Annotated in this window: 47 protein-coding genes and 1 other annotated feature (2 of these 48 cut by a window edge); of the genes, 18 read left to right on the forward strand and 29 right to left on the reverse strand. The window is 56.3% G+C overall.

From position 1 onward, the window contains the following. From pqiB to rlmKL, 4 genes are all read right to left on the reverse strand, one after another. Positions 1-1267, reverse strand: the 5' portion of a protein-coding gene (pqiB, locus tag EH206_RS12700) for an intermembrane transport protein PqiB (RefSeq protein WP_009113170.1). 380 nt of this gene lie to the left of the window's left edge; the window shows 1267 of its 1647 coding nt (coding positions 1-1267); its start codon is at positions 1265-1267; the stop codon falls past the left edge of the window. Then, on the reverse strand, positions 1254-2489 hold the full coding sequence (gene pqiA / locus EH206_RS12705; RefSeq protein WP_040343242.1) for a membrane integrity-associated transporter subunit PqiA: 1236 nt from the start codon (positions 2487-2489) through the stop codon (positions 1254-1256). The genes pqiB and pqiA overlap by 14 nt, the downstream gene beginning before the upstream one ends. A 118-nt stretch (positions 2490-2607) precedes the next feature. Next, positions 2608-4527, reverse strand: coding sequence for an ABC transporter ATP-binding protein (locus tag EH206_RS12710; protein WP_009113172.1), 1920 nt, complete (start codon positions 4525-4527; stop codon positions 2608-2610). A gap of 3 nt (positions 4528-4530) precedes the next feature. Further along, complete coding sequence (gene rlmKL, locus EH206_RS12715) at positions 4531-6654, reverse strand: bifunctional 23S rRNA (guanine(2069)-N(7))-methyltransferase RlmK/23S rRNA (guanine(2445)-N(2))-methyltransferase RlmL (protein ID WP_198008351.1); 2124 nt, start codon at positions 6652-6654, stop codon at positions 4531-4533. 96 nt (positions 6655-6750) lie between these two features. On the opposite strand from rlmKL, the gene EH206_RS12720 reads away from it, so the two are divergent. Then, complete coding sequence (locus EH206_RS12720; protein ID WP_009113174.1) at positions 6751-7854, forward strand: YcbX family protein; 1104 nt, start codon at positions 6751-6753, stop codon at positions 7852-7854. 15 nt (positions 7855-7869) lie between these two features. Here EH206_RS12720 and EH206_RS12725 read toward each other — a convergent pair whose 3' ends face one another. From EH206_RS12725 to pepN, 3 genes are all read right to left on the reverse strand, one after another. Next, complete coding sequence (locus tag EH206_RS12725; RefSeq protein ID WP_009113175.1) at positions 7870-8439, reverse strand: cell division protein ZapC; 570 nt, start codon at positions 8437-8439, stop codon at positions 7870-7872. Positions 8440-8625: 186 nt separating this feature from the next. After that, positions 8626-9636, reverse strand: coding sequence for a quinone-dependent dihydroorotate dehydrogenase (gene pyrD / locus EH206_RS12730; RefSeq protein WP_009113176.1), 1011 nt, complete (start codon positions 9634-9636; stop codon positions 8626-8628). A gap of 183 nt (positions 9637-9819) precedes the next feature. After that, positions 9820-12435 (reverse strand): aminopeptidase N, encoded by a 2616-nt coding sequence (pepN, locus tag EH206_RS12735; protein WP_009113177.1) that lies wholly within the window; start codon positions 12433-12435, stop codon positions 9820-9822. A 233-nt stretch (positions 12436-12668) separates the two neighbouring features. Here pepN and pncB point away from each other — a divergent pair, with 233 nt between their 5' ends. The 6 genes from pncB (at position 12669) to EH206_RS12765 (ending at position 19385) form a co-directional block, all read left to right on the forward strand. Then, positions 12669-13874 carry a nicotinate phosphoribosyltransferase gene (pncB, locus tag EH206_RS12740; protein ID WP_009113178.1) on the forward strand — a complete coding sequence of 402 codons (1206 nt, stop codon included), beginning with the start codon at positions 12669-12671 and terminating at the stop codon, positions 13872-13874. 181 nt (positions 13875-14055) lie between these two features. Continuing rightward, entirely contained in the window at positions 14056-15456 is a 1401-nt protein-coding gene (gene asnS, locus EH206_RS12745) for an asparagine--tRNA ligase (RefSeq protein WP_009113179.1), read from the forward strand. Between the two features lie 314 nt (positions 15457-15770). Beyond that, positions 15771-16859 carry a porin gene (locus tag EH206_RS12750; RefSeq protein WP_009113180.1) on the forward strand — a complete coding sequence of 363 codons (1089 nt, stop codon included), beginning with the start codon at positions 15771-15773 and terminating at the stop codon, positions 16857-16859. Between the two features lie 236 nt (positions 16860-17095). After that, positions 17096-18286, forward strand: coding sequence for an amino acid aminotransferase (locus tag EH206_RS12755; RefSeq protein WP_009113181.1), 1191 nt, complete (start codon positions 17096-17098; stop codon positions 18284-18286). 122 nt (positions 18287-18408) lie between these two features. Beyond that, positions 18409-18705, forward strand: coding sequence for a hypothetical protein (locus tag EH206_RS12760; protein ID WP_009113182.1), 297 nt, complete (start codon positions 18409-18411; stop codon positions 18703-18705). Beyond that, the gene (locus EH206_RS12765) at positions 18702-19385 is read left to right on the forward strand and encodes a nucleotidyl transferase AbiEii/AbiGii toxin family protein (RefSeq protein WP_009113183.1); all 684 of its coding nucleotides are present in this window, start codon (positions 18702-18704) and stop codon (positions 19383-19385) included. Before EH206_RS12760 ends, EH206_RS12765 begins: the two co-directional genes overlap by 4 nt. Before the next feature lie 17 nt (positions 19386-19402). On the opposite strand, the gene EH206_RS12770 is transcribed toward EH206_RS12765, so the two are convergent. The 7 genes from EH206_RS12770 to cmoM form a co-directional block, all read right to left on the reverse strand. After that, positions 19403-20050, reverse strand: a complete 648-nt coding sequence (locus tag EH206_RS12770; RefSeq protein WP_009113184.1) for an MBL fold metallo-hydrolase — start codon at positions 20048-20050, stop codon at positions 19403-19405. Positions 20051-20085: 35 nt separating this feature from the next. After that, on the reverse strand, positions 20086-20634 hold the full coding sequence (gene mepK / locus EH206_RS12775) for a peptidoglycan L,D-endopeptidase MepK (RefSeq protein ID WP_009113185.1): 549 nt from the start codon (positions 20632-20634) through the stop codon (positions 20086-20088). A 184-nt stretch (positions 20635-20818) separates the two neighbouring features. Then, on the reverse strand, positions 20819-22594 hold the full coding sequence (gene ldtD / locus EH206_RS12780; RefSeq protein WP_483995145.1) for a L,D-transpeptidase: 1776 nt from the start codon (positions 22592-22594) through the stop codon (positions 20819-20821). Between the two features lie 288 nt (positions 22595-22882). Beyond that, positions 22883-27322 carry a chromosome partition protein MukB gene (gene mukB / locus EH206_RS12785; protein WP_009113187.1) on the reverse strand — a complete coding sequence of 1480 codons (4440 nt, stop codon included), beginning with the start codon at positions 27320-27322 and terminating at the stop codon, positions 22883-22885. Next, positions 27319-28047, reverse strand: coding sequence for a chromosome partition protein MukE (gene mukE, locus EH206_RS12790; protein WP_009113188.1), 729 nt, complete (start codon positions 28045-28047; stop codon positions 27319-27321). The genes mukB and mukE overlap by 4 nt, the downstream gene beginning before the upstream one ends. Then, the gene (gene mukF, locus EH206_RS12795; RefSeq protein WP_009113189.1) at positions 28028-29353 is read right to left on the reverse strand and encodes a chromosome partition protein MukF; all 1326 of its coding nucleotides are present in this window, start codon (positions 29351-29353) and stop codon (positions 28028-28030) included. Before mukF ends, mukE begins: the two co-directional genes overlap by 20 nt. Continuing rightward, positions 29350-30135 (reverse strand): tRNA uridine 5-oxyacetic acid(34) methyltransferase CmoM, encoded by a 786-nt coding sequence (cmoM, locus tag EH206_RS12800; RefSeq protein WP_009113190.1) that lies wholly within the window; start codon positions 30133-30135, stop codon positions 29350-29352. Before cmoM ends, mukF begins: the two co-directional genes overlap by 4 nt. Positions 30136-30307: 172 nt before the next feature. On the opposite strand from cmoM, the gene elyC reads away from it, so the two are divergent. Then, the gene (gene elyC, locus EH206_RS12805; RefSeq protein ID WP_009113191.1) at positions 30308-31093 is read left to right on the forward strand and encodes an envelope biogenesis factor ElyC; all 786 of its coding nucleotides are present in this window, start codon (positions 30308-30310) and stop codon (positions 31091-31093) included. Positions 31094-31107: 14 nt separating this feature from the next. On the opposite strand, the gene EH206_RS12810 is transcribed toward elyC, so the two are convergent. The 11 genes from EH206_RS12810 to EH206_RS12860 all read right to left on the reverse strand — a co-directional run bounded on the left by EH206_RS12810 (position 31108) and on the right by EH206_RS12860 (position 42505). Next, complete coding sequence (locus EH206_RS12810) at positions 31108-32001, reverse strand: YcbJ family phosphotransferase (RefSeq protein ID WP_009113192.1); 894 nt, start codon at positions 31999-32001, stop codon at positions 31108-31110. 124 nt (positions 32002-32125) lie between these two features. After that, positions 32126-32878: a 3-deoxy-manno-octulosonate cytidylyltransferase gene (gene kdsB / locus EH206_RS12815; RefSeq protein WP_009113193.1), complete on the reverse strand. Its 753-nt coding sequence runs from the start codon at positions 32876-32878 to the stop codon at positions 32126-32128. Beyond that, positions 32875-33057: a Trm112 family protein gene (locus EH206_RS12820; RefSeq protein WP_009113194.1), complete on the reverse strand. Its 183-nt coding sequence runs from the start codon at positions 33055-33057 to the stop codon at positions 32875-32877. Before EH206_RS12820 ends, kdsB begins: the two co-directional genes overlap by 4 nt. A gap of 28 nt (positions 33058-33085) precedes the next feature. Beyond that, positions 33086-34075, reverse strand: coding sequence for a tetraacyldisaccharide 4'-kinase (gene lpxK, locus EH206_RS12825; protein WP_009113195.1), 990 nt, complete (start codon positions 34073-34075; stop codon positions 33086-33088). Continuing rightward, positions 34072-35820 carry a lipid A ABC transporter ATP-binding protein/permease MsbA gene (msbA, locus tag EH206_RS12830; RefSeq protein ID WP_040343909.1) on the reverse strand — a complete coding sequence of 583 codons (1749 nt, stop codon included), beginning with the start codon at positions 35818-35820 and terminating at the stop codon, positions 34072-34074. Before msbA ends, lpxK begins: the two co-directional genes overlap by 4 nt. Positions 35821-35857: 37 nt before the next feature. After that, positions 35858-38140, reverse strand: a complete 2283-nt coding sequence (locus EH206_RS12835) for a ComEC family protein (RefSeq protein ID WP_009113197.1) — start codon at positions 38138-38140, stop codon at positions 35858-35860. Between the two features lie 265 nt (positions 38141-38405). Beyond that, the gene (gene tmaR, locus EH206_RS12840; RefSeq protein ID WP_009113198.1) at positions 38406-38723 is read right to left on the reverse strand and encodes a PTS system regulator TmaR; all 318 of its coding nucleotides are present in this window, start codon (positions 38721-38723) and stop codon (positions 38406-38408) included. Positions 38724-38821: 98 nt separating this feature from the next. Continuing rightward, the gene (locus EH206_RS12845) at positions 38822-39580 is read right to left on the reverse strand and encodes an iron ABC transporter ATP-binding protein (protein ID WP_009113199.1); all 759 of its coding nucleotides are present in this window, start codon (positions 39578-39580) and stop codon (positions 38822-38824) included. After that, on the reverse strand, positions 39577-40581 hold the full coding sequence (locus EH206_RS12850; protein WP_009113200.1) for an iron chelate uptake ABC transporter family permease subunit: 1005 nt from the start codon (positions 40579-40581) through the stop codon (positions 39577-39579). The genes EH206_RS12845 and EH206_RS12850 overlap by 4 nt, the downstream gene beginning before the upstream one ends. Further along, a complete protein-coding gene (locus EH206_RS12855; protein ID WP_009113201.1) occupies positions 40571-41530 on the reverse strand; it encodes an ABC transporter permease in 960 nt (319 codons plus the stop codon). The genes EH206_RS12850 and EH206_RS12855 overlap by 11 nt, the downstream gene beginning before the upstream one ends. Before the next feature lie 21 nt (positions 41531-41551). Continuing rightward, positions 41552-42505 (reverse strand): siderophore ABC transporter substrate-binding protein, encoded by a 954-nt coding sequence (locus tag EH206_RS12860; RefSeq protein ID WP_198008352.1) that lies wholly within the window; start codon positions 42503-42505, stop codon positions 41552-41554. A 251-nt stretch (positions 42506-42756) separates the two neighbouring features. Between EH206_RS12860 and sbcB the strand changes: the two genes are divergently transcribed. Further along, on the forward strand, positions 42757-44184 hold the full coding sequence (sbcB, locus tag EH206_RS12865; protein WP_009113203.1) for an exodeoxyribonuclease I: 1428 nt from the start codon (positions 42757-42759) through the stop codon (positions 44182-44184). Positions 44185-44697: 513 nt separating this feature from the next. On the opposite strand, the gene EH206_RS12870 is transcribed toward sbcB, so the two are convergent. Further along, positions 44698-45444 (reverse strand): flagellar brake protein, encoded by a 747-nt coding sequence (locus EH206_RS12870; protein WP_009113204.1) that lies wholly within the window; start codon positions 45442-45444, stop codon positions 44698-44700. Between the two features lie 500 nt (positions 45445-45944). Between EH206_RS12870 and EH206_RS12875 the strand changes: the two genes are divergently transcribed. Then, the gene (locus EH206_RS12875; RefSeq protein WP_009113205.1) at positions 45945-47852 is read left to right on the forward strand and encodes a methyl-accepting chemotaxis protein; all 1908 of its coding nucleotides are present in this window, start codon (positions 45945-45947) and stop codon (positions 47850-47852) included. Between the two features lie 76 nt (positions 47853-47928). Here the strand turns inward: EH206_RS12875 and EH206_RS12880 are convergent, their stop codons facing one another. After that, entirely contained in the window at positions 47929-48756 is an 828-nt protein-coding gene (locus EH206_RS12880; RefSeq protein WP_009113206.1) for an SDR family oxidoreductase, read from the reverse strand. A gap of 193 nt (positions 48757-48949) precedes the next feature. After that, positions 48950-49071, forward strand: a sequence feature (His leader region). A gap of 48 nt (positions 49072-49119) precedes the next feature. Between EH206_RS12880 and hisG the strand changes: the two genes are divergently transcribed. The 8 genes from hisG to hisIE are packed head-to-tail and all read left to right on the forward strand — an operon-like array spanning position 49120 to position 56200. Continuing rightward, positions 49120-50019, forward strand: a complete 900-nt coding sequence (gene hisG, locus EH206_RS12890; protein WP_009113207.1) for an ATP phosphoribosyltransferase — start codon at positions 49120-49122, stop codon at positions 50017-50019. A 5-nt stretch (positions 50020-50024) separates the two neighbouring features. After that, positions 50025-51350 (forward strand): histidinol dehydrogenase, encoded by a 1326-nt coding sequence (gene hisD, locus EH206_RS12895; RefSeq protein WP_009113208.1) that lies wholly within the window; start codon positions 50025-50027, stop codon positions 51348-51350. Continuing rightward, a complete protein-coding gene (hisC, locus tag EH206_RS12900) occupies positions 51347-52417 on the forward strand; it encodes a histidinol-phosphate transaminase (protein WP_009113209.1) in 1071 nt (356 codons plus the stop codon). Before hisD ends, hisC begins: the two co-directional genes overlap by 4 nt. Before the next feature lie 15 nt (positions 52418-52432). Then, the gene (hisB, locus tag EH206_RS12905; protein WP_009113210.1) at positions 52433-53500 is read left to right on the forward strand and encodes a bifunctional histidinol-phosphatase/imidazoleglycerol-phosphate dehydratase HisB; all 1068 of its coding nucleotides are present in this window, start codon (positions 52433-52435) and stop codon (positions 53498-53500) included. Further along, a complete protein-coding gene (gene hisH / locus EH206_RS12910; RefSeq protein ID WP_009113211.1) occupies positions 53500-54090 on the forward strand; it encodes an imidazole glycerol phosphate synthase subunit HisH in 591 nt (196 codons plus the stop codon). Before hisB ends, hisH begins: the two co-directional genes overlap by 1 nt. A gap of 6 nt (positions 54091-54096) precedes the next feature. Continuing rightward, positions 54097-54834 carry a 1-(5-phosphoribosyl)-5-[(5-phosphoribosylamino)methylideneamino]imidazole-4-carboxamide isomerase gene (gene hisA, locus EH206_RS12915; RefSeq protein ID WP_009113212.1) on the forward strand — a complete coding sequence of 246 codons (738 nt, stop codon included), beginning with the start codon at positions 54097-54099 and terminating at the stop codon, positions 54832-54834. Next, entirely contained in the window at positions 54816-55592 is a 777-nt protein-coding gene (hisF, locus tag EH206_RS12920) for an imidazole glycerol phosphate synthase subunit HisF (RefSeq protein ID WP_009113213.1), read from the forward strand. The genes hisA and hisF overlap by 19 nt, the downstream gene beginning before the upstream one ends. Further along, positions 55586-56200, forward strand: coding sequence for a bifunctional phosphoribosyl-AMP cyclohydrolase/phosphoribosyl-ATP diphosphatase HisIE (gene hisIE / locus EH206_RS12925; RefSeq protein WP_009113214.1), 615 nt, complete (start codon positions 55586-55588; stop codon positions 56198-56200). The genes hisF and hisIE overlap by 7 nt, the downstream gene beginning before the upstream one ends. A gap of 100 nt (positions 56201-56300) precedes the next feature. On the opposite strand, the gene ihfB is transcribed toward hisIE, so the two are convergent. Both ihfB and rpsA read right to left on the reverse strand, forming a co-directional pair. Beyond that, positions 56301-56585 (reverse strand): integration host factor subunit beta, encoded by a 285-nt coding sequence (ihfB, locus tag EH206_RS12930; RefSeq protein WP_009113215.1) that lies wholly within the window; start codon positions 56583-56585, stop codon positions 56301-56303. Positions 56586-56683: 98 nt separating this feature from the next. Then, positions 56684-57671 carry the 3' portion of a 30S ribosomal protein S1 gene (rpsA, locus tag EH206_RS12935; protein ID WP_040343910.1) on the reverse strand. Its footprint extends 686 nt past the window's final position, so the window shows 988 of its 1674 coding nt (coding positions 687-1674); the start codon falls outside the window, past its right edge — the gene reads right to left on this strand; its stop codon occupies positions 56684-56686.

The following is a 57671-nucleotide window of genomic DNA, read 5'->3' on the forward strand; positions in this document are numbered from 1 at the left end:
TCAGTTTTTGCTGAATTTGCGACAGGCCGCCGCCAACGGTCGGCAATACCGGATAGCCGTCGATGGTCACCAGCTTACCGTTGGTTTTTTCCTGCGGATAGAAATCAATATCGATAAACAGCGAGCCGGTAAGAAGATTGGCGCTTTTTAACGCCGCCCGCAATCCCAGCGGTTGGGAACGGGACAGGTGCTCTTCAAAGTTGAAGTCGCCCCCCAGATCCTTGGCGAAACGGTCCGGTTCGATGCGAATAAGCACCGGGATGCGGTAATCGTTATCAATATCCTGTTTCAGATCCTTGGTGAAAAACGGCACCTGAGCCACCGTTCCCAACCGAATGCCGCGAAATTCAACCGGCGCCCCCGCCTGCAAACCGCGCACCGATTCATTGAAGAACATCAGGTACTCCTTATATTCGGTGTACAGGGAATCCTGAATGCTGCGCTGGTCGTCAAAGAGCTTATATTCGGCCAACGGCGCGGCGGCATCGCCCAGATCCCAGCCGGACGGCACATCAAAGCTGACGCCGCCGCTAAACAGCGTGGCTAACGATCCCATCTCCACCCGCATCCCCTGGGCGGACATATCGAACGCCACGCCGCTATCTTTCCAGAAGCGCACGTTGGTGGTCACCAGGCTGTCGTAAGGCGCGGAAATAAACAGCTGATAGCGAATTTTCCGCGCCTTGGGATCAAACTCGCTGGTTTCGACCGAACCGACGCGGTAACCGCGAAACAGCACCGGATCGCCGACGTTTAACTGGCCGGACCTCTCGCTATCAAGGGCAATGCGAATGCCTTTGGCGTCGGGGGATGCCAAAGGCGGGGTATCAAGCAGGGTGAATTCCTTTTTCTCCTCGCCGTGCGCCCCCGGCTGGATCTCGATATAAACGCCCGACAGCAAGGTGCCCAAGCCGGAGATCCCCGCGCGTCCGACCTGCGGTTTAACCACCCAGAACGCCGAATCCTCCTTCAGCAGCTTATCCATGCCATCGTGCAGGCGCGCCTTGATTTCCACCTGGTGAAGATTGTCGCTCAGCGTCACGCTTTCCACCACGCCGACGTCAACGCTGCGGCTCTTGATGGTGGTTTTTCCGGCCTCGATGCCCTCGGCGTTTTTGGTCAACAGGGTAATTTGCGGCCCCTGATGGCTAAAATGATAAAATAATATCCACGCCCCGATCAGCACCGTTACAATGGGAACAATCCACACCGGCGACCAGCGTTTAATCGTTTCTACATCCGCAACGGCGTAATTATCTTTCGTCAACGGAGGACTCCTTATGAAAAACTTCACGGCGATCCCACAGTAACCGGGGATCAAAGGTCATGGCGGCAATCATAGTCAGAATCACCACGGAAGCAAACAATAGCGCGCCAATGGCGGGATAAATGCTCATCAGCCGCCCGATCCGCACCAGTGCCGACAGCACGGCAATCACAAACACATCGATCATTGACCAGCGTCCGACGAATTCGACGATTTCGTACACCACATGTAAACGTTCGCGATCCCGTTTTTCCCTGCCATGCACGCTCCAGCATAACCACCCCAGCGCCAGCATCTTCAGCGTCGGCACCATGATACTGGCGATAAAAATCACCAGCGCCACCGGATATGAACCGCTTCCCCACAGCAGGATAACGCCGGACATAATGGTCGATCCCATTTGGCTGCCCAGGGATTCGGTGATCATGATGGGCATCAGATTCGAGGGGATATAAAGCATTATCGAGGTTATCAATAGCGCCATCGTCCACTGCAAACTGTGCTTCCTGCGCGCATGCCCGCGGCTGTGGCAACGCGGGCAGACCAAGCGGCCGGCAGGCAATATCGCCGTACAGCACGTACAGGAGCGCAATCCCTGCGACAACCCGCTGACGCCCGTTTGCGGCGCCGCTTCCAAATCCGGCGGAGGGGCGATCTCATTCCACAGCCAGCGGCGATCCAGGCTTTGAAACGCCAGCAACTGCAACACGCAAAACAGCACAAAAGGCATAAAGCTGGTGCCGATGCCGATGTCCCCGTAGGCCATCAGTTTGACGAAGCTGACCAATACGCCGGCGAGAAAAATTTCCGCCATGCCCCAGCTTTTTAGCTGAAACAGCACCTTGGCCATCACTTTTTTCAACGGCAACGGCAACGCGACACGCAGACAAAGCAGAAGCGCCGTTAGCATACAAAAGGCGGGAACCAGCTGCACAAATAGCATAAACAGCATGGCGACGCTGGCATAATCTTCCGCCACCATCACGTTGGCGATTTCCGCCAGGTTGATTTCACTGGTGATTCCCGCCACCCGCATACTCACGAACGGAAAGAGGTTTGCCAGCAGCAGCATAAATAATGCGCTGATCGCATAACCGAGCGGGCGTTTACCGGGCTCCGCCTGATGACCGGTCAATGCAGCCTTACAGCGGGGACAAACCGCTTTTTGCCTATGGGACAGCGCCGGCAGCCGCACCAACAAATCACAGTGCGGGCAAAGCATGTAGTCATCATGGTGATGGTGGTGGTGGTGGTGGTGGGAACACACTATTAGCCAATCTCCTTAAGGAATACGCCTGATGTCGCCATCGCGGTGACATCAGGTCATCTGTTGCTAAATATTAGCCGTTCCTTTGCGCCTCAAGTTCTTCCCAACGTGCAAAGCAGGACTCCAGGTTTTTTTCCGCTTCCGCCAAAGCCGTCAGCACCGGCTGGGTCTCTTCATACGGACGGCTGTAAAAACCGGCGTCGCTCATTTGTGTTTGCAGCGCGTCAATCCGCTGCTCCAACTGCTCGATTTGCAACGGCAGTTGATCCAACTCACGCTGTTGGTTATAGCTCAATTTTCCCGAATTGCGTTTAGCGGGCGGTGCGGAAGTGCCGCCGACGGACGCGGATGACTGATTCGGCGCGGACGACGCCGGCGCGCTACGCAGCGGTATAGACTCGGCGCGCTGCTGCCGGGCGTCATAGTAACCGCCGACATAACGGGAGATCTCCCCGTCGCCTTCGAAGATCCAGCATTCCGTTACCGAATTATCGACAAACTGGCGATCGTGACTGACCAGCAGCACGGTTCCCTGGTAGTTATCGATCAACTCTTCCAGCAGTTCCAGCGTTTCCACGTCCAGATCGTTGGTCGGCTCATCGAGAATCAGCAGATTACTGGGTTTCAGAAACAGGCGCGCCAGCAATAAACGGTTGCGCTCGCCGCCGGAGAGGGCTTTAACCGGCGTCATCGCCCGTTTCGGGTGGAACAGGAAGTCCTGCAAATATCCCAGTACATGACGCGGACGGCCGTTGACCATCACCTCCTGCTTCCCTTCCGCCAGGTTATCCATCACGGTACGTTCCGGATCCAGCTCGGCGCGGTGCTGATCGAAATAAGCCACTTCCAGTTTGGTGCCGCAGTGAACCCGTCCGCCGGTCGGCGTCAGTTCCCCCAGCATCAGCTTCAACAGCGTGGTTTTACCGCAGCCGTTCGGCCCCACCAGGGCGATTTTATCACCGCGCTGCACCTGAGCGGAGAAATTGCGGGCCAGAATTTTGTTATCAATCTGGTAGTTAACCGCCTCCAGTTCGAAAACAATCTTGCCGGAACGCGCCGCCTCTTCCACCTGCATTTTCGCCGAACCCATCACTTCACGGCGCTGGGAACGCTCCTGACGCATGGCTTTCAGCGCCCGCACCCGCCCTTCGTTACGCGTGCGCCTCGCCTTGATGCCCTGGCGGATCCACACCTCTTCCTGCGCCAGTTTGCGATCGAACTCGGCATTTTGCAGATCTTCCACCCGCAGGGCTTCCTCTTTCCCTTGCAGATACTTATCGTAGTTGCCCGGCCAGGAAACCAGCTTGCCGCGATCCAGATCGACGATGCGGGTCGCCATATTGCGAATAAAGGAACGGTCGTGCGAAATAAATACGATGCTGCCCTGAAAGGTTTTGAGAAAGGTTTCCAGCCAGTCGATGGTTTCAATATCCAGATGGTTGGTGGGCTCATCCAGCAGCAGCACCCTGGGCGAACTGACCAGCGCGCGCCCCAGCGCCGCTTTACGCAGCCAGCCGCCGGACAGCGAGGCCAGCGGCGCGTCTGCGCTCAGACCGAGTTGCTCCAGCACTTCGTGGATGCGGCTTTCCAACTGCCACAGTCCCTGATGTTCAAGAATATCCTGCAATTTCGCCAGCTGATTCAGATTCTTTTCGCTGGGATCGGTCTCCACCAGGCGCAGCGTCGCGTGGTAATTCTTCAGATAATCCGCCTGGGCGGCGACGCCTTCCGCTACAAAATCAAATACCGTGCCGGCTATATCGCGCGGCGGATCCTGTTGCAGGCGCGCCACGATCAGGTCCTGCTCGTAGACGATCCGCCCGTCATCCAGCGGAACTTCCCGCGCCAGAATTTTCAGCAGCGTTGACTTGCCGGCGCCGTTGCGGCCCACCAGACAGACGCGTTCGTTTTCTTCAATATGCAGTTCTGTGTTATCTAACAGCGGGGCATCGCTGAATGACAGCCATGCGCCCGATACGCTGATTAATGACATCTGTTACTTTTCCTCGCCGGCATGGGTCAGCAGCCAGCAGTTATGAATCTGACGATTGCGGGCAAAATCCGCAGATTGCGTCGCGGCGGTAATCTCGCGCGCCGCCAGACCCAGCGCCGCCAGGCCCGGCGTATCCATGCGGAATCCGCGCTTATTGTTGGAAAACATGATGGTGCCGCCGCGACGCAGCAGCCGCTTAAGATCCTGCATCAACGCCAGATGATCGCGCTGTACGTCAAACGACTCCTCCATCCGTTTCGAGTTGGAGAACGTGGGAGGATCGATAAAAATCACGTCAAACTGTTCGTTGGCCTCGCGCAGCCACGACAGGCAGTCGGCATGGATCAGGCGGTGCTGGCGCCCGGTCAGGCCGTTGACCCGCAGATTTTTTTCCGCCCACTCCAGATAGGTGCGCGACATATCCACCGTGGTGGTGCTGCGCGCCCCGCCCAACCCCGCATGCACGCTGGCGCTGCCGGTATAGGCGAACAGGTTGAGAAAATCCTTGCCCTGACTCATTTCACCCAGCGTTTTGCGGGCTACGCGGTGATCGAGAAACAGGCCGGTGTCCAGATAATCGGTCAGATTGACCCACAGTTTGGCGTTATACTCCGTTACCAGCAAAAATTCGCCCTTTTGCGCCAGTTTTTCATACTGGCTTTTGCCCTTCTGACGCTCTCGGGTTTTCAAAATCAGCTGGTTCGACGGGATCTCCAGTATGCTCAGCGTGGCGTTAATCACATCAAACAAACGCTGGCGCGCTTTCTGCGCATCCACGGTTTTCGGCGGCGCGTACTCCTGCACCACCACCCAACTGCCGTAGCGGTCGACCGCCACGTTATAGTCGGGCAGATCGGCATCGTACAGGCGGTAGCATTCAATCCCTTGCTGCCTGGCCCATTTCTCCAGCTTGCGCAGATTCTTGCGCAGACGGTTGGCGAAATCCTCGGCGATGCGGCCGCTGTTTTCCTTTTCCCCCTGGCTCGCGGCAAGCTGATAGTTCTTCTGCACGCAGTCCAGCGGACCGTTTTTCGCCTTGAACTGGCGTTCGGCGCGCAGTTGCAGACAGCTGAGCAGTTCCGGCGAGGCGCTGAACAACGACAGTTGCCAGCCGCCGAACTCGCTTTTCATTTTGCGCCCCAGCAGATTGTGCAGCGCAATCAATGCCGGTTCGCTTTCCAGCCGCTCGCCGTACGGCGGATTGCTCACCACCGTGCCGACCGGCCCCTGCGGCAACGGATTCCGTAGCTGGGCGGCATCTTGCACCGCCAGGGTGATTAACTCGGCGACGCCGGCGCGACGGGCATTAGCCCTGGCTATCTCAATCACCCGGCGGTCGTTGTCGGAGCCAAAAAAGCGCGCGGAGGTTTGGTGTAATCCCTGACGCGCGCGCTGCTGCGCTTCCGTCAGCAATTCGCGCCACAGTTCGGCGTCGTGCCGCAGCCAGGCGTTAAAGCCCCAATGGGTGCGATGCAGGCCGGGCGCGCGATCGGCGGCGATCATCGCCGCTTCGATCAGCAGCGTGCCGGAACCGCACATCGGGTCGAGCAGCGGGGTCTCTTTTTGCCAGCCGGAACGCAGCACGATGGCCGCCGCCAGGTTTTCTTTCAGCGGCGCCAGACCGGCCTGCTGGCGATAACCGCGCTGATGCAGCCCTTCGCCGCTCAGATCCAACGCTACGCTGGCGGTATCGCGCTGTAAAAAGACGTTGATGCGGATATCCGGCTGCTGTTTCGCCACGTCCGGGCGCTGCCCCGTTTTGCGGGTAAAGCTGTCCACAATGGCGTCTTTGACCTTCAGCGCGCCATACTGGCTATTACGGATATCGTCGTTGGTGCCGGTAAAATGCACAACGAAGGTTTTGTCGACGCTGAAAATCGTCGACCAGTCGATGGCCTGTACGCCGAGGTACAAATCCAGATCGCTATGCACCTTGAACTCGTTTAGCGGCAGCAAAATGCGCGACGCCAGGCGGCTCCACAGCAGACTTTGGTACAACAGGCGATTATCGCCCTGAAAATGCACTCCTCCTTGCACCACGGCACAGGCCTGCGCGCCCAGCGCTTCAAGCTCATTTTTTAACAATTCTTCCAGACCACGGGCCGTGCTGGCAAACAGAGCATTCATATCTTCGATATCACCAAAAAGAAAATTGAGGCGCATTATAGCTAATCCGTGACGCTTGTCATAAAGTTGCCGTTTTACTTCAGTAAGGAATCAGCGGTGATCGGCGTAACGCGGCTTTATATCCATCCGGTAAAATCTATGCGCGGCTTACAGTTATCCCACGCCGTGGCGTCGGCAAGCGGTCTGGCGCAGGACCGCGGCTTTATGGTGACGCAGCCGGACGGCACCTTTATTACCGCCCGCCAATACCCGCAAATGGTGCTGTTTACCCCGGCCCTGCTACCGGACGGCCTGTTTATCCGCGCCCCCGACGGGCAAACCGCCAGCGTACGCTTTAGCGATTTCGCCGGCGCGCCGCAGCCGACTGAAGTCTGGGGCAACCACTTTACGGCGCGAGTGGCCCCCGACGCCGTCAATAGCTGGCTGAGCCGCTACTTTCGGCAGTCGGTCCAACTGCGCTGGGTGGGCGACAATCCATCACGCCGGGTTAAAAAACATCCCGACGTCGCGCTCTCTTTCGCCGACGGATACCCTTTCTTGTTAATCAATGAAGCTTCTTTGCAGACGCTGCGCCAACGCTGCCCGGCAGGCGTCAGGCTGGAGCAGTTCCGCCCTAATCTGGTGGTGGCAGGCGCCGCGGCGTTTGCTGAAGATAGCTGGCAAACTCTGCGAATCGGCGAGGTGATTTTCGACGTCGCCAAACCCTGTAGCCGCTGCGTGCTGACCACGGTCAGTATTGAACGCGGCAGAAAGCACCCGACGGCCGAACCGCTGGCGACCCTGCAATCCTTCCGCAGCGCGGAAAACGGCGACATCGATTTCGGCCTCAATCTTATTGCCCGCAACGACGGCATTATCCGCGTCGGCGACACGCTGGAAGTGCTGGCGACCAAACCGCCGCGTCCTTATGGTTCAGGTAAAGTCGTGGAGAGCGTCGCGCTCAAACCGCAAGGCGAGCAGAAGATAACCATTGAATATCAGGGACAACGCCTGAAGGGAAACAATCAGCAAATCCTGCTGGAACAGCTGGAGCAGCATGGGGTGCGTATCCCCTATTCCTGCCGTGCCGGAATATGCGGCTGCTGTAAGCTGACGTTGTTCGGCGGAGAAGTTGCGGCACTCAAGGAAAGCGCCGTTGGCGAAAATGGCGCCATTCTCGCATGCAGTTGCATTCCGCAAAGCGATATCAGGCTGCAATAGAAGAGATGCCGGGCGTTAAACCACCTTGGCGAACTGAAAAGGAGACGGCGTCTGTTGGTCCGCCCCCTGAACGGCAACGGGCAATAATCTGTCGTGCATGATTTTTATCGCCTCCCCCAGCGCTATCATCTTGCCATTCAGCATCAGCTGTTCCTGAGCCAGCAGACACAGGCTGGCTTTATCGCCGGCCTCGGCGACCAGGAAATACGCCGCGTCATTATTTTCCGTCAGTCGAACCTGAACAATATCGCCGGTTTGCGGCGCGGGCGTGGCGTCTGAAGGCTGCTGTACAAAATGCCAGCTTTTGGGCATCAGCGGTTTGAGAAAACGGCTGGCGACCAGCGCATTCAATATTAATTCGCCCTGAAGGTCGCGGCTCAATGTCATTTTTTGGCATTTTTCGTTATAGGTAAAAAATAATGCCGCGTCTTCAACGCAGAATGCGCATTCATTAAAAGCATCCGGGGTTAGCATTTTAGACGGGAAACGCGAACGGAATAACATGCCGTTGGCGAGATCCAGCATCAGCCGATCGTGTTCGGTATCAAAATACCAGCGCCAGTTATCGTCAGGTTTCAACTTCATATTATTTACCCTTCGCCTTTTGTTACACCTATTTATAGGAAATGGCTGATTGCAAAACCATGCAATAAAAAACTATGCAATAAAAAAACCGGCAGGTGGTGATAGCTTATTTATGCAAACGAGTAAAATATAGACCAGCCGGGGGAATAAATAAACCCCCCGGAGATAAATGAAAGGCGGAAATGATTAAATATGCGTCACGATATCTTTAATCAGTCGCGGACCGCGGAAAATAAAGCCGGAATATATCTGAATCAAGGTGGCGCCGGCATCCAGCTTTTCCCGAGCGGCAATCAAAGAATCAATACCGCCGACGCCGATAATCGGCAGGCGTCCGGCTAATTCTTGAGATAACCGACGGATAATTGCCGTACTTGACTGCTGTAAAGGACGACCGCTTAATCCCCCGTCCTGACCGCAGTAATTTAATCCCTGGATCAATTTTCGATCGAGCGTGGTATTGGTGGCGATGACCCCGTCAATGTTATGACGCACCAGGCTATCCGCTATCTGGATCAATTCTTTCTCGGAAAGATCCGGCGCGATCTTTACCGCGACCGGAACATATTTCTGATATTTCTCATTTAACTCGGCCTGCTTATTTTTTATAGCCAGTAAAAGATCGTCCAGCGCCTCTCCATATTGCAGGCTGCGTAATCCCGGCGTATTAGGCGAAGAGATATTTATCGCAATATAGCCGGCATAAGGATAGATCTTATCCATGCAGATCAGATAATCTTCTTTCCCCTGCTCTACCGGCGTATCTTTATTTTTACCGATATTGATCCCTAATACGCCGCCGAAACGCGATTTTTTTACCTGCTCAACCAGATAGTCGACGCCCTGATTATTAAATCCCATGCGGTTAATCAGCCCTTCCGCTTCGACGATACGGAACAGTCTCGGCTTATCATTTCCGGGTTGCGGACGCGGCGTTACGGTGCCCACTTCAATAAACCCGAACCCCATCGCGCCCAGCGCATCAATACAGTCGCCGTCTTTATCCAGCCCGGCTGCCAGGCCGAGCGGGTTTTTAAACGACAGCCCCATGCAGTTGACCGGCTTGGTGGGAACGGACTGACGGACGAGAAATTCGAGAGGGGTATTGGTGATACGACGTAATTGCCGGAAGGTCAGTTCATGCGCTCGTTCTGGATCGAGCTGAAATAAAGCTTTCCTGATAACGGGATAGAACATATCGTCTCCTGAGATCCCCATTGCAAATAAACAAAGTCGGAATACGGCGAAATGGTAGTGCCATCACTGCGGAAAGTAAAACGTTTGCGCGCGGAGACCGGCGCTATTCCTCCTTGGGCAGGAATAGCGCAATGGAAAACGCAGGCCAAATGGCATGCGCATAGATCAATACCAAACCCGGCTTTAATCCTGCAACGCTTTGCCGATCTTCTCGAACAGATCGCCGGACAGATTTTCCAGCGATTTTAACTGCTCCAGCGCCTGACGCATCAGCGCCTGCCGTTTGGCGTCGTAGCGTTTTAAACGAATTAAAGGCTCGATTAATCGCGCCGCGACATGCGGGTTGCGGGTATTGAGATCGGTCAGGATCTCGGTCAGGAAGCGGTAACCGCTGCCATCTTCCGCGTGGAACGCCGCAGGATTGGATGCCGTAAACGCGCCGATCAGCGCGCGCAGGCGGTTGGGATTGTTCAGGCTGAACGAACGATGCCGCTGTAGTTCGCGCACCCGTTCCAGCACATCCGCCGCCGGGCTGGTGGCCTGAAGGGTAAACCATTTATCCATCACCAGACCGTCCTGATGCCAGCGCTCGTCGAAGTCGGCCAGCAACGCATCGCGCCCCGGCAACGAGGCGCTCACCGCGGCGGACAGCGCCGCCAGCGAGTCGGTCATATTATCAGCCTGCCGATACTGCGCGTTCACCAGCTTATCCGCCTGGGCCTCATCGCCAAATGCCAGATAGTACAGGCAAATATTACGCAGGGCGCGTTTACCGATATCGCCGTGTTCAATACGGTACTGCGGCGTCAGGTTGGCGCGATAAACCGCCAGCCACTCATCCGCCATTTCTTTCGCCAGCGCCCGAACCATGCCGTCGCGCACGGCGGCGATGGCCGTCGGATCGATGGTTTCGAACAGTTCGGCGATCTCATTTTCGCTCGGCAGCGTCAGGATCTGCGACGCCAGCATGGGATCCAGTTTGTCGTCCAGCAAAATGGCGCGGAACGCGTCAACAACATGCATGGGCAATGAAAGCGCCTGCCGTTGCTGATAGCGGGAAACATTCAGCCGCAGGTAATTCGCCAGCAGACTCTGCGCCGCATCCCAACGGGAAAACGCATTGCTGGCGTGGCGCATCAGAAAGGTCAGCTGTGCGTCGCTCCAGGCATAGTTCAGTTTTACCGGCGCGGAGAACTCACGCAATAAAGAGGGAACCGGCTGGCAGGGAACCTGATCGAAAATAAAGGTTTGTTCCGCTTCGGTAACGTTCAATACCGAAGACAACGGCTGCCCGTTTCTTTGCAGGGGGATCGTCTCTCCCTGGCCATCGTAGAGTTCAATATCCAGCGGAATATGCAGCGGCAGCTTTGGCTGCTTGTCGGCCCCTGCCGGCGTCGCCTGGGCGACGTGCAGCACATACTGCTGGGATGGCGCGTCGTAATCGTCACGGATGGTCAGAACCGGGGTGCCCGACTGGCTGTACCAGCGGCGGAACTGCCTCAGATCCACGCCGGAGGCGTCTTCCATCGCCTGAACAAAATCGTCGCAGGTCGCCGCGCTGCCGTCATGGCGCTCAAAGTAGAGCCGCATGCCCGCCTGGAATTTTTCCTCGCCCAGCAGGGTGTGCAGCATGCGAATCACTTCCGATCCTTTTTCGTATACGGTCAGCGTATAGAAGTTGTTCATTTCTATTACCTGATCGGGACGAATCGGGTGCGACATCGGGCTGGCGTCCTCGGCGAACTGCGCCCCTCTCATCACCCGCACATTATCAATGCGGTTGACCGCGCGGGAGCCCAGATCGGAGCTGAACTCCTGATCGCGGAACACCGTCAGCCCTTCTTTCAAGCTCAGTTGGAACCAGTCGCGGCAGGTCACGCGGTTGCCGGTCCAGTTATGGAAATATTCATGACCGATCACCGCTTCAATATTCAGATAATCTTTATCGGTGGCGGTTTCGGCCTTGGCCAGCACATATTTGGAGTTGAATACGTTCAGCCCTTTATTTTCCATCGCCCCCATATTGAAGAAGTCCACCGCGACAATCATATAGATGTCGAGATCATACTCCAGTCCGAAGCGGGTTTCGTCCCACTTCATGGCATTCTTCAACGAAGCCATGGCCCAGTCGGCGCGATCCAGATTGCCGCGATCGACGTACAGCTCAAGCGCCACCTCGCGGCCGGAGCGGGTGGTAAAACGATCCTCCAGAAGATCAAAATCCCCGGCGACCAGCGCGAACAGATAACAAGGCTTGGGGAACGGATCCTGCCATTCGATCCAGTGCCGGCCGTCGGCCAGCTCCCCCTGGGCAATCCGGTTGCCGTTGGAAAGCAGATAGGGATAGCGCGACCTGTCGGCGGTGATGCGCGTGGTGAATTTCGCCAGCACGTCCGGGCGGTCCAGGTAATAAGTGATATGGCGAAAACCTTCCGCCTCGCACTGCGTGCACAGCGCGTCGCCCGACAGGTACAATCCTTCCAGAGCGCTATTGGCCGCCGGGTTGATCTCGGTTTCAATGCTCAGCGTAAATTCGGCCGGCAACTGCGTCAGTATCAACCCGCCATCCTGCTGCTGGTAATGCGGCCATGACGCGCCATCCACGCTCAGGCTCACCAGCTTCAGGCCTTCGCCGTCCAGCTTTAGCGGCGCCCCCTGCTCGCCCTGCAGCGTCACCTGGCTCACCGCCTTTACCCTGGTTTGCTCGGCGTGCAGGTCGAAATCCAGCGCTATCTCGGTGATGGTGTAATCCGGTGCCCGGTAGTCGTGGCGATATTTCACTTGCGGCTGTTGATTCATATAAAGTTTTCACCTCGTTATAAGCTTCAGTAACTCAGTCTATTCCTGTTACGTCAATGTTACCATGACAAAATAATGCGAATAATAATCATGCCGCAGCACATTTGAATCTCGCCTCCGGCACCCCAATATGTTGTGATAAGGTAATATTTGGCCAAGCAAGGTATACTGTTCGAACCTTGCCGATTGTCCCGCTAGCGGACACGCGTCTAACGAGGATGCTGTAACGCATTATGACTTTACACACTCCCCCGATCCTGACCTCTGTGCTGGATACCGATGCCTATAAGCTGCATATGCAACAGGCGGTGTACCAGCACTATTATCATGTCGATGTGGCGGCTGAATTCCGCTGCCGCGATGATGAGCTGTTAGGGATCCATGCTGAAGAGATCGCCGAACAGGTTAATCTTATGCAGCACCTGGTTTTGAGCGACGAAGAATTTAGCTATCTATCATCTTTGCCTTTTTTCAAAGCGGATTATCTCGACTGGTTGCGGAAATTTCGTTTCAACCCCCGGCAGGTGAGTATCAAAAATCATCACGGCAGGCTGGATATCCGCATTGCCGGGCCGTGGCGCGAAGTGATTTTATGGGAAGTCCCGCTGCTGGCGGTAATCAGCGAGGTCGTCCACCATAACCGCTCGCCGCGGATCGTGCCGCTTCAGGCGGTTGATCAACTGCATAAGACGCTGGATCACTTTCGTAAAATCAGCGCGGACGTGGATACCAGCGGTTTCAGACTGATGGATTTCGGCACCCGCCGGCGCTTTTCCCGTGAAGTGCAGCGGATGATTGTCGCCACATTGCAGACCGAGTTTCCCTATTTAATCGGCACCAGCAACTATGATTTGGCCCGCCGTCTAAACCTGACGCCGGTTGGCACCCAGGCCCATGAATGGTTTCAGGCGCACCAGCAAATCAGCCCGGAGCTCGCCAACAGCCAGCGCGCGGCATTACAGATGTGGCTGCGCGAATATCCCGACCAGTTAGGCATCGCGCTAACCGACTGTATTACCATGGACGCCTTTCTGCGCGACTTCGACCGCCCGTTCGCCGCCGCTTATCAGGGACTGCGGCATGATTCCGGCGATCCCATCGACTGGGGTGAAAAAGCCATCGCCCATTATCAGCGCCTGGACATCGACCCGTTAAGCAAAACGCTGGTGTTCTCCGATAATCTGAATCTCGATAAGGCGCTGCGCCTTTACCGCCATTTCCGGCGGCGCATCAATCTGGTGTTCGGCATCGGAACACGTCTGACCTGCGATATTCCCGGCGTTAAGCCATTGAATATCGTTATCAAGCTGGTGGAGTGCAACGGTAAGCCCGTCGCCAAACTTTCCGACAGCCCCGGTAAAACGATTTGTCAGGATCAGGCCTTCGTCAGTGAATTGCGCAAGGCGTTCGACCTGCCCCGCGTTAAAAAAGCCAGTTGACCGCCGCATCGCGGCCCCGATGATTGCCTGATCTTTAACCCGCCCGCGCCGGAATGCATAAAACTTATGGCATTCCGGCGATTTCTGCTTGTGTCCTGCTCGACGGCAAGTAACATAACGAATTACCCTTTTCAGGGTCATCCACTGTTTCTAAACAATATTTGATTGAAGAGAGAATTTTATGAGCGTAGTGCCTGTAGTCGACGTACTGCAAGGCCGTGTTGCCGTTGACAGCGAAGTCACCGTGCGCGGCTGGGTGCGTACCCGGAGAGATTCTAAAGCCGGTATCTCCTTTGTTGCCGTTTATGACGGCTCCTGCTTTAATCCACTACAGGCGGTGGTGAATAATAATCTCTCCAATTATAAAGATGATGTGCTGCGTCTGACCACCGGCTGTTCGGTGGAAATTAGCGGCAAAGTCGTGGCCTCCCCGGGCGAAGGGCAGAGCTTTGAGCTGCAGGCATCCGCGGTGAAGGTTGTCGGCTGGGTGGACGATCCCGATACCTACCCGATGGCGGCCAAACGCCACAGCATCGAATATCTGCGCGAAGTGGCGCACTTGCGTCCGCGCACCAACATGATCGGCGCCGTGGCCCGCGTTCGTCATACGCTGGCTCAGGCCATTCACCGTTTCTTTCATGAAAATGGTTATTTCTGGGTTTCCACCCCGCTGATCACCGCTTCCGACACCGAAGGCGCCGGCGAAATGTTCCGCGTTTCCACCCTCGATCTGGAAAATCTGCCGCGCACCGAACAGGGCAAGGTGGATTTCAGCGAAGACTTTTTCGGCAAAGAAGCCTTTCTTACCGTATCCGGCCAGTTGAACGGCGAAACCTACGCCTGCGCCCTTTCCAAGGTGTATACCTTCGGGCCGACGTTCCGCGCGGAAAACTCCAACACCAGCCGCCACCTGGCCGAGTTCTGGATGATCGAGCCTGAAGTGGCCTTTGCTTCGCTGGATGATATCGCCGGCCTGGCGGAAAAACTGTTGAAATACGTGTTCCAGGCGGTGCTGGATGAGCGCGCGGACGATATGGCGTTTTTCGCCCAGCGCGTGGATAAGGAAGCGGTCAGCCGTCTGGAAAACTTTATCACCGCTGATTTTGCCCAGGTCGACTATACCGACGCCGTGGAAATCCTGCAAAACTGCGGTCAACGGTTTGAAAACCCGGTTTACTGGGGCGTCGACCTCTCTTCCGAGCACGAACGCTATCTGGCGGAGCAACACTTCAAAGCGCCGGTGGTGGTTAAAAACTATCCGAAAGATATCAAAGCGTTCTATATGCGCATGAACAGCGACGGTAAAACCGTCGCCGCCATGGATGTACTGGCGCCGGGAATCGGTGAAATTATCGGCGGTTCCCAGCGCGAAGAGCGTCTGGAACAGTTGGATAACCGTCTGGAAGAGATGGGACTGAAGAAAGAAGACTACTGGTGGTATCGGGATCTGCGCCGTTACGGCACCATTCCGCATTCTGGTTTCGGTTTGGGCTTCGAGCGGCTGATCGCCTATGTTACCGGAGTACAAAATGTGCGCGACGTTATTCCTTTCCCGCGTACACCGAGAAACGCCAGTTTCTAAATAAAAATTTAATATAAGTAAAACAAATATGTAGAAAAGAAGAGTCGGGTCTCCCGGCTCTTTTTTTTTAATTTTAGTTATGGCTCACAAAGTTCCCTTAAATTTACTTTTAGTAACACAATTTTTCCATTTGTTACCCGATTACGAAGTTAGTATCATTTTCGGAGTGGATTAACGGGCTGGTGAATGGAAAACTGCGTTCAGACACAGGACGACACCAAACTTTCAGTAATGGTTCCCTATACTTCGTATAGTTGCGTAAGGAATTGTTTATGGCAGTGGCAGGTGTCTGAATAACACCAATGAGGGTAATAATGATGAAGCGCAATATTCTTGCAGTGGTAATCCCGGCTCTGTTGGCTGCTGGCGCAGCAAACGCGGCAGAAGTCTATAACAAAGACGGCAATAAGCTGGATCTGTACGGTCGTGTTAATGCCAAGCATTATATTGGTGGTGATAACAGTAATCAGGGTGATGGCGATACGACGCATGCCCGTCTGGGTTTCAAAGGCGAAACGCAGATTAACGATGAGCTTATCGGCTATGGTCGTTTCGAATATGAGTTCAGCGGCAGCAGCACAGAATCCGGCAGCGGTGCAAATAGCAAAACCCGCTTTGCTTACGCCGGTCTGAAATACGGCGATTACGGTTCTTTCGATTATGGTCGTAATTACGGTATCGTTTACGATTCATTAGCTTGGACCGACGTGCTGCCGGAATTCGGCGGTAGCGGTGTCTACACGGATGGTCTGACCGGTCGTACCACCGGCGCGGCAACTTATCGCAATTCCGACTTCTTCGGTCTGGTTGATGGCCTGAGCTTTGGTCTGCAGTATATTGGTAAAAACGACCGTGATACCGCTGGAATTGGTGAAAAAGCCAATGGCGACGGTTGGGGTACTTCTCTGACCTATGAGTCTGATATCGGCGTAGGCGTTACCGCCTCCTATGGCGCATACGATCGCACCAACGCCCAGTCACAAGACAATAAAGGCCCTAAAGCTGAAGCCTGGGCGACCGGTCTTAAATACGATGCCAACAACCTCTATCTGGCGGCCACCTACGGTCAGTACCGCAACCTGACCCGCGTAGAGGCTGGCACTGGAGATGTTTACGCAGACAAAACCAAAGTGTTTGAAGTTGTCGCGCAATATACCTTTGATTTCGGTCTGACCCCTTCTCTGGCTTTTGTTTCCTCAAAAGCCAAGGATGATCAGAGCGGCAACAACGATTACGCGGAAAAATATGTCAGCGTCGGCGCGACCTATGCCTTTAACAAAAACATCTCTCTGTGGACTGAATATGTTATCAGCCTGATTGATGACGACAACGACTACTATAGTACTGCAGGCAATAACAGAACCGACGATACCGTTGCCGTTGGTCTGAAATACCAGTTCTAAGATTGATAGTGCAGCCTGTGGCTATTTAATCGTACATATTGCATAAAAAAGGCAGCGCTTCGGCGCTGCCTTTTTGTTCTTCTATAACCAGCGCCGACTTGTAGCGTCTTTTATTTTGCCTTTCCCCTCCCGCCGGATTATTTCCCTTTATTTTTTTTAACCCAACGGTTGGCAAAGCCTTTTACTGGCGGTAATCTGGAAATTCTTGCTTAATCTTTGTATGGAATACCCTACCAATGTTTGAAAATATCACTGCCGCACCCGCCGACCCTATTCTTGGGCTGACCGATCTTTTCCGCGCCGATGAACGTCCGCATAAAATCAATCTGGGCATCGGCGTCTATAAAGATGAAACCGGTAAAACGCCGGTGTTAACCAGCGTTAAAAAAGCAGAACAATTTTTGTTGGAAAACGAAATTACCAAAAACTATCTGGGCATTGACGGTCTGCCGGCATTCAGTCAATACACTCAGGAATTGCTGTTCGGTAAACAAAGCGCCATTATCGTCGACAAACGGGCGCGTACCGCGCAAACTCCGGGCGGAACGGGCGGTCTGCGCGTCGCCGCCGACTTTATCGCCAGGCAGACCACCGCGAAACGTATCTGGATAAGCAACCCGAGCTGGCCGAACCATAAAGGCGTTTTCTCTGCCGCCGGTCTCGACGTGCGCGAATACGCTTACTACGACGCCGCCAACCATGCCCTGGACTTTGACGGACTGTCAAGCAGCCTCAATGCGGCGCAGGCCGGCGATGTGGTGCTGTTCCACGGCTGTTGTCACAACCCGACCGGCATTGACCCCACCGCCGAACAGTGGACCCAACTGGCCGAACTTTCGGTAGCAAAGGGCTGGCTGCCGCTGTTTGATTTCGCTTATCAGGGTTTTGCCCGCGGGCTGGAAGAGGATGCGGAGGGTCTGCGGATTTTTGCCGCCAAACATAAGGAGCTGATCGTTTGCAGTTCCTATTCCAAAAACTTCGGCCTGTACAATGAGCGCGTGGGCGCCTGTACGCTGGTTGCCGCCGATACCGCAACCGCGGATACCGCTTTCAGCCAGGTGAAGGCGACCATCCGCGCCAACTACTCCAACCCGCCGGCTCACGGCGCCACCGTGGTGGCGACCATTCTGGCTAACGATACCCTGCGGGCCATCTGGGAGCAGGAACTGACGGCGATGCGCGAACGTATTCAGCGTATGCGCCAGCTGTTTGTCAATACCTTGCAGGAGAAAGGCGCCAGGCAGGACTTCTCTTTCATTATCGACCAGAACGGCATGTTCTCATTCAGCGGACTGACTAAAGATCAGGTACTGCGCCTGCGTGATGAATTCGGCGTTTACGCCGTTAACTCCGGTCGAATCAACGTGGCGGGCATGACGCCGGAAAATATGGCGCCGCTGTGCGAAGCTATCGTCGCCGTGCTTTAATTCTCTTCTTAGCCGGGTCACCGCATATTAAAAGTGACCCGGTTCACGTCTCCCCCACCTGTTGTCTAACGTCCAACGCAACTATAGAATCGAGCTATCAAGCGGGCATATGGATATATGATATGGCATCTATCAACCAGAAAATATTGAAAGCGCTTGCGCACAAATATATATGGTGGAAATCACCGGATGAAGCTATCGCCTATCCCCAGCGGATTATTGCTCAGGTAATGAATATCGGCGACTATTCCGACGTGCAAACGCTGGTCGCTCACAGCAACGACGATACGCTGCGGAATGTGTTGGCGCATGCGGAAGCCGGGCAGTTCAACGCGCGCTCATGGGCATACTGGCACTACCGTCTGGATTTATGCTCATTCGATCAGGTGCCGCCGCTGCCCGTACGGAGATTTGCATGAAGCCGGTTTTCAAACCTTGCATGGATGCGTTGCCGCTCGCACAGCAGCGACTCTGGCCCAGTCTGAACAATGCTGCCAAGCTTGGATTCGTACTATATGGCGTCACGGCCATTGCCCTACGCTTAGGTCATCGGCAATCCGTTGATTTTGATTTTTTTTCTGACAGGCCGCTTGACCGCGAGGCGATCAGATCGGCGTTTTCATTTGTCGATCACTCGACTACTCTGCACGATCAAGAAAATAGCTGGACGCTATTAGTACCCGATAATGAAGCCGAAGAAACGCAGTCCGTTAAAGTTTCATTTTTTGGACCAATAGGATTTGGCCGAGTGGGTAACCCAGATGTTACAGACGATCGCGTATTACAGGTCGCCTCATTTAACGACCTGATGGCGACCAAAGTAAAAGTCATACTTCAACGTGCTGAAGCTAAAGATTATCGCGATATTGCGGCCATGATAAACGCGGGAGTCAGTCTTTCATGTGGGCTTGCCGCCGCCAGATTGATGTTTGGCGCTAATTTTCAACCTGGCGAAAGCCTGAAAGCACTGGTTTACTTCGACGATGGTGATCTGCAATCCCTGACTTCGGCGGAAAAAAGAACGCTAGTGAACGCAGCGAAAAGCGTACGGGACCTGCCAATGACCATGCTACTTTCCACACAGCTCACCGCCGACTGACGTAGCAGCCAGCGTTTTTACCACACCGCCGGCTCGTCGCGAATAAACGGATTGGTCCGGCGCTCCCGGCCGAAGGTGGATATCGGCCCATGGCCAGGAATAAAGGTTACATCATCCCCCAGCGGCAGCAGTTTATTATGGATTGAGGCGATCAATGCCTGGTGATCCCCCTGGGGAAAATCGCTGCGCCCCACGCCGCCGTTAAAAATAACGTCACCCACCTGCGCCAGACGCGATACCGCGTCAAAGAAGACGATATGCCCGGGCGTATGGCCGGGACAATGGAATACCTCCAGGGTAATATCGCCGATCTTGACCTGATCACCCTCTTTTAACCAGCGGGAAGGCGTTAAGGCTTTACATTCATCCAGCCCGAACATTCGGCTCTGCGCCGGCAAGCCTTCCAGCCAGAATGCGTCTTCGATCTGCGGACCGATAATCGGCACCTGATAATACGCGGCCAGTTCGGCGGCGGCGCCGGCGTGATCCAAATGTCCGTGGGTCAGCAGGATTTGCTTAATGGTGACGCCAGCGCCGGCGACCGCCCGTTTTATCTTATCCGCATCACCGCCGGGATCGACGATGGCCGCCTCATTGGTATGCTCGCACCATAGTAATGTGCAGTTCTGGCTGAACGCCGTAACGGGGATAATTTGATATTTCATACCGCTCCAAACAACATATATAACAGCCAGCCCGTTTACCAGGTGCGCACCGGACCAGTATCGATATGGACAAAGTTACTGCGCGGGTAATATCCGACGCCGCCGGCGCGCATTTTCATCGCCGCTTTACGCAGGTTGGCAAGCTGGACGCCTTCGATATGGAAGTCCATCGCCTGTCCTTTGGTATGGTAGCTTCGCTTCGCCACGCCTTTACGATGCGCGCGCAGCTCATTATTGGTATCGAGGGCGCGATAGCCGGAAATCAGCTGTACCGGTTTATTGGTTTCCAGCATAACCTGCAGGCGATAAAGCTGGTCAAAAAGCTGCGGGTCGATGGTTTTGACTTTGTTCGCCCGGTAATCACGGAAAAAATGGTTCAACCGCGATAACTCTTCTTTATTATACCGCCTGCCGTCAAAAAATTCGGTTTTGAGGCGTTCTCCGGTATTAAGATTATTAAGCGTCAAAATTCGTGGTCGGGGCGTAGATAAGGTCGCCATCGCCTGACCGGGAAGGAGCGCAATACCTAATGCCGCACCACCCAGCGCAAGCCATTTACGGCGATGATTGTCGATGTCTTCCATAGAGCGGATTACCCCAGGCTAAAAGAACGGTGTAAACGGAGGCGCGCCAAACGCACCGTCTTGCACCTTAACCGCCTATGAAAAGTGAGTCAACCCGCTTTATTCAAGGGTTTGCGGGGGATCGCAATGATTCCCCCATGGCGGATTCCCGGCCTGTTTTGTTAAATCCCGAAATTTTCGATACTTATTGCAACAACAGCCCGGCTTTGGGCAGAATCTGCGCCCCCGAACGCGCCCTGTCGTCATAATTGTAAATATCAGTGCGGAACTGCGGCCTGCCGTCATCCGCCACCCATGCGGTTAAATAATAAAGACTTACCGGGATGCGCTGCTTCATCGGCACATAGGTGGTATTGCCCTGCTCCAGCGTTGAAGAGATGCGTTGATTATTCCAGCCGGTATCCTGCAATAACATGCCGGCAAGTTCGGAAGCTTTATTGACGCGAACGCAGCCGGAACTCAACGCGCGGATATCCCGCTGAAACAGATTATGATTCGGCGTGTCATGCAGATAGATCGCTTCAGAATTGGGCATATTGAACTTATAACGCCCCAGCGAGTTATTGGCCCCAGGAGCCTGACGCAGGCGATAGGGAAAACGGCCTGGCGAGACCATCGACCAATCAATCATCAGCGGGTCGATGGCTTGCGCATCCTGACTCCAGTCCGCCAGAATGGTGTATCCGTGGCGCTGCAGATACCCCGGGTCCTGAATAACCTTGGGAATAATATCCTGCCGCGTCAGCGTGGTAGGCACATTCCATGGCGGATTGACCACCACATTATACAGCGAGCTGCTCATCAGCGGCGTCTTGCGCTTCGGCTGACCGACGATAACCCGCGACGACAGCCTTTGCGCGCCATCCTGATAATAAATCAGCGAGTAATCAGGAATGTTGACCATAATTCCGGTATGAACATTGTCCGGCAGCAAACGCAGACGCTGGATATTCAGCGCCAACAGCGTGGCGCGCACCTGCGGCGAGACATTCAGCCAGTCGCGGGTGCGTTTGCCAATCACGCCGTCACCCGCCAGTCCCTGCCATTGCTGGAAACGTTTTACCGCGGCTACTAACTCATCGCTGTAAAGATTTTCAGCGGCAGAGAACCTATCCTCATCCAGCCGATCATCCTCTAGTTGGCCGACCGCCGCCGGAGAAACGGTGGTCGCCGCCGGTTCATTAAACAGCGTGATATTCCCGCTCGGCTCCAGCATCCCGCTGCGCAGCAGAATTTCACGCAGCACCGGAATGGCCTGGCTCGACTGCCCCGGACGTAAACTTTCCGACAAATTCAATGTCGGCCAGGGACGGTTATCCGCCAGCATCGCCTTCAGGGCCTGATGCATTTTGGCATACTGCGAATGCCGCGGCGCCAGTGATGCGACATAGGCGGCGCTACCGCCCGACCTCACAGCCTGTTGCCACTGGCCGACCACGTTGGCGGCGGGCGACTGCAAACGGTAAGGCACATTACCGTACAACCAGCTGTTGCCATTGCGCTCGACGCCGGAAACAAACTGCAAATAGCCCAGCATGGCATCGGATAACAGAATATCGCGCGCCAACCCCGTTACCTGCGGATCGGTAAGCCAGGTGACCCATTGGGTAAACTGCGGCTGTACGCCGGCAATCGCCAGTTCGGCCAATTGCTGTTGCAACTGCCGCACCGCCTGAGCGTCCGTCCACATCGGCTGCATGTAATGCCGAGCATATAATGATGACAGATCGGCAAGATAGTGCAGCGTCACGCCTTTGGGCAATGCGGCCAGCAAGGTCGCTCTGCTGTTTTCCACGGCAACGTATTCCGCAGGCTGGGATTCGCCCGGCAATACCCCGGGTGATGCCGCCAGCGCCGAAAACGAAGGTGACAGGCTACATACCCAAATACAACCAGCACTCCACAGCAGCCTCTGCGTTTTTCGTTTATCTAACAACATCCGTTCATCCCCTGTACCCATTAACCACAATGCCTTCCACAACACGCCTTTTGTTGGCAAAAATAAAATAACCCAGCTTAAATATTGCAGAGAAAAATAATTGTGCTTTTATGTATTGATATTTGCCTTGCCGGACTGACCTATTTCATCGGTGTTACCGTCAGTATATAAAGAGAAAAATATTTTTGCTTCCCTTGCCACACGATTATTTTACCGGCCTGACGAGCGATTCATTAATCATCCGCCGCGGTAAAAACTAAAGCCGCTTTAAAAAGCGGCTTTACATAGTAAACAACCTATTGGTAAAGGCTAGGAGACCGGAGACTGATGCTCGGCGTCGCTTCCCGCAAAGCCCCGCAGCCCGACCACGTGAACATGCTCGTTGTTCTGATAAACCTTGCGCACCAGTTTATAGGTGGTTCCTTTTTCCGGGCTGATATTTTCCGGCGCGGCGATGATCAACTGCATTTCCAGCCGGTCGCACAGTTCGAACAGCGTGGCGATGGATTTGGCGTCCAGACGGGCGGCTTCATCGAGGAACAGCAGGCGGCAGGGGGATATATCCTTGCCGCGCAGACGCTTCGACTCCTCTTCCCAGCTCTGGACCACCATCACCAGAATCGACATGCCGGTGCCGATCGCCTCCCCGGTGGACAAGGCGCCGCTTTCGGCCCGCAGCCAGCCGTCCGCACCGCGGTTGACCTCCACTTCCATCTCCAGATAGTTGCGGTAGTCCAGCAGCTCCTCGCCGATGGTTTGCGGCGTGCGCTGCCCCATATCGATTTCGGGGTTCAGCCGCTGATACAGTTTCGCCAACGCCTCGGAGAAGGTCAGCCGGTTACTGTTAAACAGATCCTGATGCACTTCCTGCTGCTCGGACAGTACGTTAAGCAAGGTGGTATGGGTCTCGCGCACATTCACATTGAGCCGCACGCTTTTCACCTGTCCGAAAGCCACGGATTGCAGCCCCTGGTTGAGCATCCGAATGCGGTTTTGTTCGCGCTGAATGGTTTTGCGAATAATATTCGCCACGCTGCGCGAACTGATGGCCAGCGTCTGCTCGCGGGCGGTCAGCTCTTCGGTCAGTCGGTTCAGCTCGATCTCCATCTGCTCGATGGCCTCCACCGGGTCGTCGGTGCGAATGATATCCTGGCGGATACGTTCGCGCAGATGCTGATAGACGGCGATGTAGAACTGAATCTTACGCTCCGGGCGCTTGGGATCTTCGGAAAGCCGCAGCACGTCGCGCAGGTGTTCGTTATCCGCCACCGCCAGACGCAGCGCCCCCAGCGCCTTATCCGACATGGATCGCAGTTCGTCGCCGTCCATATAGGCCAGCTCGCGGCGGTGCAGACGCCGCTCGACGCCGTTATCCTTCACCAGTCGCATCACCGCGCACCAGCCCGCTTTAGCGGTAACCACCTGCTCGCGCATCTGGTGGTAATCCCGTTCCAGCTTGCGCAGTTTTTTCTGCAGGCCGTCCATTTCCGCTTCGCAGAAGGTAAGCTGTTTTTCCAGTTGGTTGCGGCGCGCACGGTTGGCGCTTAACGCCGCATGCAGTTCATCACGGCGCTGGCGGGCGCGGGATTCGGCATCCGCATCGGCGCGCACGCCGATATCCTGCAACTCCTGCGTCAGCTCCTTCAGCATATCGAGCTTGGCGTCATAGGCGCTTTTCAGCGAAGCCTGAACCTGGCTGAACTGCGTTAGCTGCGCCTGATGCTGGCGCAGCTGTTCACGCGCCTTGCTCCGCTCGGCTTCCGCCTGTTCCAGACGATGGCGCAGCCTGTCGTTAAGATCGGCGTTTTCTCCCAGCATGCCGGCGGCGTCGGTATAGCTGAAGTGCGCGCGGCGCTGCACCACCTCGGTCAAGGCGAACGCCTGCTGCTGGGCCTGACGCTGGGCGTTTTGCGCCTGGGTATAATCCTCCTGTAGCTGCTCATGCTGCTGCGGATCGTTTTGCAGCACCGCCGCCAGCGGCTCCAGTTTTGCCAGCGTGGCGCCATGCTGCCGGATAAAACGCACCGACTCTTCGGCCTCTTCCAGTTCCGCCCGAATTTCTTCGCCGCGATCCTGCAGGCTGTCGTCGCATAACAGGCTGATACGCGGGATCAGTTTGTTAAGCTGGGCGCTGCCCTCTTTGGCCTGTTCGTACTGCTGGCGCTGCTGCTGGTTTTCGCCATCAAAATTAACGATCGCCCGTTCCAGCTCGCCGCGTCGCGCATGCAAGGCGCGAATTTCCGCTTCGGGATCTTCATCAAACGCCACCGCCAGATGGGTGCCGATAAAGCGGCTGAAAGACTGGTGCAGGCGCTGCGTTTTCTGCACGTCGAACGACAGCGTGGCGTAGTGCTCCGCCAGGGTTTCACGTTCGTCGCGCAGGGCTTCGAGGCGCGCCTCTCGCGCGGCGCGGCCGAACAACGGCACTTCCGGGAAACGCGAGTAGCGCCACTGGCGATCGGCGACTTTAACCACCACCGCCTTTTCCAGCTCCTCGACGGCGAACACGCTGTCGTCGAACGACTGCGGGTCGCCCTCAATCAGATAGAGATCTTCGGGGCAATCCTCCAGCCCCGCCAGCTGTTCGCGCACCAGAGAAAGATCGGCGACCACGATTCCATGACGGGAAGGACCGTACAGCGCCGAGAAGTAAGGCGCGTCATCCAGCGTTACGTCATCATAGATTTCCGACAGCAATACGCCGCCAAAACGCTCCGCCAGCGCATTCAGCCGCGGGTCTTCCGAACCGCCGGGCTGGCTGAGGCGCTCAATCTGCGCTTCAATATGCCGTTTGCGGGCGGCGAGGTCGTCACGCTCAACCGTGGTTTCCCGCTCGCGCTCCAGCAGTTGCTGCATATATTCCGTAATCTGCCGACTGTCTGCAAAGGTTTCGCCGCTCTGCTCGCTCAACTGCGTCAGCGCTTCCTGCGCCGTCAGCCAGACCGGCGCGCGCGCCGTCAATTGCTGAATACGCCGCTGAACCTGCTCCAGTTCCTGACGCAGCGCCATACGGCGTTCTCCGGCCTCCGCCACCAGCGCCGAGAGCGACTCGATGCGCGCCTCAAGCTCCTGCTGCAGCGACTCCAGATCTTCCGGCTGATAATCCTTTCCGCTGCGCTTGCAGAAATCCTGTAACAACCGCTCGGCATCCTGCTGTTCGCGCAGGCGTTGCTCCACTTCCGCCAGGCGCATACGCAGCGGCTGCACCCGCTCGGCCTGGTAGCGCTGCGACGAACTGTCGCGCAGCAGATCGCGCGCCGCCTGCCAGGCGTCGCCGCGGCTGACCGCGCCGGCAATGCGCGTCACCAGCTGATAGGCTTGCTCAAACTGGCCGTGGGCCGCGTCGGCGACGCTCAGCTTTTGCTCCAGCATCAGCAGAACGTCGGTGGTTTCCTGGGCTTTGGCCTGATAGCTTTCCAGCCACTCTTGGGCGTTGTCGGCGGTCAGATCCGGCAACTGGCATAACGTCCGGGCGCGCTCCAGGGCCTGCTGCGCCTGCTGATACTGAATGGAGCGGGTTTGTTGAACGTCCAGCGCCTGCTGGTAGTCGGCCAGCTGGCTTTTCAGCTCATCCACTTCCAGCTCCGCGGCGTCGGCCCGCGCTTCGTTTTCCGCCTGCTGCTCGCGCGCCTCTTCAACGACCTCGTTCTGCTCTTCGAGCCGATAGCTCAGCTCTTCCAGATCGGCGTTGTAGCGCTCGATTTTTTCCTGCTGGCGCATGGCCGTCTGCACCAGGTTCAGGTGGTCGCTGGCGGCCTGGTAATCCGTCTCCAGATCCCCTTCCGCGCCGCTTTGCTCTTCCAGCTCGCGCGCCATTTCCACATGACGATATTGCTCGCCGGACAGCTGCTTGCGGCCGCCGAACAGCTCGCGGCGCAGCTCTAGCGCGCTATCCAGATGAATACGCCGCTCGTTGGCATGGCGCATATAGTCCGCCGCCACATAAGAAGTGGCTTCGGAGATCAAATGCTTGAACAGATCGCGATCGGACTGGGTGACGCGAATCGCCTCCAGCGTCATGCGGTTCTCACGCAGCGCCGCTTCCATATCCTGGAAAGCTTTGCGTACCCCGCTGTTTTCCGGCAGCAGATAATCCCGCAGCGAGCGGGTAATGGCGCTGGAGATGCCGCCATACAGCGACGCTTCAATCAGCCGGTAGAACTTGCTGCGATCGGCCGACGAACGCAGCCGGCGCGGAACCACGCCCAGATCAAACATCAGCGAATGGTAGTCGGTGATGGAGTTGAACTGTTTAAACTGCACCCCTTCCATCTCCTCCACCCGCTCTTTCAATTCCGCCAGCGAAAGCACGCGGGCCTGACGCTCGCCCACCGTCTGAGTGAGAAGCTGCGTCGGCTGAATGGCGGCGGGCAGCCCCTGGATGGTGAAGGGTTTGATATCCACCTTGCGGTCGCGCCCGGCGACCTGTTGCAGGCGAACGCCCACCAGCACGCGCTGATGGCGGGAATTGACCACGTCAAGGGTGGAGTAGCACACCCCGGCGCGCAGCTTGCCGTGCAGGCCTTTATCCCGTGAACCGCTGGTGGCCCCGGCCTCGGTGGTGTTGCGGAAATGCAGCAGCGTCAGATCGGGGATCAGCGCCGTAATAAATGCCGCCATGGTGGTGGATTTACCGGCGCCGTTGCCGCCGGATAAGGTGGTGACCAGCTCATCCAGATCGAAGGTGCGGGCGAAAAAACCATTCCAGTTAACCAGCGTCAGCGAGCGAAATTTACCACGTTCAATCATTCCTGTTCATCCTCAGCACTCTCTGGCGGGGTATCGTCGGTGCGATCGTTTTCATCACTTTCATCCTTCAGCGACAGGCCGCCTTCAACGGGTATCGCCTCGCCGTCGCGAATCATCCGCAACTGCGCTTCGCGGGCATCGTCGCCGCTGCGCACGTCGGCGCCGAAGCGGAATACGGCTTCGGTAATACGAAATTTGCTGCTGTCGCTGCCCATAAAGTAAATCATTCCCAGGCGACGCAGCCGGTTGAGCGAGGTGCGCACTTTTTCCTGCAGCTTCTGCCGGTCCAGATCGGAACCGGTCGAACGCTGGTTAACCAGCTTCAGCAGTTTGTTTTCATCCGCCAGGCTGAGCAACTCTTCGTACAGCTCCTGCTGGCTGAAGATGCCTTCATGGGCAAGGCGCTCCGGGCTGAGGTACAGATAGCAGAGAATTTTCCCCACCATCATATCCAGCTCGGACAAAACCGAACGGGGGATCAGCGTGGTGGAGCGCGGGCGCAGGTAGAAAAAACCCTCCGGCGCCCGGATCAGCTCCACGTTGTAGCGGCTGTAAAACTCCTCCAACTGTTGTTGAAAATCCATCAGAAAGGCGTGATTTTCCAGCTCTTCCATGCCGATATGACGGCCCGCGCGCAGTTGGCTGTCCAGCGCGGGAAATAACGTATTCGACAGCGCGGTCGCCAGCCTGACTGGCATGATTTGTTCAATATTTGTCGATGACATGGGCCTGTACCTTGGCTCCGTAATCATTGATTACCTGCCATAGCGCAGGCAATCCGGTGAAATCTGATTCGGCCACACCCAGACGGACCGCCTGGTCGACCACGATTCGGGCAACGTCAAAGTGCCGGGAGCGAGGATACTGCGCCAGATAGTCGCGCATCACCTCGCCCAGATTCAGCGGTATTCGTTGCTCTTTGTATCTATGCAGCGCCTGTTCCACCACCGCTATCAGCTGCTCGCGCATCTCGCTGAACTCTTCATATTCAAGTTCCGGCGGCAGCTCCCCGGTAACCTCGTCGCTGCGCAGCGCCAGCTCCTCATCGCGCATATCCAGCAAGCGATCGGCGTTGGCGAAGGTCAATGCCCAGGGACTGTCAAAATAGCTTTGCACCGACTGGCGCAGCCGTTGTGAAAAGACGCGGTTTTTATCCATATCAATGGCGGTACGGATAAATTTATGCACATGGCGATCGTAGCCGATCCATAAATCGATGGTTTGCTGGCCCCAACTGACAATGCGGTCGAGTTTGCTTTGCAGATCGAATACCAGCTTATCGACGACTTCCAGATTGTGGGGGTTATGCAGAATCGCATCCTGAATACTCAGCAGGCTGGCCTGCAGTTTGTCGCCGGCGGCCTCCAGCGTATCCTGCAATTCGCGCAGGGTGTCCGAGGTTTCGGTCAACAGCTGTTCGCAGCTGACGATCGCCGCACGCCAATCCTGATTCAGCAGGGCGGCGATATCGTCTTTCACGCCCTGCTGCTGTTCATCCATCACCCGCTGGGATAGATCGATGCTGTCGAAAATTTCCGCCACCGAATATTTCAGCGGCACAAAGACGTTGCGGTGCCAGTGAAACTCGTCGCCGCCCTCTTCCGCCGCGTCCGCCGCACGCTTCAGCTCCTGGGCCACAATAGAGAGCTGCATGGAAAGACGCAGCGTCGAGAACTCGCGCTGGCGAATATAGTAATCCGTAATGCCGATGCCCAGCGGCGTCAGGCGATAGATGGCATTGCCGTCCGCCAGTTCGCTGATAAACCGATTGAGCAGCCGCTGGCGCACCAGATCGTTAATCGCATTATTGGCGCGCACGGTGATGGTTTCATTGGTTTGATCAAATCCCTGACTGACGTGGCGAAAGGCATCCACCAGTTCGCCTTCGCTCATTTCGCCGTCCATGCGCTCACCGTTTAGCGTCGCTATCGCCAGCAAAAAAGCCAGACGCTCGGTGGGAAGGGAAAGGGAAAAATCATTTTTTCGTGCCCAGGCGACCAGTTCGGGTACAGTCTGGGAAAAATCACTCATAATGCATCCTTCAAATGGTTTTTTTGCGCCATGACATGGATATAACGTCCCAGACTCACAAAGGGTTCCTGCCGGCAATAACGCTGTTCCAACTCAAGAATCTCGGCAAAATTATCATTCTGTTGCTGCTTATTCTGCAAATAGTCATGAAACACCCGGACGCCCGTTTTACCAAGGATGGCGAGTCCCATCTCATCAAGCCAGCCATATACCTGCTGCGGATCCAGCGGATGATCGGGCGACAGCGACCGCCGTTTACGCTTCGGCATACCGGCCTGCACGTAGGCGAAATTACCCAATACCATGTTACGCATCAACAGGCCGTGCCGGTTATAGAACATCAGGGATAACACGCCGCCCGGCGCCAGACAATCATACAATATATCAAGCGCCTGCCGAGGTTGCGCCACCCATTCCAGCACCGCATGAAACAATATCAGATCGGCGGGCCGAGACATATACCGCCCGATATCCTGCGCGGCGCTCTGTACGAAACGCATATTGTGGCTCACCCCTTGCGCGGCGGCGGCATCTTTGGCGCGTTGAATCATCTCATCTGACAGATCGCACAACAAGACCTGATGTCCTAAAGCGGCCAGGCGACAGGCCATCTGCCCTTCTCCGCCGCCCGCATCCAGAATGTTTAACGGCCCATCGGGAAGCTGCGCCAGCAGAGCGCTGAGATCCTGCCATAATACCGCCTGTCGCAGTTTACCCTTGGTGGTGCCATAAATATTCTGGGCGAACTTTTCAGCAATGTCGTTAAAATTGCGATCCTGCATTGGTCGAAGGTTCCGCGTCATGATAGTTACGGCGAGTGAAAAAGGCGTGGCAATCCAGCGCGCCGGGATTTGTTCAAACTGCTATTTTGGCACAGGCTGGCTTAGAATAAATCGTCTTGCCCCAGGATATTTGCCCGGATGCGGTTTTTTCACCCAAAAGGAAGATGATTTTATGTTGTTCATAGCAAAAAAATTTATTGGCGGCCTGTTGCAGCCTCTTCCGCTGCTGCTGTTATTGATGGGCGCCGGTCTATTGCTGTTGTGGTTTACGCGCTGGCAGCGCGGCGGCAAGGCGCTGATTCTGCTGAGCTGGCTCACGCTGGTATTAATTAGCGTTCAGCCCATCGCCGATCGGCTGTTATTGCCATTGGAAAAACAGTATCCGACCTGGCAGACGGGACGCATTCATGCGAACTATATTGTGGTGCTGGGCGGAGGATACACCTATAACCCGCACTGGGCGCCAAGTTCCAACCTTATCGGCAACAGCCTGCCGCGCGTTACCGAGGGGGTGCGGCTTTATCACGCCAATCCGGGCGCCAAAATGATTTTCACCGGCGCCGCAGCGCGGGGCAACCCGGTGAGCAGCGCGAAAACCGCGGCGCTGGTGGCCGAAAGCCTGGGCGTCCCGGCTGGGGATATTTTGATACTGGACACGCCGCGGGATACGGAAGAGGAGGCCGCCAGTAGCGCAAATATCATCGGCAAACAGCCGTTTTTACTGGTGACATCGGCGAATCATTTACCCCGCGCCATGCGTTTCTTCCAGGCGCAGGGGCTGAACCCCATTCCCGCGCCCGCCAATCAGATGGCGATTACCTCGGCGCTGAATCCGTGGGAGAAGGTATTTCCGTCGGCCTACTACCTGTCGCACAGCGAACGGGCCTGGTACGAAACATTGGGACGCCTGTGGCAACGCCTGAAAGGCGGCGAACCGGCGCCGGACGCGGCCGGATAAACCAGGACGGGACGCTATTCCAGCCAGGGAGAAAGCTCGCGCGACGCGGTGTCAAACAGCCGGCGATCCAGCTGTCCGGTATGGATATAGCGCGAGACCGCTTCCCAGATAACGTACAGCCAGCGGCGGTAAACAAACGACTCGGCAACCGGCGCCTTATTAAGATAGCGATAAAGCAACTGTTCCGGCATCCCCGATTCGCACAGGCGCAGCAGTTCGTACTCTCTGGGCGCCCAGAGCATCATGCCCGGATTGATCATCGCCAGCAGTTGATCGCTGCGCGCATCTTTCAGCATGCTGCGTAACGAGAGATTGCCGTGCATCAGCACGCAGCTATCGTTGAAATCATCGAATAACGCAGGTAAGCACTGACGGGAACGGTATAGCAGGCTGCGATCCCGTTGGGTCAACAGCGGCGCGCTGACATTAAGCAGGGTAGCCCACAGGACTTCCAGCCGTTGCCGATACCAGCGAAACCAGTCGTTCTCCTGGGTGCTGTCGACGGAGCCGACGCAGCCGTGGCTGTCGATACGGTGCCAGGCCAGTACGCTCTCCACGATTTGGTCCATCAGCAGCGTCCAGCGTTGCGCCGTGCGGCAAGGCGCCTCGACGGAAACCCCGCGCAAGCGCTCGATCAGCAACAGCTCTTTATAGGGGGCCTGCTGGGTAATCACCAAACCGTATACCGTCGGCAGCCGGACATCCCCTTCGCGCGCCAGCATGGAAAGCTTGTAGGCCTCCTGCTGCGCCACGCCCTGGCAGACGTAGCCTTTGGCCAGCAGAGGAATGGCATGGCCTTCTTTATCATACAGCGCATAGAGGTGGGCGTAGGGTTGTTCGCTTACGCACTCCATCCGGCTCAGGCTTTCCCCCAGTACCGTGCTTAATTCAGCTTTCAACTGTTCCATAAACGGCTAACCTCGGCAGAGCAGGATCGCTCCGCATGCCATCATGCGGTCAGCGCATGACAATTTCCTCAATATAGATCAAGGATAGGAAAGATCGGCCGCGGTTCGGCGGATGCCGTCAATTTCAGCCTCCCGCCATCGCGATGCGCACCCGGGCCAGATCTTCCGGCGTATCCACGCCCACGCTGGGAACGGATTTCGCCACCGCTACGTGGATTTTTTCGCCGTACCACAACACCCGAAGCTGCTCCAGCAGTTCGATTTGCTCCAGCTGGCTGGGCGCCCAGCCCACATAGCGGCGCACAAAACCCGCCCGATAGGCGTAGATGCCGATGTGGCGCAAAAAGTGGTCGCCGATGCTCTCTTTCGAGCGGCTAAAACGCTCGCGTTCCCAGGGGATCGGCGCGCGGGAAAAATAGAGCGCGTAACCTTCGGCATCCGTCACCACTTTAACCGCGTTGGGATTGAACGCCTCCTCGCTGCTTTCAATCGGCACCGCCAGCGTGGCCATGCCGGCCCGGCAGGCAGCCAGATTCTCCGCCACCTGACGAACGATCACCGGCGGAATCAACGGTTCGTCGCCCTGCACGTTGACAATGATTTCCTCATCGGAAAAGCCATAGCGCTCAATTACTTCGGCCAGGCGCTCGGTGCCGGAATGGTGATCCGGGCTGGTGAGGCACACTTCCCCGCCCGACTGCCGCACCACCGCCTCGACGTCGGGGTGATCGGTGGCAACAATAACCCGCCGGGCCCCCGACTCCTGCGCACGCTCCATCACATGCACCACCATCGGCTTACCGTTGATATCCGCCAGCGGCTTACCCGGCAAGCGGCTGGAAGCAAAGCGAGCCGGGATAATAACGTTGAAATTCATTGTGTGATCTCGTCAGCCCCCAGGGTACGCGCCTCGTGATCCAGCAATACCGGAATGCCGTCGCGCACCGGATAGGCCAGCCCGTCAACCTTGCATATCAGTTCCTGTTTTTCTTTATTGAAGTATAAGCGTCCGTTACATACCGGACAGGCGACAATTTCCAGCAAGCGGTGATCCATGCTTCCTCCATCAAGACAAAATTAATTGTCACCGGCGACTGGCCAGCAACGTCTCCAATCGGTCGAGCAGCCGTGCGGCCGCCGGTTCCGCCAGCGTGGCGTCCACCGGCAGATACCACCAGTTGCGGCGGGCAAACGCCCGGCACTTGACCGCATCCTTTTCCGTCATCAGCAAGGGTTGTCTTTCATCATCGGTCAGCGGTTGCAGTTGCTCCAACCGGTAGCCTTGATGATCGGCAAACGCCACCTCGCGCGAAATAGTTACCCCGGCATCACGTAGCGTAGCAAAAAAACGCTGCGGGTGGCCGATGCCCGCCATCGCCACCGCGTTCTGTAACTGTTTGACCGGGCGTTTTTCCCCTGTGACCAGATTGACCGCCATCCCGACCGTCAGCCGCATGGCGATCTCGCCGGGCCGCGCACTGCCGCCATTAACGATAACCGCATCCACCGTGCTCAGGCGGCTTTCCCGCTCGCGCATCGGGCCGGCGGGCAGCCACCAGCCATTGCCAAAGCGCCGCACGCCGTCGACCACCACCAGCTCGATATCGCGGGCCAGCGCATAATGTTGCAAGCCGTCGTCGGTTATTATCACATCCAGCGGATAGCGCGCCAGCAGGGCCTCCACCGCCAGACGACGTTTGGGCGCCACCGCCACCGGCGCGCCGGTGCGTTGATAAATCAGCACCGGTTCATCGCCGGCCTGGTCGGTGGTGACGTTATCGTCCACCACTAGCGGGTAGCGCTGCGCTTTGCCGCCGTAACCGCGGGACACCACGCCGGCCCGCAGTCCTTTGCGCCGTAACTGTTCCACCAGCCAGATAACCACCGGGGTTTTGCCGTTTCCCCCCGCCGTCAGATTTCCCACCACCACCACCGGCACCGGCACTCGCCAGCTTTTACGCCATCCCCGGCGATAACTTTGGCGGATCAGAAAAGCGATCAGCCCGTAGAGCAGCGACAAGGGGATTAACAGCCGGTAAAGCGGCGAGCGTCCCGACCAGATGCGATCAATCATTCGCCGAACTGCATTTTATGTAATTGGGAATAGGCGCCGTTTTTCTCCAACAGCGCGGCGTGTTCGCCACGCTCGATAATGCGCCCGTCTTCAACCACCAGAATCTCATCGGCTTTCTCAATGGTGGATAGCCGGTGGGCGATAACCAGCGCGGTGCGATCGCGCTGCAACTCATCCAGCGCCGCCTGAATCGCCCGCTCCGACTCGGTATCCAGCGCCGAGGTCGCCTCATCCAATACCAGAATAGGACAGTCGCGCAGCAATGCGCGGGCGATGGCGATGCGCTGACGCTGTCCGCCGGACAGCAGGACGCCGTTTTCGCCGATCATGGTGTCCAGGCCGTTTTCCATCTTGCTGATGAAATCCATGGCGTGGGCCATTTGCGCCGCGCGCTCCACCTCTTCCCGGCTATAGCGATCGCTGCATGCATAGGCGATATTGTTGGCGATGGTATCATTGAACAGGTGTACATTCTGCGACACCAGCGCCACCTGGTTGCGCAGGGATGACAACTTGTATTCCCGCAGATCGTGCCCGTCCAGCAGAATTTCGCCGGATTGAATGTCATAAAAGCGGGTGATCAGATTGGCAATGGTGGATTTGCCCGATCCCGAGCGTCCGACCAGCGCCACGGTTTTACCGGGCGGAATATGCAGACTGACATTTTTCAGCGCCAGATTTTCTCTTCCCGCATAGGCGAAATCCACGTTACGGAATTCAAGATCCCCCTTGACCCGCTCTATCTCCAGCTTGCCGGTATCTTTTTCCTGCTCCATATCCAGAATGGCGAACAGCGTCTGACAGGCCGCCATGCCGCGCTGGAACTGGGCGTTGACGTTGGTCAGCGACTTTAACGGCCGCATCAGCGCAATCATGGAGGAGAAGACCACGGTAATCGTCCCGGCGGTCAGGGTATCCATCACGCTGGGGAAACTGGCGGCATACAGCACAAAGGCCAGCGCCAGCGAAGCGATCAACTGGATGATGGGATCGGAAATGGAGGAGGCGGAGACCAGTTTCATCCCCTGCTGGCGCATGCGGTTGCTGACCTTGTTGAAACGCTGCACTTCCGCATCCTGACCGCCGAAAATCAGCACTTCCTTATGCCCTTTCAACATCTGTTCCGCGCTGGTGGTCACCAGCCCCATCGTATCCTGCATATTTTTGCTGATATTACGGAAACGTTTGGAGACCAGCCGGATAGCCATCGACACAATCGGCGCAATCACAATCAGGATCAGCGACAACTGCCAGCTGTAATAGAACATCAGGATAAAGAGGCCGATTATCGATGCCCCTTCCCTGACCACGGTAATCAAGGCGTTCGACGACGAGGCAGCGACCTGTTCGGAGTCGTAGGTAATACGGGACAACAGCGTTCCGGTGGACTGCTGGTCGAAAAAGGTCACCGGCATGCCCATAATATGGCTGAATAAGCGGCGACGCATGCCCATAACCACTTTGCCCGACACCCAGGCCACGCAGTAACTGGAAACAAAACCCGAGGCGCCGCGCATCAGCATCAGCCCGATGACTACCAGCGGCATCCATACCAGAACGGAACGATCGGCTTTACCAAATCCTTCATCCAGCAGGGGCTTAAGCAGAGATAGCATTAAGGTGTCGCCGGCCGCATTAATCACCAGCGCGATCGCGGCTACAATCAGCCCCGCTTTAAAAGGAGAGATCATCGGCCATAGGCGACGAAACGTCTGCCAGGTGGAGAGATCTTTATCATTCAGCATGCAATAAACCTGAGCCAGAAAGAAATAGCCGCCTATTTTACTCATTATCCCGCCATACGCCAAACCACCGATGATACCAACGCGGCGATATTTGCTCTCTAAAACGCAGTATTTGCCATGAATCGTTGAAAAAACGCGCGCTCAACTGCCCGGAGGTCGCCGTATCGAACCAGGTATGACCATGCCGGCGATAGCGTTTCACCACCCTGGCGGCAGGGAGTCGCCACGGGGTATAGCGGGCGACGGAGGCGGCGGCGCGCGGCGCGGCGACCGCCCGGATAAAAGGCGCAGTGGAGGAAGTGCCGCTGCCGTGATGGGGAATTTGTAACAAATCCGCAGCCAGTTCATTTCTATGCCATTTTATCAGCGCCCGCTCCGCTTCGGCTTCAATATCCCCGGTCAGTAAAACGCGGTATTTGCCGTCATCGACGCGCACCACGCAGGAGTCATTATTCTCCGCCTGCTCAACCTGGGATAGCGGCCACAGTACGGTAAAAGTCAGCCCCTGCCAGCGCCAGCCGGCTCCCCGCCGGCACGGCAGATGCCCCGCCTGGCGGAACGAACTGTAAATTTCCGCCTGCGGGTATGCCGCTTTTGCCGACGCCAGTCCGCCGATATGATCCATATGGCTATGGCTGAGAATGATTTTTTCCGCCGCCAGTCCGCGCCAGCGCAGGTAAGGCAGTATTTCTCTGGTCGCCATGTCGCCGCCGTCCCAGCGGTTGCCGGTATCGTACAGCACCGCTTTTCCGTTGCGCTCAATCACCACCGCCAGCCCGTGACCGACGTCCAGCATATCGACGCGCCAGTTCGGTTCGTCGGTTTTTAGGCGCGACGCCGCCAGCAGAACGATCAGCGTCACCACCCCGGCCGGATAATATCGCCACCAGGCAAAGCGCCAGATCGCCACGCTCAGCCATCCGGCCAGGCTGCCGATAAGCAGCGTGGCGTCCAGATTCACCCATCCCGCCTCCATGGCGGTCAGCGGCATAAATACCGCTCGCAGCGACAGATCCGCCAGCCACCACAGCCAGTAATTCAGCGCGGTGAGATACATCGCCGGCAGCGCCAGTAGCACCAAAGGCGTGGTGATAAAGGATACGATTGGCACCGCCCACAGATTTGCCGGCAGCGACGTCAGGCTGACGCCGTGAAATATGCTCAGTTGCAGCGGCATCAATAGCAGCGTGATGCCGGCTTGCAGATGCAGCCAGCGCAGCCAGAGCCAGCCGAACCCGGTCCGGCACCGTCGGGGCAATGGCGCCCACTGAAACCAGAAAATCAGCGACGCCACCGCCAGGCAGGAGAGCCAGAAGCTGTCGGACAGCACGCTGAGCGGATCGCCCACCAGAATAAGCGCCACGCACCACAGCCATACCTGCCAGGGTGAACAGAGTACGCCGCGCAGGCGCAGCGCAATCCATACGCTGAGCGCCAATGCGGCTCTGACCGCCGGCGGATTTCCGCCGGCCAGCCACACATATCCCCACGCCACCATCCCGCCGACCAATAAGGGAAACCGATAACCAATGCGCCGCGCGGGCAAAAGATATTGCATTCCCCGCGCCGCGCCCCAGCCAAATAAGGCGGCAAGCGCAATATGCAGCCCGGAAATGGCCATCAGATGCATGGTGCCGGTTTTTTGCAGCGTAGTTTTTGTCTCGGGGCTGACGGTTTTCATTTCTCCAAAAGTCAGCGCCAGTAAAATTGCGCGCCACGGCAGCGTGATGACCTGTTGCTCCGCCTGGGAAATAATGCGCTGGCGCAGATCGCAGGAGGCCTCTATCGCCTGCGCCGAGACTATTTTTCCGGCCAACGGCTGGCGTTTCGCTATCGCCCAGCGTTGGCTGTCGAATCCCCCTTGATTCAGGCGACTGTGCACCGGACGAAAACGGGCGGCGACCGACCAGCGCTGGCCGCCGCACCAGTTGCGCATACTATGTGACAACGTCACCTGGGCATAAAGCGGCGGAAATACCCGGCGCTGATTGATTTTTTCCACTCTCACCACCGCCCGCGGTTCATCAAATTCGGCGAAGCGGATACTGGTGATGGTTACCACGGCGCTCATCGTACGCTGGGTCGCCTGCTCGATCTGTTGCAATACTGTTTGCGCCGTCAACCCCGCCCAGCAAAAGCTGAAAAGCGTAATCGCCGTTATCCGCCACGGATAGCCCCGGCTTTTCAGCGCCGTCACCACCGCCAGGAGTCCCGCGCCGTATAGCAGGGTGCGGGGAGGAATTTGCGGCAGGATCAGCAAGGGCAAAATACCGAGGATCGCCGCCATCGCGAGGGTGCTTACGGATAGTCTGCTCATCATCCCGCCGGCCTGGCGCTATTGCTGGAAGCAGGGATCTTGCTACATCATCGGCCTGCCGCGCAGGTTAAAAATTCATCCGCGGAACGGGGCGCGCAGGCAATGTTTTCCGTTGCAGAAAATTACATCCGGCATAGGGCGCTTATCCGGCTTTGGGCGATAAAACGCCTCGCCGGCGTGGCGCGGGCAACAGCATAAAAGAGTGAAGTTCAGGGGGTAAAACGACCAGGGACCGCCGGCGCGATCCCTATTTTCCAGCGGGGATGGGTTATTTCACTTCACCCATGGCTTTCAGCTTCTTGGACAATTCGCGACGCTCTTTCGACAGGTCGGCATTTTTAATGATGTAATCATCAACGCGGTCTTCATAATCGCTGCGCATGCTGGCGATAATTCCCTGAATATCCTCAATGGTCATGCCGGGCTTGATATACTCGCTCAGGTTGTCGAGCAGCAGAACGCGCTTTTGGTTATCACGAATTTTCTTTTCGTTATCAATGATTTCGCGTTGCAGTTTATTTTTACGACGAAACATGCGTACAAACTCCAGAACATCCTGGAAACAAGGCTTAGTATCCTTATCCATTTTTCTACCCTTACTTAAGTCAAACACAAATTCTCTATATGCTAACCATACAGGTTAGCAGCTATCGGCGACAAGATGGTTTTCTCCGAATAGATTAATTATCGATAATACACGGCGATACGTTGATTACGCACCTGCTCGATGGCCACCTCGGTATCGAAGATATCTTCCAGTATCGCGGGAACCATGATCTCTTCCGGTTTACCGCTGTAGATAATCTGACCGTTGCGCATGGCGATAATATGGTCGGAATAGGCGGAGGCGAAATTGATGTCGTGGATAACCAGAACAATGGTTTTTCCCAGTTCATCCGCGGCGCGGCGGATCTGCTTCATCATCGCCACCGCATGTTTCATATCCAGATTATTCAGCGGTTCGTCCAGCAGCACGTATTCGGTATCCTGGCATAATACCATCGCCACATAGGCGCGCTGCCGCTGCCCGCCGGAAAGCTCATCCAGAAAACGATCCCGGAATTCGGTCAGGTGGAGAAACGCCATCGCCGCCTCAATGCGTTGACGATCGTCGGCGTTCAGGCGCCCTTTGGTATAGGGATAGCGGCCGAATCCCACCAAATCGGCGACGGTTAACCGGCTGGTAAACTGGTTCTCCTGGCGCAGCACCGACAGACAGGTCGCCAGTTTATCGCTGGGCGTGGTCGCCACATCCATGCCGTTGACGCAGACCCGGCCGCGATCGGCCGGCAATAAACGACTGATGATGGATAAAAGCGTCGATTTCCCTGCGCCGTTAGGGCCGATAATTGAGGTAACGCCCCCGCGGGGAATGGTGGCCGTCACCTCTTTTAATACCGCCACATTATTGTAGGTTTTAGTTACATTGCCGATCTCAATCACAGGGAAACCTTCCTCAGCAACAACAAAATAAACAGTGAACCACCGATAAATTCAATGACCACGGACAATGCGCCGGACATATTCAATAAGTGCTCAAGAATCAACTGTCCGCCGACCAGCGCGATAATGCCCAACAGAAACGCCGCCGGCAGCAAAAAGCGATGTTGGCTGGAACCGATGATCAAATACGCCAGATTGGCCACCATGAAGCCGAGAAAGGTCAACGGACCGACCAACGCCGTCGATATCGCCACCAATACAGAGACTAAAAGCAAAATCACCGTCACGCTGCGTTTGTAATCCATACCCAGGTTTATCGCGGTATTACGCCCCAGCGCCAGCACATCGAACCGAAAGCGCATGCGCCATATAACGATGCCGATAACCGCCGAGATCGCCGCCGAAAGCCCGATCAGTTCAGGGGCCGCGCGGGTAAAGGTGGCAAACATGCGTCCCTGTAAAATGGCGAATTCATTGGGATCCAATAAGCGCTGCATCAGGTTGGCGATACTGCGAAACAGCGTGCCGCAGATGATGCCCACCAATAAAACCAGGTGCAGATTGTTACGATTGCCGGTGAACAGCCAGCGATAAAGCGCGGCGGAAAACAGTACCATCAGCAGCGCCTCAAGGAAAAACTTGCCCTGAACCCCCAAATCGGGGATGCCTTGTGGACCGAAGACGAAAATCAAGGCGGTTTGAATCAGGATGAACAGCGCTTCGAACCCCATAATCGAGGGCGTCAAAATCCGGTTATTGGTTACCGTCTGGAACAGCACCGTCGAAGCGCTGGCGGCAAACGCCACCAGCAGCATGGTGGCCAGCATCAATCCGCGATGCGTCAGAATATAACGCAGGTTACTGCCGAGACTGATGGTCATGAATATCGCCATCACCCCCAGCGCCAGCAAGCAAAGCAGCAATAAACGATAGCGGGGGGATAGTCCCGGCTTCGCTTGCGTTATGGCCGGCGTTACCGCATTGACTTTGTTAACTGACATGGCGTTTTTTACTCAGCAGCAGGAGAAGAAAAACCATAGCCCCGATAACCCCCAGAATGACGCTGACCGGTATCTCAAAAGGATACCTAATCACCCGCCCGATGATGTCGCACAGTAAGACCAGGCCCCCACCCAGCAGACAAACCCACGGAATGGTTTTACGCACATTATCACCGAGCAACATACTGATAAGATTAGGAACAATAAGACCAAGGAAAGGCAACGCCCCCACCACCACCACCACTACGCCGCTGATAACCGCCACGATCGCCAGGCCCAGCAGCATAACCTGCCGATAGTTAAGCCCGACGTTGACCGAAAATTCACGCCCCATACCCGCAACGGTAAACCGGTCGGCGATCCAGCAGGCGGCCAGCGTCAGGCAGCCGACCAGCCACAGCAATTCATAACGCCCCTGCAATACGCCGGAAAAATCCCCGGACTCCCAACTGCCAAGCGCCTGCAACAGATCGTAGTACATGGCGCCGAAGGTGGTGATCGCGCTGATAACCGCGCCCAGCATAATGCCCACCAGCGGCACGACCAACGCAGATTTCAGCACGACCCGTCTCAGCAACAGCATGAATAATAGCGTACCGCCCAGCGCAAACAGGCTGGCGACAATCATTTTGACAAATACGGGAGAAGAAGGCGCCAGCACCATCATGACCAGCAAGCCGAGTCCCGCTGACTGGGTGGTTCCGGCCAATGACGGCTCCACGAAACGGTTTTGGGTCAGCAATTGCATGATCAATCCGGCCACGCTCATGGCGCTTCCCGCCAGCAGCAATGCCAGCGTACGGGGCACTCGGCTGATAAAAAAGATATCGCGCATGGACTGATCGGTCCAGACCGCCTGTATGCTCACGCGGCCAGCCCCCAGAAAGAGGCTGGCAACGATCATGACCATCAGCAGAAGAATGCTAAGCGAGAAATAAAGAGGTTTCATTGTCCCTGCCACGATCGGACGCTATTTTTTATCCAACGCATTATTTACATCGGCAATCAGATTTTTATAACTTTGCAAGCCGGATGAAATATAGATCGAGGTGGAGTCCAGATAAACGATATGCTGGTGTTGCCAGGCGTTGGTTTTATGGATCAACGGATTATCAAGCACCTGACGGGCCGACTCCGCGCCGGCGCCGGTCCGACCGATAGCGCTGTCGCGATCCAGTACAAACAGCCACTCAGGATTCACGCTGAGTAAAAACTCCGACGTTACCACATTGCCGTGTCGCCCGGAGGTCGCTGCGGGGAACTCCGCGGCCTGTTTAAATCCCAACTCGTCAAAAATAAAACCAAAGCGGGATCCCGGACCGTAAGCCGACATTTTCCCGCCCGATACCATCAGCACCAGCGCGCTACCCGCACCGGCGGCCTTTTCCCGGGTTTGGGCAATCTGCTGTTTAAACTCCGCCAGCTGTTTTTTTGCCTCATCTTCCTTGCCGAAGATAGATCCCAGCTGTTCCACACGCTGGCTAAAACTGGTCATAAACTGTTTGGAATCAACATTCAGCGAGATAGTGGGCGCAATGTCGCTCAGTTTGGAGTAGGCGTCGGTGGCGCGTCCGCCCGCGATGATCAGATCGGGCTGAGCGCTGCTCAGCGCTTCATAATCAGGTTCAAACAACGTGCCGGCGTTGAGATAGTCGCCGCCCCGATATTTAGCCAAATAATCAGGGAGATGCGTACTGGTCTGCGGCACACCGGCGATGTCGATTTTCAAGGCGTCCATGGTGTCCAGAATGGCAGGATCAAAGACAATGACTTTTTTGGGATGCAGAGGCACCTGAGTGGTTCCCTGCGCATGCTCGATACTTATCGTTTTGGCGCTCTCCGATGAGGAAACCGCCTGTTGGCAAACCGACAGCGCAAGTATTGACGCTAACAATGTAGTCTTCACCGCACAAGCTACGTTCACCTGCATTATTTTTTCCTCCGCTGGTTATCATCGAGAGCAAAATGCCCAGACAATAAAGAACTTAATTATCATTCGCATTCAAAAAAATAATTGTAACCGAGGATAATGCGCATGCCTAGCAATTATGCTTAGCCGGAATTTGACCCACATCAGGAAAGCGCCACAGAAAAGGGATTCAATGTTATCCTTGACCTATCCCAACTGTTTTGCCGAATCTGGCGCTCAGATCAATCATTTAGCTTGATATAAATATGGCCGATAAAACACAACCTACGTTTTTCATTCATGATTATGAGACTTTCGGTAAACATCCGGCCCGCGATCGGCCCGCGCAGTTTGCCGGGGTACGCACCGATGCGGACTTCAATATTATCGGCGACCCGCTGGTCATCTATTGCAAGCCGACGGATGATTATCTGCCGGAACCCGAAGCGGTATTGATTACCGGCATTACGCCCCAGTTGGCCGCAACCAAAGGGGTGAATGAAGCGGAGTTCGCGCGCCGCATCTATGAGGCGTTCAGCGTGCCCGGCACCTGCATCATGGGCTATAACAATATCCGTTTCGATGACGAAGTCAGCCGTAATCTCTTTTACCGCAATTTCTATGATCCCTACGCCTATAGCTGGCAGCACGGCAACTCCCGCTGGGATCTGCTGGATGCGTTGCGCGCCTGCCATGCGCTGCGCCCGGAGGGCATCGTCTGGCCGGAAAACGATGAGGGACTGCCCAGCTTCAGGCTTGAGCATTTAACCCGCGCCAACGGCATCGCCCATGAGCATGCCCATGACGCCATGTCCGACGTCTACGCCACCATCGCCATGGCGCAGTTGCTGAAGCAGGCGCAGCCCAGGCTGTTTGATTATCTGTTCCAACTGCGCAACAAGAATAAGGTCAACGCGCTGATTGATATTGCGCAGATGAAGCCGCTGGTCCATGTCTCCGGCATGTTCGGCGCGGCGCGCGGCAACACCAGTCTGGTGGCCCCTCTGGCGTGGCACCCCGATAACCGCAACGCCGTCATTATGTGCGACCTTGCCGGCGATATGACGCCGCTGCTGGAGCTGGATGCCGATACGCTGCGCGAACGCCTGTATACCCGCCGCGATCGGTTAAGCGCCGGGCAAAGCGCGGTGCCCATCAAACTGGTGCATATCAATAAGTGCCCGGTGCTGGCGCCCGTCAATACGCTGCGCCCGGAAGACGCCGACCGGCTGGGAATCGACCGCCAGCGTTGCCGGGACAATCTGGCGCTGCTGCGGCAGTACAGCCAGATCCGCGAGAAAGTCGTCGCGCTGTTCGCCGAGTCGCCGGCCTTTGCGGCTGAGAGCGACGTCGACCTGCGGATTTACGACGGCTTTTTCGGCGATGCCGACCGCATGACGATGAAGATTATTCAGCAAACCGCGCCGCAGAACCTGCCCGCCCTGGACGTTAAATTCGTTGACGACCGTCTGGAGCCGCTGCTGTTCCGCTATCGCGCGCGCAATTTCCCCAACACGCTGGACGACGGCGAACAGCAACGCTGGCTGCAGCATCGCCAGGAGGTGTTTACCACCGAACGCCTGCAGCAATACGTTACCGAACTGGACGCGCTGTATCAGCGCTATGAAGGGGATAAACCAAAAACCGATCTGATCAAGGCGCTGCTGGCATACGTGCAGGCGTTGACCAGCTAACGAACTCTGCGGCAACCGCACGCGGAGATGCCTATATCCGCGTGCGGTTGCTGACAAAGTCGCCTGCAAGTCGGCGATACCCGGGCCTACCGTACCGAGGGGCGCTCCGGCGGCTTACGCCGCTACGGCCCCTCGCCACGCTCTCCCTAATAACGAGCTTTGTCTATGGTCTGAAGCGGAGATGCCTATCTCCGCTTTCTATCTAGCTGGACACGTTTGCCGGACGCCGTGCTGGTATCAAGTTGCCCCATCTTTCCTCTACCGTGCTCTCTGGCACTCAAACAATTTATCTCTCCGGCGCGCGGTCCGGCCTCTGGTTGAAAACATACATGCAAAAAAATAACCGACGCGATAAGACGTCGGTTATTTTGCAAGGCGCGTATTCTGCACCACTCATTTTCATCTGACAAGATATTGCGCGGCCGGGAAATGATTTTGTTGGCTATCATGCTGTTTTTATTTGCTTTATTACAAATTATCCTGTTGCCGTATGGAAAAGTTTTTAATGAAAAATCACCAGTCCTGAAATTTTTTCTTCTTCTCGTTCTGTAATCGTTCCAGCTCGAAAATAACCTGCTGCAGGTCGCGCTCCTGAACCGCGGACAGCGCCGGAAACTTGAAGCTCAGCCGCTGGGTGATCCTCACCTCGCCTTTATTATCGACGTCTTTCATCGTTGACTGACCGACAAACTGCAAGTCCAGGCGGAAGAAGCCATACTCATCGAGATCCAGCTCGACGTCGCGGATGATATCCCCCTCCGTCAATAGGCCCGTGGTATCGCGATCGGTATACAGACTCAGCCCGCCGAGGGAGAGATCCTTAATGGTAAACTGAAAGCAGGTGTCGTCCGGTAATTCGCCGCGGCACAACAACGGCGGCCAAAGCGGCGTGTTGATGCGGAAATAGGTCCTGCGCTGAATCAGATAGAGCTGTTGCGGGATGGGCGCAGTGAACGCCGGCAGGCCCTGAAAATCGATGGTTCTGGCTATTTCGGCGTTAAACTCCACTTTAGCCCCCGCCGGTTCCGCCACGAAAGACAGTTTCCCCGCATACAATGCCCGGCTGTTTTCGTGTTCAACCCCGCCCAGGTCAAATACGAAAATATCATCGTCGGATATCACATCAAGGATTTTACTGATGAACTGGCCGCGAGAATGATGAACCATGACGCTGGTATCGTTTTTCTTTAACTCACGCAGTGTTGCACAGATAGCCAGTTTGTTACGCTTGACAAACTGCTCTTTCAAATTTTCATCCACGCTTTTATCCCCATCCCATAGCCTTATTAAGGCCTTTATCTAATGAACCACATGATGCAAATCGCTTCAAACGGTATCGACACATATCATCTATAACTTTAGGGAATCAGGCATAACGGCGCCCGCTCCGCTCAGGCTTGAGGATAGCTCCGGGCAGCGAGATCGCCGTTTATCATGCACGCTATCGCCGGGCGGCTCCATCCGGCAAAGGGCGCCATAATCGCTTAATGACTTTTTATTATATGGAAACTTATTTCCCTGCTGAAATAAAATTATCGGCATAAAAAACGGCGTTAGCGTTTATAGCGAATTTTATCGTTTATTTGCCCAACGCTTACCGTGCGCATGCCCAACACAGTAATAAGCGTATCACAAAATATTATTATTTATATTTAAGAATCTAAAACTCCCGTCACACATACCGATAACTCACCTCAGTCGTAATTTAATAAAATATTGGCATCATTCATCATGAATGTGTTTTTCTAATGGAGAAAATCATGCATTACCTAATAAATAGACTCCGCAACATTAAAATATCGCATAAGCTTTATATTGGATTCGGCGTTATTTTATTGCTGGTCGTCATCGCATCATCACTTAGCGTTAACCGATTTGAATCAATTCGCCTGATATATGAAAAAACCAATCTGATATACAATATCAACATTGAGGTTTTTCAAGCCAAAATCAACAGGTTGAAATATTTTTACTCCGCGGATGAAGAGTCCCGCAAGGTCATGTCCAACTATATCAAGCATGCGTCGGAATTAACCGTTCAGGCTCAGCGACTCTCCTGGAGCGATGAAGAAATGGCCTATGTTGACAATATAGGCCGCCATCTGGATGAATTTCAACAGTCGATTAGCCAGATGGGCGAAGCCATGAAAAAGGCCGTCGCCTATCGGGAAAGCCTAAATAGCCATAATCTGCAAAATATCATTCACCGACCGGACAATAGCTCGGCGCTGCCGTCAGATGACGGTAATATCGACAGCAACCTCGATAACCTGATTTTTTTAATCGCCGAGATAAAAAATCGCGCCTACGAACTGCAGCTTAAAGAAAGCGAGGCGGCGTTAAAAGATTTGACGCAAAGCTTTAACAGCGCGGCGCAGTTTTATCAGCGCCTGGCGCCGACCCTCTCTCCCGCGGACAGGTCGACCGCCGACGGATTGTGGAGCTATGCCGTCAATTACCGCAAGCTTAACGAGGATTATTTCGCGGCGCTCAACGATCTGAAAAAAGCGGAAGACGCGGTTAAAGTCGCGGGAGATAAAAGCAGCGCGGCGATCAAATCCATCATCAATATCGTTAAAGCGAAAAATGACAATCTGGCCAATGATTCCGCCCATATCACCATCGTTATCGGCCTGATAGCCGTTATTATCGGCATAATTACCTCCATCGCTATTACCCGGCAAATCACCAGGCCCGTCATCCACAATCTGGCGCTGGCTGAGCGCATCGCCGGCGGCGATCTCACCGCCTCCATCGTGGTTGACCGACGCGATGAATTAGGGCAACTGACGGCGGCCATGGCGCGCATGAATGAAAAACTGCGCGACATGATCGGTAATGTGCGCGACAGCGTGGATAGCGTCGCCGATTCAGCCGCCAAAATCGCCATCGGCAATAATGATTTGTCATCCCGTACGGAGCAGCAGTCAGCCGCAGTGGTCGAAACCGCCGCCAGTATGGAAGAGTTGACCTCCACGGTAAAAAACAACGCCGACAATGCCAGACATGCCAGCCAGATAACGGCGGAAGCCTCGCAAAACGCCCATAAAGGCGGCGAGGTGGTGCAGAATGTGGTCAGCACCATGAATGATATCTCCGCCAGTTCGAATAAAATCGCGGATATCACCGCCGTGATTAACAGCATCGCTTTCCAGACCAATATTCTGGCCCTAAACGCCGCCGTGGAAGCGGCGCGGGCCGGCGAGCAGGGGCGCGGGTTTGCGGTGGTCGCCAGCGAAGTGCGCAATTTGTCTCAGCGCAGCTCCCAGGCGGCGAAAGAGATTGCCGGCCTGATATCCGAGTCCGTGGCGCGCATAGATATTGGCAGCAAACTGGCGGCCAACGCCGGTGCGGCCATGCAGCAAATCGTCTCCTCGGTATCACGGGTGAACGACATCATGGGCGAGATCTCCTCCGCATCGGACGAGCAAAGTCGCGGCATTGAGCAAATAGCCAGGGCGATTAGCGAGCTGGATACCACCACGCAACAGAATGCGGCGCTGGTTATGGAGTCTTCCATCTCGGCCAACTCGCTGGAGGAGCAATCCTCCCTGTTGGAAAAAATGGTCGCCTACTTTCGTTTATCGGAGCATGAAATCCGCGATCCGAAACTGGCGGTGAACGGCGTCCCTGCGCAACCCAAAGCGCTGCCGCACGGTCAGGCGTAATACGCCGGAGAGCCAACCGTGCGGGCGTTTTACCCGCACGGTTGGCCTTATCCGCCGGTAGCGGATCAGGGCGATGCTAATTCAGCGGCATCAGCATCGGGTCCGGGTAGAGATAGTCGAAACCGAGCTCGCGACAGATGCGCTGGCCGTCGACGATGCGTCCTGAAGTATCCTCTTCCCCGGCAACGAACTGCGGCGGGGTCAGGCCCAGCTGGCGCGCCCGATCGGCATAATAGCGCCGTTTGGCGGGATGCCCCGGCGCGCACAGGTTATACAGATGCCCGCCGTGAGGACGCTTCAGCAATAGCTGGATGGCCTCCAGCACATCTTCCTGATGCACCAGGTTCACGCCGTGAGAACCGCCGCTCAGCCCCGTTTTCCCGGCCAGAAAACGTCCGGGATGGCGATCGATGCCCACCAGCCCGGCCAGGCGCAGGATATCCACCGAGGTATCCGGTAAATGCTGCAACCACTGTTCAAGCGACGCCAGCACCTTGCCGGCGACGGATACCGGCCGCAGCGGCGAGTTTTCCCGTACGGTGCCGGCGCTATCGCCATAGACGGAGGTCGAGCTGGTGAAAATAATCCGCGGCACCTTAAACACCCGCGCCGTGTTGACCAACGTCTGCACCGCCCGGGCATAGCTCTCCCCACCCTGCGCGGTGCGGCTCGCCGGCAGCGTAATCACCAGCGCGTCAATCTGCAACAAGGCCTTTAGCTTATCGGCGTCGCATTCCAGTTCGGGGGTAAGCCTGAGCTGATAACATTCAATACCGCTCAGCCGGGCGGCTTCAACGCCGTCGACGGTGGTTTTGCTGCCGACGACCTGATAGCCATGACCGTTCAGCGCCCATGCCAGCGGCATACCTAACCACCCCAGCCCGATAATGGCCACTTTTTTCATTTTCGACTCCCCCGCTGTTCCGCCGCAAAATTACCCCGCCGCCTGTGATCTGAGACATTGCGCATAGCCAATCGTCCCTCATCCGCTAAAAAAGTGTTGCACAAATACCCGCACATGGTTTAGGTTATCCGCCTGACGGTAAATATATTGACACAATCCAGAGATATTTTATGACAAGCGTTCTGTTTAACCACCATCATCACCATCACCCTGACTAGTCTTTCAGGCGATTGGTGCTGGAAGACGTTCAGATCTTCCAGTGGCGCAGAACTTAAAGAGAGCCCTCGGAAGATCGACTTCCGAGGGTTTTTTTTATCCCGCTTTTTAAAAGTAGTTATTAATTTGACAGGTAATGAGGTTTCCATGCTGGACAAAACACGTTTACGGATAGCAATGCAGAAGTCAGGCCGCTTGAGTGACGATTCGCGCGAACTGCTGGCACGTTGCGGTATTAAAATCAATTTGCAGCAACAGCGTCTTATCGCCTTTGCGGAAAATATGCCCATCGACATTCTGCGCGTGCGTGATGACGATATTCCGGGGCTGGTGATGGACGGGGTCGTCGATCTGGGCATCATCGGTGAAAACGTACTGGAGGAAGAACTCCTCAATCGCCGGGCGCAAGGGGAAGACCCGCGCTATTTCACCCTGCGCCGTCTGGACTTCGGCGGCTGTCGCCTCTCGCTGGCGATGCCGCTGGATGAAGAGTATACCGGCCCGCAGTGTCTGCAAGAGAAACGTATCGCCACCTCCTACCCTCACCTGCTCAAGCAATATCTCGATAAACAAAATATCAATTTCAAATCCTGCCTGTTGAACGGTTCCGTGGAAGTGGCGCCCCGCGCCGGGCTGGCCGACGCGATTTGCGATCTGGTTTCCACCGGCGCGACGCTGGAAGCCAACGGCCTGCGCGAAGTAGAAGTCATTTACCGCTCCAAAGCCTGTCTGATTCAGCGCGACGGAGAAATGCCCGCCGACAAGCAGTTGCTGATCGATAAATTACTTACCCGCATGCAGGGCGTGATTCAGGCGCGTGAGTCAAAATATATTATGCTGCACGCGCCCAGCGAACGTCTGGATGAGGTTATCGCCCTGCTGCCGGGCGCGGAACGTCCGACCATTCTGCCGCTGGCGGGCGATCAGAGCCGGGTGGCCATGCATATGGTCAGCAGCGAAACCCTGTTCTGGGAAACCATGGAAAACCTGAAGTCGCTCGGCGCCAGCTCCATTCTGGTGTTGCCGATTGAAAAAATGATGGAGTGATAGCGATGGCCGACAGCAACGCAATTAGCAACTTCAATACCATTATCGACTGGCAAGGCTGCTCCGCCGAAGAGCGGCGCCAACTGCTGACCCGCCCGGCGATCTCGGCGTCAGAGCGCATCGCCGGCATCGTGGAAGAGATTCTGCGCAACGTAAAAAGCCGCGGCGACGGCGCCCTGCGCGAATACAGCGCCCGCTTTGATAACGTTCAGGTCGATACCATCCGCATTAGCGAAGCGCAGATTGCCGCCGCGACCGAGCGCCTTGACGACGAGGTCAAGCAGGCGATGGCGATTGCGGTGCGCAATATTGAAACCTTTCACAATGCGCAGAAATTACCCGTGGTCGATGTTGAAACCCAGCCCGGCGTACGCTGCCAGCAGTTGACCCGGCCGATCGCCACCGTCGGATTATATATCCCCGGCGGTTCGGCGCCGCTGCCGTCAACCGTGCTGATGCTGGGCACCCCCGCGCGCATCGCCGGTTGCCGACGCGTGGTGCTGTGCTCGCCGCCGCCCATCGCCGATGAAATTCTCTATGCCGCGCAGCTGTGCGGCATCAGCGAGGTGTTCCAACTGGGGGGCGCTCAGGCGATTGCCGCCATGGCGTTCGGCAGCGAAAGCATCCCCAAGGTCGATAAAATTTTCGGCCCCGGCAACGCCTACGTCACCGAGGCGAAGCGTCAGGTCAGCCAGCAGTTGGCCGGCGCCGCGATTGATATGCCCGCCGGGCCGTCCGAAGTGCTGGTGATCGCCGACGGCGGCGCCACTCCGGCGTTCGTCGCCGCCGATCTGCTGTCGCAGGCGGAGCACGGTCCCGACTCGCAGGTTATCCTGCTGACGCCCGACGCCGCGCTGGCCAAAGCCGTCGCCGAGGCGGTGGAGCAACAGCTCGCCCAGCTTTCACGGGCGGAGATCGCCCGGCAGGCGCTCTCTTCCAGCCGGGTTATCGTGGCGCGCGATCTGGCGCAGTGCGTTGAAATCAGCAACCAGTACGGCCCGGAGCACCTGATTATCCAGACGCGCGATGCGGAAAAATGGGTCGACGCCATCACCAGCGCCGGTTCGGTATTTCTCGGCGACTGGTCGCCGGAATCCGCCGGCGATTACGCCTCCGGCACCAACCATGTGCTGCCCACCTACGGCTATACGGCGACCTACTCCAGCCTGGGGCTGGCCGACTTCCAGAAGCGGATGACGGTACAGCAGCTGACGCCGCAGGGCCTGTTGCAGCTGGCGCCGACCATCGAAACCCTGGCTCAGGCCGAACGGCTTACCGCCCACAAAAATGCCGTCACCCTGCGTGTCGCCGCCCTAAAGGAGCAAGCATGAGCATTGAACAACTGGCGCGCGGCAACGTGCGCGCCCTGACGCCCTATCAGTCGGCGCGCCGCCTGGGCGGCAACGGCGATGTGTGGCTCAATGCCAACGAGTTTCCTCAGGCCCCCGAATACCAGTTGACCCTCCAGACGCTGAACCGCTACCCGGAGTGCCAGCCGAAACAGGTGATTGAGCGCTATGCCGACTACGCGGGGTTAACCACCGACCAGGTGCTGGTCAGCCGCGGGGCGGACGAAGGGATCGAACTGCTGATCCGCGCGTTCTGCGAACCGGGAAAGGACGCCATTCTGTTCTGTCCGCCCACCTACGGCATGTACGCGGTCAGCGCCGAAACCTTCGGCGTGGAGCGCCGCACCGCGCAAAGCACCGACGACTGGCAGCTGGATATGGCCTCTATCGAGAGCCAACTGGATGGCGTAAAGCTGGTGTATGTGTGCAGCCCCAATAACCCGACCGGCAATCTGGTGAACCAGGACGACCTGCGCCGTCTGCTGGCGCTGACCCAAGGCAAGGCGCTGGTGGTAGTGGACGAAGCCTATATCGAATTCTGCCCGCAGGCGTCGACCGTCGGCTGGCTGGCGGACTACCCGCACCTGGTCATCCTGCGCACCCTGTCGAAGGCCTATGCGCTGGCCGGCCTGCGCTGCGGCTTTACCCTGGCCAACGCGGACGTGATTGCGCTATTGCTGAAAGTGATCGCCCCTTATCCGCTCTCCCTGCCGGTGGCCGATATCGCCGCGCAGGCGTTGAGCGCGCAGGGAGTGGCGAAAATGCGCCGCAACGTGGCCGAGGTGGTGGAAAACCGCCGCTGGCTGGCCGAACGCCTAGCGCCGCTGGCCTGCGTGGAAAGCGTATTCCCCAGCGAAAGCAACTATCTGCTGGTGCGTTTTACCGCTTCCAGCCAGGTATTCAAGACGCTGTGGGATCAAGGCATTATCCTGCGCGATCAGAATAAGCAGCCCGGATTGTCCGGCTGCTTACGCATCACCATCGGCAACCGCGATGAATGCGAACGCGTTATCGAAGCATTACGGTCATTACCCGGAATCAACGCTTAATCTCAAGGAGCCAATGTGAGCCAGAAATATCTCTTTATCGACCGTGACGGAACATTGATTGCCGAGCCGCCCGAAGATTTTCAGGTTGACCGGTTGGATAAGCTGGCGCTGGAGCCGGACGTGATCCCCTCCCTGCTGGCGTTGCAAAAGGCGGGCTTCAAACTGGTGATGATCACCAATCAGGACGGCCTCGGCACCGCCAGCTTTCCGCAGGAAACCTTCGATCCGCCGCATAACCTGATGATGCAGATTTTCACCTCCCAGGGCATTCGCTTTGCGGACGTGCTGATCTGTCCGCATCTTCCGGCCGACCAGTGCGCCTGCCGCAAGCCGAAAACGGCGCTGGTGACGGCGTATCTGAACGACGGCGCCATAGACGTTGCCCACAGCTATGTGATCGGCGATCGGGAAACCGATTTACAGCTGGCGGAAAACATGGGCATCGGCGGCCTGCGCTATCAGCGCGACGGCCTGAACTGGCGCGCCATCGCCGACCAGCTCACCAAACGCAACCGCCACGCCCACGTCAACCGCGTCACGCGCGAAACGGCCATTGACGTTAACGTCTGGCTGGATCAGGAAGGCGGCAGCAAAATCAATACCGGCGTCGGCTTTTTCGACCACATGCTGGATCAGATCGCCACCCACGGCGGTTTCCGCCTGAAAATAGAGGTGAAAGGCGACCTGTATATCGACGATCACCACACGGTGGAAGATACCGGGCTGGCGCTGGGCGAAGCGCTCAGCAAGGCGCTGGGCGATAAACGCGGCATCGGCCGTTTCGGCTTCGTGCTGCCGATGGATGAGTGTCTGGCGCGCTGCGCGCTGGATATTTCCGGGCGGCCGCATCTGGAATACAAGGCCGAATTCAGCTATCAGCGCGTGGGCGATCTGAGCACCGAAATGGTCGAACACTTCTTCCGCTCGCTCTCCTACGCCATGGGCTGCACGCTGCACCTGAAAACCAAGGGGCGCAACGACCACCATCGCGTCGAAAGCCTGTTCAAGGCCTTCGGCCGGGCGCTGCGTCAGGCGATCAGGGTTGAGGGCGATACGCTGCCGAGTTCAAAAGGGGTGTTGTAATGAAGGTCGTTATTCTGGATACCGGCTGCGCCAACCTCTCTTCGGTCGATTACGCCGTACGGCGCCTAGGCTACCAGCCCGTGGTCAGCCGGGAGGCCGAGGTGGTCCTGCACGCCGACAAGCTATTTTTACCCGGCGTCGGCACCGCGCAGGCGGCCATGAATCAACTGGCCGAACGCGAGCTGATCGACCTGATTAAAGCCTGTACCCAGCCGGTGCTGGGTATCTGCCTCGGGATGCAGCTGCTCGGCACCGCCAGCGATGAAAACGGCGGCATCGCCACGCTGGGCATTGTCGATGCGCCGGTGAAGCTGATGAAGGACCAGGGTTTGCCCCTGCCTCATATGGGCTGGAACCAGGTGATAGCGCAGGCCGGACACCGCCTGTTCCGCGATATCGCGGAAAACGCCTACTTCTACTTTGTCCACAGCTACGCCATGCCGGTGTGTCCGCACACCATCGCGCAGGCCAACTACGGCGACCCCTTCACCGCCGCGCTGGAGAAAGACAATTTCTTCGGCGTGCAGTTTCACCCTGAACGTTCCGGCGCCGCCGGGGCGCAGTTGCTGAAAAACTTTCTGGAGATGTAGATCGTCATGATTATTCCCGCATTGGATCTGATAGACGGACAGGTGGTCCGTTTGCATCAGGGCGATTATGGTCAGCAGCGTCAGTACGGCAGCGATCCCCTGCCCCGGCTGCAGGACTACCAGCAACAGGGGGCGCAGGTATTGCATCTGGTCGATCTGACCGGCGCCAAAGATCCGTCCGCCCGTCAAATCCCGCTGCTGAAAACGCTGCTGTCCGGCGTGAGCGTGCCGGTTCAGGTCGGCGGCGGCATCCGCAGCGAGCAGGACGTGGAGGCGCTGCTCAACGCCGGCGCGCGCCGCGTGGTTATCGGCTCCACCGCGGTAAAACAGCCGGAGCTGGTGCAGCAATGGTTCACCCGCTACGGCGCGGAAGCGCTGGTGCTGGCGCTGGATGTGCGTATTGACGCCGCCGGCGTTAAACGGGTGGCGATCAGCGGCTGGCAGGAGAACTCGGAATCGACGCTGGAGCAAATCGTCGAACGCTATCTGCCCTTCGGTCTGAAACACGTGCTGTGCACCGATATTTCGCGCGACGGCACCCTGAGCGGCTCCAACGTGGAGCTTTACCGCGAAATCAGCCGGCGCTACCCGCAGGTCGCCTTTCAGGCTTCCGGCGGCATCGGCAATCTGGCCGATATCGCCAATTTGCGCGGCAGCGGCGTACAGGGCGTGATCGTCGGGCGGGCGCTGCTGGAAGGTAAATTCAACGTAGCGGAGGCCATTTCATGCTGGCAAAACGGATAATTCCCTGTCTGGACGTGCGTGACGGGCAGGTGGTCAAAGGCGTACAGTTCCGCAACCATGAAATTATCGGCGATATCGTTCCTCTGGCGCAGCGTTACGCCCAAGAAGGCGCCGATGAACTGGTATTTTACGATATCACCGCGTCATCGGACGGCCGCGTGGTCGACAAGAGCTGGGTATCCCGCGTGGCCGAGGTGATCGACATTCCTTTCTGCGTGGCCGGCGGCATCAAAAGCGTGGAGGAAGCCGGGCAGATCCTCTCTTTCGGCGCGGATAAAATTTCCATCAATTCCCCGGCGCTGGCCGATCCGCAGTTGATTACCCGTCTGGCCGACCGTTACGGCGTGCAGTGCATCGTCGTCGGGATTGATACCTGGCACGATGCGGCAACCGGCCGTTATCACGTCAATCAATACACCGGCGATGAAACGCGCACCAAGGTCACCACCTGGGAAACGCTGGAGTGGGTGGAAGAAGTACAAAAACGCGGCGCCGGCGAAATCGTCTTGAATATGATGAATCAGGACGGCGTGCGCAACGGTTACGATTTACATCAGCTGAAACTGGTGCGGGAAGTCTGCCATGTGCCGCTGATTGCCTCCGGCGGCGCCGGCACCATGGCGCATTTTCTGGCCGCTTTCCAGGACGCCGCGGTTGACGGCGCGCTGGCGGCGTCGGTATTTCATAAGCAGATCATCAATATTGGTGAACTGAAAAACTATCTTAAGCAACAAGGCGTGGAGATTCGAGTGTGTTAAGCGACGAACAAAAAAACCGACTGGATTGGAAAAAAACCGACGGTCTGCTGCCTGTGGTGGTACAACATGCGGTTTCCGGCGAAGTCCTGATGTTGGGCTATATGAATCAGGACGCGCTGCTGGCCACCGAAGAGAGCGGTAAGGTGACGTTTTTTTCCCGCACCAAACAGCGTTTGTGGACCAAGGGCGAATCCTCCGGCAACTTTCTCCATGTGGTATCCATTACGCCGGACTGCGATAACGACACGCTGCTGGTTCTGGCCAATCCGATCGGGCCGACCTGTCACCTGGGCAGCAGCAGTTGCTTTTCCCCCGCCGCCAGCGACTGGCAATTTCTCTACCAGTTGGAACAGTTGCTGAGCGCGCGAAAAAACGCCGATCCCGCCAGTTCCTACACCGCCCGGTTATATGCCAGCGGCACCAAGCGCATTGCGCAGAAAGTGGGCGAAGAGGGTCTGGAAACCGCGCTGGCGGCCACCGTGCACGACCGGGAAGAGTTGACCAACGAAGCCGCCGACCTGATGTACCACCTGTTGGTGCTGTTGCAGGATCAGGATTTGGATATGGCGACCGTCATCAATCGCTTAAAAGAACGCCATAATAAATAAGCAAAAAAACGGCACCGTTTCCGGTGCCGTTTTAAAATGCTTATTTAACAATCTATTGCAAGTAATATCGTCAGACGCCACATACTATCAGGGCAGTGATTTACCCGTAAATATTGGCACGATCGCGCAGTTCCTTACCCGGTTTGAAGTGAGGGACATACTTGCCTTCCAACTCGACTTTTTCACCCGTTTTCGGATTACGGCCGACGCGCGGTGCACGGTAGTGAAGAGAAAAACTGCCGAACCCACGGATCTCGATACGATCGCCTTCGGCCAACGTAGTGGCCATCTGCTCGAGCATCTCTTTAACTGCATCCTCAACCGTTTTGGCCGGAATATGAGATTGCTGTCCAGCAAGTCTTTCAATAAGTTCAGACTTGGTCATGGTTCCTCCAAGTGGCGATTAGCTAAATAATCACCATAACTTACTACCGTTTCAAGAGCGGGCAACCCGTGTCGCCCGCTCCGCCGTTTTTTACCCGATTACTCGCCTTTCGCTGCTTTGAACGCTTCAGCCATGGCGCTGGAGAAGTTGCTTTCTTCCTGTTTGTTGTTAACAGTCGCGATAGCATCTTTCTCGTCGGCTTCGTCCTTGGCACGAACGGACAGGCTGACCACGCGGTTTTTACGATCAACGCCGGTGTATTTGGCTTCAACGCTGTCGCCAACGTTCAATACCAGGGTGGCGTCTTCAATGCGGTCGCGAGAAGCTTCGGAAGCGCGCAGGTAACCTTCCACGCCGTCCGCTAATTCAACTGTAGCACCTTTGGCGTCAACCGCGGTGACTTTACCAGTAACAATAGCGCCTTTCTTGTTTACAGACAGGTAGTTATTGAACGGGTCTTCAGCCAGTTGTTTCACGCCCAGGGAGATACGTTCACGCTCGGCGTCAACCTGCAATACGACAGCGGCGATTTCATCGCCTTTCTTGTATTCGCGCACGGCTTCTTCGCCGGCCACGTTCCAGGAGATGTCAGACAGGTGAACCAGACCGTCGATGCCGCCATCCAGACCGATAAAGATACCGAAATCAGTGATGGATTTGATCTTGCCTTCAACGCGGTCGCCCTTGTTGTGGGTTTCGGCAAACTGCTGCCACGGATTGGCTTTGCACTGTTTCAGACCCAGGGAGATACGGCGACGTTCTTCGTCGATATCCAGAACCATTACTTCCACTACGTCGCCAACGTTGACCACTTTGGACGGATGGATGTTTTTGTTGGTCCAATCCATTTCGGAAACGTGAACCAGACCTTCAACGCCCTCTTCGATTTCAACGAAGCAGCCGTAGTCGGTCAGATTGGTTACGCGGCCGGTCAGGCGGGTGCTTTCCGGATAACGCTTGGCGATAGCCACCCATGGATCTTCGCCCAGCTGTTTCAGGCCCAGGGAAACACGAGTACGCTCGCGGTCGAATTTCAGCACCTTAACGGTGATTTCGTCGCCCACATTGACGATTTCGCTCGGATGT

The organism is Brenneria nigrifluens DSM 30175 = ATCC 13028, assembly GCF_005484965.1.
GTDB lineage: Bacteria > Pseudomonadota > Gammaproteobacteria > Enterobacterales > Enterobacteriaceae > Brenneria > Brenneria nigrifluens.

Bases quoted from the DNA above. Each gene is read 5' to 3' on its own strand.
- pqiA (WP_040343242.1), bottom strand. From the start codon at position 2,489: ATGCTTTGCCCGCACTGTGATTTGTTGGTGCGGCTGCCGGCGCTGTCC.
- EH206_RS12710 (WP_009113172.1), bottom strand. From the start codon at position 4,527: ATGTCATTAATCAGCGTATCGGGCGCATGGCTGTCATTCAGCGATGCC.
- rlmKL (WP_198008351.1), bottom strand. From the start codon at position 6,654: ATGAATGCTCTGTTTGCCAGCACGGCCCGTGGTCTGGAAGAATTGTTA.
- EH206_RS12725 (WP_009113175.1), bottom strand. From the start codon at position 8,439: ATGAAGTTGAAACCTGACGATAACTGGCGCTGGTATTTTGATACCGAA.
- pyrD (WP_009113176.1), bottom strand. From the start codon at position 9,636: ATGTTCTATCCCGTTATCAGGAAAGCTTTATTTCAGCTCGATCCAGAA.
- pepN (WP_009113177.1), bottom strand. From the start codon at position 12,435: ATGAATCAACAGCCGCAAGTGAAATATCGCCACGACTACCGGGCACCG.
- pncB (WP_009113178.1), top strand. From the start codon at position 12,669: ATGACTTTACACACTCCCCCGATCCTGACCTCTGTGCTGGATACCGAT.
- asnS (WP_009113179.1), top strand. From the start codon at position 14,056: ATGAGCGTAGTGCCTGTAGTCGACGTACTGCAAGGCCGTGTTGCCGTT.
- EH206_RS12750 (WP_009113180.1), top strand. From the start codon at position 15,771: ATGATGAAGCGCAATATTCTTGCAGTGGTAATCCCGGCTCTGTTGGCT.
- EH206_RS12755 (WP_009113181.1), top strand. From the start codon at position 17,096: ATGTTTGAAAATATCACTGCCGCACCCGCCGACCCTATTCTTGGGCTG.
- EH206_RS12760 (WP_009113182.1), top strand. From the start codon at position 18,409: ATGGCATCTATCAACCAGAAAATATTGAAAGCGCTTGCGCACAAATAT.
- EH206_RS12765 (WP_009113183.1), top strand. From the start codon at position 18,702: ATGAAGCCGGTTTTCAAACCTTGCATGGATGCGTTGCCGCTCGCACAG.
- EH206_RS12770 (WP_009113184.1), bottom strand. From the start codon at position 20,050: ATGAAATATCAAATTATCCCCGTTACGGCGTTCAGCCAGAACTGCACA.
- mepK (WP_009113185.1), bottom strand. From the start codon at position 20,634: ATGGAAGACATCGACAATCATCGCCGTAAATGGCTTGCGCTGGGTGGT.
- ldtD (WP_483995145.1), bottom strand. From the start codon at position 22,594: ATGGGTACAGGGGATGAACGGATGTTGTTAGATAAACGAAAAACGCAG.
- mukB (WP_009113187.1), bottom strand. From the start codon at position 27,322: ATGATTGAACGTGGTAAATTTCGCTCGCTGACGCTGGTTAACTGGAAT.
- mukE (WP_009113188.1), bottom strand. From the start codon at position 28,047: ATGTCATCGACAAATATTGAACAAATCATGCCAGTCAGGCTGGCGACC.
- mukF (WP_009113189.1), bottom strand. From the start codon at position 29,353: ATGAGTGATTTTTCCCAGACTGTACCCGAACTGGTCGCCTGGGCACGA.
- cmoM (WP_009113190.1), bottom strand. From the start codon at position 30,135: ATGCAGGATCGCAATTTTAACGACATTGCTGAAAAGTTCGCCCAGAAT.
- elyC (WP_009113191.1), top strand. From the start codon at position 30,308: ATGTTGTTCATAGCAAAAAAATTTATTGGCGGCCTGTTGCAGCCTCTT.
- EH206_RS12810 (WP_009113192.1), bottom strand. From the start codon at position 32,001: ATGGAACAGTTGAAAGCTGAATTAAGCACGGTACTGGGGGAAAGCCTG.
- kdsB (WP_009113193.1), bottom strand. From the start codon at position 32,878: ATGAATTTCAACGTTATTATCCCGGCTCGCTTTGCTTCCAGCCGCTTG.
- EH206_RS12820 (WP_009113194.1), bottom strand. From the start codon at position 33,057: ATGGATCACCGCTTGCTGGAAATTGTCGCCTGTCCGGTATGTAACGGA.
- lpxK (WP_009113195.1), bottom strand. From the start codon at position 34,075: ATGATTGATCGCATCTGGTCGGGACGCTCGCCGCTTTACCGGCTGTTA.
- msbA (WP_040343909.1), bottom strand. From the start codon at position 35,820: ATGCTGAATGATAAAGATCTCTCCACCTGGCAGACGTTTCGTCGCCTA.
- EH206_RS12835 (WP_009113197.1), bottom strand. From the start codon at position 38,140: ATGATGAGCAGACTATCCGTAAGCACCCTCGCGATGGCGGCGATCCTC.
- tmaR (WP_009113198.1), bottom strand. From the start codon at position 38,723: ATGGATAAGGATACTAAGCCTTGTTTCCAGGATGTTCTGGAGTTTGTA.
- EH206_RS12850 (WP_009113200.1), bottom strand. From the start codon at position 40,581: ATGTCAGTTAACAAAGTCAATGCGGTAACGCCGGCCATAACGCAAGCG.
- EH206_RS12855 (WP_009113201.1), bottom strand. From the start codon at position 41,530: ATGAAACCTCTTTATTTCTCGCTTAGCATTCTTCTGCTGATGGTCATG.
- sbcB (WP_009113203.1), top strand. From the start codon at position 42,757: ATGGCCGATAAAACACAACCTACGTTTTTCATTCATGATTATGAGACT.
- EH206_RS12875 (WP_009113205.1), top strand. From the start codon at position 45,945: ATGCATTACCTAATAAATAGACTCCGCAACATTAAAATATCGCATAAG.
- EH206_RS12880 (WP_009113206.1), bottom strand. From the start codon at position 48,756: ATGAAAAAAGTGGCCATTATCGGGCTGGGGTGGTTAGGTATGCCGCTG.
- hisG (WP_009113207.1), top strand. From the start codon at position 49,120: ATGCTGGACAAAACACGTTTACGGATAGCAATGCAGAAGTCAGGCCGC.
- hisD (WP_009113208.1), top strand. From the start codon at position 50,025: ATGGCCGACAGCAACGCAATTAGCAACTTCAATACCATTATCGACTGG.
- hisC (WP_009113209.1), top strand. From the start codon at position 51,347: ATGAGCATTGAACAACTGGCGCGCGGCAACGTGCGCGCCCTGACGCCC.
- hisH (WP_009113211.1), top strand. From the start codon at position 53,500: ATGAAGGTCGTTATTCTGGATACCGGCTGCGCCAACCTCTCTTCGGTC.
- hisA (WP_009113212.1), top strand. From the start codon at position 54,097: ATGATTATTCCCGCATTGGATCTGATAGACGGACAGGTGGTCCGTTTG.
- hisF (WP_009113213.1), top strand. From the start codon at position 54,816: ATGCTGGCAAAACGGATAATTCCCTGTCTGGACGTGCGTGACGGGCAG.
- ihfB (WP_009113215.1), bottom strand. From the start codon at position 56,585: ATGACCAAGTCTGAACTTATTGAAAGACTTGCTGGACAGCAATCTCAT.